The 57,671-nt window shown below is 35.4% G+C and carries 44 protein-coding genes (2 of these 44 cut by a window edge); 19 read left to right on the top strand and 25 right to left on the bottom strand.

All coding sequences use genetic code 11. From position 1 onward, the window contains the following. The 6 genes in view from GQR59_RS15830 to GQR59_RS15805 are tightly spaced (at most 51 nt apart) and all read right to left on the bottom strand, a layout consistent with a single transcriptional unit that may run on beyond the window. Nucleotides 1–257, bottom strand: partial view of an allantoate amidohydrolase gene (locus GQR59_RS15830; RefSeq protein WP_160064304.1) — the 5' portion only. Its footprint begins 973 nt before the window's first position; 257 of the gene's 1,230 nt are visible here — the first part of the coding sequence; it begins with the start codon at nt 255–257; the stop codon falls past the left edge of the window. 11 nt (nt 258–268) lie between these two features. Then, entirely contained in the window at nt 269–1,501 is a 1,233-nt protein-coding gene (locus GQR59_RS15825) for a pyridoxal-phosphate-dependent aminotransferase family protein (protein ID WP_160064302.1), read from the bottom strand. Further along, nucleotides 1,491–3,068 (bottom strand): gamma-glutamyltransferase family protein, encoded by a 1,578-nt coding sequence (locus GQR59_RS15820; RefSeq protein WP_160064299.1) that lies wholly within the window; start codon nt 3,066–3,068, stop codon nt 1,491–1,493. Before GQR59_RS15820 ends, GQR59_RS15825 begins: the two co-directional genes overlap by 11 nt. A gap of 4 nt (nt 3,069–3,072) precedes the next feature. Continuing rightward, nucleotides 3,073–4,263 carry an amidase gene (locus tag GQR59_RS15815; protein WP_160064297.1) on the bottom strand — a complete coding sequence of 397 codons (1,191 nt, stop codon included), beginning with the start codon at nt 4,261–4,263 and terminating at the stop codon, nt 3,073–3,075. Nucleotides 4,264–4,314: 51 nt separating this feature from the next. After that, nucleotides 4,315–5,319, bottom strand: coding sequence for a bile acid:sodium symporter family protein (locus tag GQR59_RS15810; RefSeq protein ID WP_236546793.1), 1,005 nt, complete (start codon nt 5,317–5,319; stop codon nt 4,315–4,317). Between the two features lie 41 nt (nt 5,320–5,360). Continuing rightward, nucleotides 5,361–6,179, bottom strand: a complete 819-nt coding sequence (locus GQR59_RS15805; protein WP_160064295.1) for a MurR/RpiR family transcriptional regulator — start codon at nt 6,177–6,179, stop codon at nt 5,361–5,363. 521 nt (nt 6,180–6,700) lie between these two features. Between GQR59_RS15805 and GQR59_RS15800 the strand changes: the two genes are divergently transcribed. From GQR59_RS15800 to GQR59_RS15775, 6 genes are all read left to right on the top strand, one after another. After that, complete coding sequence (locus GQR59_RS15800; RefSeq protein ID WP_160064294.1) at nt 6,701–8,221, top strand: carbon-nitrogen hydrolase family protein; 1,521 nt, start codon at nt 6,701–6,703, stop codon at nt 8,219–8,221. 992 nt (nt 8,222–9,213) lie between these two features. Further along, the gene (locus GQR59_RS15795; RefSeq protein WP_160064292.1) at nt 9,214–10,269 is read left to right on the top strand and encodes an OmpA family protein; all 1,056 of its coding nucleotides are present in this window, start codon (nt 9,214–9,216) and stop codon (nt 10,267–10,269) included. A gap of 409 nt (nt 10,270–10,678) precedes the next feature. After that, a complete protein-coding gene (locus GQR59_RS15790) occupies nt 10,679–12,577 on the top strand; it encodes a sensor histidine kinase (RefSeq protein WP_160064290.1) in 1,899 nt (632 codons plus the stop codon). Between the two features lie 28 nt (nt 12,578–12,605). Then, complete coding sequence (locus tag GQR59_RS15785) at nt 12,606–13,037, top strand: response regulator (protein WP_442966206.1); 432 nt, start codon at nt 12,606–12,608, stop codon at nt 13,035–13,037. A gap of 199 nt (nt 13,038–13,236) precedes the next feature. Beyond that, nucleotides 13,237–15,822 (top strand): EAL domain-containing protein, encoded by a 2,586-nt coding sequence (locus tag GQR59_RS15780; protein WP_160064286.1) that lies wholly within the window; start codon nt 13,237–13,239, stop codon nt 15,820–15,822. Between the two features lie 80 nt (nt 15,823–15,902). After that, on the top strand, nt 15,903–18,962 hold the full coding sequence (locus GQR59_RS15775) for a chemotaxis protein CheB (RefSeq protein ID WP_160064284.1): 3,060 nt from the start codon (nt 15,903–15,905) through the stop codon (nt 18,960–18,962). Nucleotides 18,963–19,450: 488 nt separating this feature from the next. Here the strand turns inward: GQR59_RS15775 and GQR59_RS15770 are convergent, their stop codons facing one another. Together GQR59_RS15770 and GQR59_RS15765 are read right to left on the bottom strand one after the other, a co-directional pair. Next, entirely contained in the window at nt 19,451–21,295 is a 1,845-nt protein-coding gene (locus GQR59_RS15770; RefSeq protein WP_160064282.1) for a putative bifunctional diguanylate cyclase/phosphodiesterase, read from the bottom strand. Between the two features lie 15 nt (nt 21,296–21,310). After that, nucleotides 21,311–22,426, bottom strand: a complete 1,116-nt coding sequence (locus tag GQR59_RS15765) for an FIST C-terminal domain-containing protein (RefSeq protein ID WP_160064281.1) — start codon at nt 22,424–22,426, stop codon at nt 21,311–21,313. Between the two features lie 698 nt (nt 22,427–23,124). Here GQR59_RS15765 and GQR59_RS15760 point away from each other — a divergent pair. Continuing rightward, entirely contained in the window at nt 23,125–24,312 is a 1,188-nt protein-coding gene (locus GQR59_RS15760; RefSeq protein ID WP_160064280.1) for a potassium/proton antiporter, read from the top strand. Nucleotides 24,313–24,580: 268 nt separating this feature from the next. Next, entirely contained in the window at nt 24,581–27,064 is a 2,484-nt protein-coding gene (locus GQR59_RS15755) for a metallophosphoesterase family protein (RefSeq protein ID WP_160064279.1), read from the top strand. Between the two features lie 104 nt (nt 27,065–27,168). Here GQR59_RS15755 and GQR59_RS15750 read toward each other — a convergent pair whose 3' ends face one another. The 7 genes from GQR59_RS15750 to GQR59_RS15720 form a co-directional block, all read right to left on the bottom strand. Continuing rightward, complete coding sequence (locus GQR59_RS15750; RefSeq protein ID WP_160064278.1) at nt 27,169–28,662, bottom strand: tripartite tricarboxylate transporter permease; 1,494 nt, start codon at nt 28,660–28,662, stop codon at nt 27,169–27,171. Between the two features lie 9 nt (nt 28,663–28,671). Beyond that, on the bottom strand, nt 28,672–29,127 hold the full coding sequence (locus GQR59_RS15745) for a tripartite tricarboxylate transporter TctB family protein (RefSeq protein ID WP_160064277.1): 456 nt from the start codon (nt 29,125–29,127) through the stop codon (nt 28,672–28,674). A gap of 100 nt (nt 29,128–29,227) precedes the next feature. Then, nucleotides 29,228–30,154, bottom strand: a complete 927-nt coding sequence (locus GQR59_RS15740; protein ID WP_160064276.1) for a tripartite tricarboxylate transporter substrate binding protein — start codon at nt 30,152–30,154, stop codon at nt 29,228–29,230. 440 nt (nt 30,155–30,594) lie between these two features. Beyond that, nucleotides 30,595–32,031 carry a sensor histidine kinase gene (locus tag GQR59_RS15735; RefSeq protein ID WP_160064275.1) on the bottom strand — a complete coding sequence of 479 codons (1,437 nt, stop codon included), beginning with the start codon at nt 32,029–32,031 and terminating at the stop codon, nt 30,595–30,597. Then, complete coding sequence (locus tag GQR59_RS15730) at nt 32,031–32,705, bottom strand: response regulator transcription factor (RefSeq protein ID WP_160064274.1); 675 nt, start codon at nt 32,703–32,705, stop codon at nt 32,031–32,033. Before GQR59_RS15730 ends, GQR59_RS15735 begins: the two co-directional genes overlap by 1 nt. A gap of 139 nt (nt 32,706–32,844) precedes the next feature. Beyond that, nucleotides 32,845–34,482: a phosphoethanolamine transferase gene (locus GQR59_RS15725; RefSeq protein WP_160064272.1), complete on the bottom strand. Its 1,638-nt coding sequence runs from the start codon at nt 34,480–34,482 to the stop codon at nt 32,845–32,847. Nucleotides 34,483–34,666: 184 nt separating this feature from the next. Continuing rightward, nucleotides 34,667–34,957: a YrhK family protein gene (locus GQR59_RS15720; protein ID WP_160064270.1), complete on the bottom strand. Its 291-nt coding sequence runs from the start codon at nt 34,955–34,957 to the stop codon at nt 34,667–34,669. A gap of 385 nt (nt 34,958–35,342) precedes the next feature. Between GQR59_RS15720 and GQR59_RS15715 the strand changes: the two genes are divergently transcribed. The 5 genes from GQR59_RS15715 to GQR59_RS15695 all read left to right on the top strand — a co-directional run bounded on the left by GQR59_RS15715 (nt 35,343) and on the right by GQR59_RS15695 (nt 42,431). Continuing rightward, entirely contained in the window at nt 35,343–35,675 is a 333-nt protein-coding gene (locus tag GQR59_RS15715) for a hypothetical protein (protein WP_160064268.1), read from the top strand. Between the two features lie 96 nt (nt 35,676–35,771). Next, nucleotides 35,772–37,031 (top strand): TolC family protein, encoded by a 1,260-nt coding sequence (locus tag GQR59_RS15710; protein WP_160064266.1) that lies wholly within the window; start codon nt 35,772–35,774, stop codon nt 37,029–37,031. Between the two features lie 10 nt (nt 37,032–37,041). Next, nucleotides 37,042–38,679, top strand: coding sequence for an efflux RND transporter periplasmic adaptor subunit (locus GQR59_RS15705; RefSeq protein ID WP_442966198.1), 1,638 nt, complete (start codon nt 37,042–37,044; stop codon nt 38,677–38,679). After that, nucleotides 38,676–41,807, top strand: a complete 3,132-nt coding sequence (locus GQR59_RS15700; RefSeq protein WP_160064264.1) for an efflux RND transporter permease subunit — start codon at nt 38,676–38,678, stop codon at nt 41,805–41,807. The genes GQR59_RS15705 and GQR59_RS15700 overlap by 4 nt, the downstream gene beginning before the upstream one ends. 120 nt (nt 41,808–41,927) lie before the next feature. Beyond that, on the top strand, nt 41,928–42,431 hold the full coding sequence (locus tag GQR59_RS15695) for a cytochrome b562 (protein ID WP_160064262.1): 504 nt from the start codon (nt 41,928–41,930) through the stop codon (nt 42,429–42,431). Between the two features lie 45 nt (nt 42,432–42,476). Here GQR59_RS15695 and GQR59_RS15690 read toward each other — a convergent pair whose 3' ends face one another. From GQR59_RS15690 to rimK, 4 genes are all read right to left on the bottom strand, one after another. Next, on the bottom strand, nt 42,477–43,385 hold the full coding sequence (locus GQR59_RS15690) for a GGDEF domain-containing protein (RefSeq protein ID WP_160064260.1): 909 nt from the start codon (nt 43,383–43,385) through the stop codon (nt 42,477–42,479). 210 nt (nt 43,386–43,595) lie between these two features. After that, nucleotides 43,596–44,027, bottom strand: a complete 432-nt coding sequence (locus tag GQR59_RS15685) for an ATP-dependent zinc protease family protein (RefSeq protein ID WP_160064258.1) — start codon at nt 44,025–44,027, stop codon at nt 43,596–43,598. After that, nucleotides 44,027–45,076, bottom strand: a complete 1,050-nt coding sequence (locus GQR59_RS15680; RefSeq protein WP_160064256.1) for a succinylglutamate desuccinylase/aspartoacylase family protein — start codon at nt 45,074–45,076, stop codon at nt 44,027–44,029. The genes GQR59_RS15685 and GQR59_RS15680 overlap by 1 nt, the downstream gene beginning before the upstream one ends. Before the next feature lie 4 nt (nt 45,077–45,080). Further along, nucleotides 45,081–45,986: a 30S ribosomal protein S6--L-glutamate ligase gene (gene rimK, locus GQR59_RS15675; RefSeq protein WP_160064254.1), complete on the bottom strand. Its 906-nt coding sequence runs from the start codon at nt 45,984–45,986 to the stop codon at nt 45,081–45,083. Nucleotides 45,987–46,233: 247 nt separating this feature from the next. Between rimK and GQR59_RS15670 the strand changes: the two genes are divergently transcribed. Further along, entirely contained in the window at nt 46,234–47,082 is an 849-nt protein-coding gene (locus tag GQR59_RS15670; protein ID WP_160064252.1) for a LysR family transcriptional regulator, read from the top strand. Nucleotides 47,083–47,326: 244 nt separating this feature from the next. Here GQR59_RS15670 and GQR59_RS15665 read toward each other — a convergent pair whose 3' ends face one another. The 4 genes from GQR59_RS15665 to GQR59_RS15650 all read right to left on the bottom strand — a co-directional run bounded on the left by GQR59_RS15665 (nt 47,327) and on the right by GQR59_RS15650 (nt 52,112). Next, nucleotides 47,327–48,673: a magnesium transporter gene (locus GQR59_RS15665; protein WP_160064250.1), complete on the bottom strand. Its 1,347-nt coding sequence runs from the start codon at nt 48,671–48,673 to the stop codon at nt 47,327–47,329. 134 nt (nt 48,674–48,807) lie between these two features. Beyond that, nucleotides 48,808–49,668 carry a mechanosensitive ion channel family protein gene (locus GQR59_RS15660; protein WP_160064248.1) on the bottom strand — a complete coding sequence of 287 codons (861 nt, stop codon included), beginning with the start codon at nt 49,666–49,668 and terminating at the stop codon, nt 48,808–48,810. A 253-nt stretch (nt 49,669–49,921) separates the two neighbouring features. Further along, on the bottom strand, nt 49,922–50,779 hold the full coding sequence (locus GQR59_RS15655; RefSeq protein WP_160064246.1) for a mechanosensitive ion channel family protein: 858 nt from the start codon (nt 50,777–50,779) through the stop codon (nt 49,922–49,924). 277 nt (nt 50,780–51,056) lie between these two features. Then, nucleotides 51,057–52,112: a DUF21 domain-containing protein gene (locus tag GQR59_RS15650; RefSeq protein WP_160064244.1), complete on the bottom strand. Its 1,056-nt coding sequence runs from the start codon at nt 52,110–52,112 to the stop codon at nt 51,057–51,059. Between the two features lie 206 nt (nt 52,113–52,318). Between GQR59_RS15650 and GQR59_RS15645 the strand changes: the two genes are divergently transcribed. Together GQR59_RS15645 and GQR59_RS15640 are read left to right on the top strand one after the other, a co-directional pair. Continuing rightward, entirely contained in the window at nt 52,319–53,287 is a 969-nt protein-coding gene (locus tag GQR59_RS15645) for a magnesium transporter CorA family protein (protein WP_160064234.1), read from the top strand. Nucleotides 53,288–53,577: 290 nt separating this feature from the next. Further along, complete coding sequence (locus GQR59_RS15640; protein WP_160064232.1) at nt 53,578–54,432, top strand: universal stress protein; 855 nt, start codon at nt 53,578–53,580, stop codon at nt 54,430–54,432. A 106-nt stretch (nt 54,433–54,538) separates the two neighbouring features. On the opposite strand, the gene GQR59_RS15635 is transcribed toward GQR59_RS15640, so the two are convergent. Beyond that, on the bottom strand, nt 54,539–55,156 hold the full coding sequence (locus GQR59_RS15635; RefSeq protein ID WP_160064230.1) for a LysE family translocator: 618 nt from the start codon (nt 55,154–55,156) through the stop codon (nt 54,539–54,541). An 8-nt stretch (nt 55,157–55,164) separates the two neighbouring features. Then, entirely contained in the window at nt 55,165–55,497 is a 333-nt protein-coding gene (locus GQR59_RS15630; RefSeq protein WP_160064228.1) for a hypothetical protein, read from the bottom strand. Nucleotides 55,498–56,038: 541 nt separating this feature from the next. On the opposite strand from GQR59_RS15630, the gene kduD reads away from it, so the two are divergent. The 3 genes from kduD to GQR59_RS15615 form a co-directional block, all read left to right on the top strand. Beyond that, nucleotides 56,039–56,800, top strand: coding sequence for a 2-dehydro-3-deoxy-D-gluconate 5-dehydrogenase KduD (gene kduD, locus GQR59_RS15625; protein ID WP_160064226.1), 762 nt, complete (start codon nt 56,039–56,041; stop codon nt 56,798–56,800). 222 nt (nt 56,801–57,022) lie between these two features. Then, nucleotides 57,023–57,421 carry a YgjV family protein gene (locus tag GQR59_RS15620; RefSeq protein ID WP_201288123.1) on the top strand — a complete coding sequence of 133 codons (399 nt, stop codon included), beginning with the start codon at nt 57,023–57,025 and terminating at the stop codon, nt 57,419–57,421. A gap of 248 nt (nt 57,422–57,669) precedes the next feature. Beyond that, nucleotides 57,670–57,671, top strand: a 2-nt sliver of a protein-coding gene (locus tag GQR59_RS15615) for a DMT family transporter (protein WP_160064224.1). Its footprint extends 889 nt past the window's final position; a 2-nt sliver of its 891-nt coding sequence is all that appears in the window; its start codon straddles the right edge of the window (only 2 of its three bases are visible, at nt 57,670–57,671); the stop codon falls past the right edge of the window.

Genomic DNA, 57,671 nt, shown 5'->3' with positions numbered 1-57,671 from the left:
GTATCGCTGTGAGAGCCGATTAACAGTGTCGGTAATGTTGGGTTGGATGATACTTTTCGGCCCCATTGATTACCTACGCTGTCTTCCCACGTTTGTAGTCCAGCTTGTTGCATCCACTCTTCAATTTGTTGGTGCGCTAATTTATGCTCAGGTGTTAAATAAGCGCGAAGTAGACCGCCTTCCATTGCCGTGAAAGTAGCGAGGTGATCTGCCCACTGCATAATTTTAGTGGCTGCTTCATTACTATTTTGTGGCATGAATTCTCCTTTTAAACAGTGTAATACTGCATTGCAGTAGTCACTGCTTGACCCGGTTGAATATGTGCTTTGTATTTCAATAGAACAGATTCAAGTGCCGCTAAGGTTGTTAACACACATTCTTGTCGTGCGTTAAAGCCCATTGTGCCAATACGCCAAATTTTACCGTGTAATGGGCCGAACGAAGTACCGATCTCAATACCAAAACAAAGCAGTAATTCTTCACGCACTTTATCGCCATCGACTTCATCTGGGATATACACGCCAACCACGTTATTCATTTTGTATTGTTGATTACCGAATAGTTTTAAACCCATTGCTTTTAAGCCCATTGCCATCGCATCACCAGCTTGTTTATGGCGAGCAATTACATTTTCGCTGCCTTCTTCAAGATAAATACGAGCACATTCACGTGCTGCATATAACATGCTAGTCGCTTCAGTGTGGTGGTTTAAACGCTCTGGGCCCCAGTAATCCATGACCATTGCTAAATCAAAATAGTTAGATTGGATTCTTATATCGGCACCCGCTGTATGATGTTCTGCTTTAATGCCTGCTTCGACATGTTTACGGCGGTTAATCACTTCTGCACATTGATCGCTTAAGCTGATTGGCGCACTACCTGATGGGCCACCTAGACATTTTTGTAATCCAACAGAAACCGCATCTAAGTGCCATTCATCCATTTTTAATTCGTTGCCAGCTATAGAAGCGGTTGCATCACAGTAGAATAAAACGCCGTGACGTTGACAAATTTCGCCTATTTCAGCAAGAGGTTGGTTCATGGTGGTCGAAGTATCACCTTGTACCGTAGCTAATAGTTTTGGTTGGAACTCTTTGATCGCTTTTTCTACTAACTCTGGCGGGCAAACTTCACCCCATTCGATATCAATGGTTTTAACCACGGCACCAACACGTTGTGCAATTTCACATAACAAGTGACCAAAGCGTCCAATCACTGGGATTAACACTTTATCGCCTGGTTGTAGAATTGAAACTAATACTGCCTCGATGCCTGCTCGTGCAGTGCCATCAACCAACATAGTTTGTTTATTGTTCGTCTCAAGCACGCCGCGATAAAGTGATTGAACTTGGTTCATGTAACCTGTCATTACTGGATCGTACTGACCGATTAAAGCTGAAGAAATCGCTTGATGCACACGTGGGTATGCGTTGATTGGGCCTGGTCCCATTAATAGACGAACAGGTGGGTTAAGCGTTTCAAATAAAGTATTAGTTGTCATTGTTTTCTCCGAGTAAACTTTGCCCATCACTACGAGGATCGCTAGTTGCGATTACTTTCCCGTCTTGGCCGAGCATAATGGCACCAGCGTGCCCCATTAATTCATTGTTATCTGCCACTGTTGTAATGTCGTGGCCAAGCGCTTGAAGTGTTGCGCCATGTTGTTGATAAAGTTGATTTTCTAAACGTAAGTTATTGGTGCTGTCACCCCATGTTCGGCCTAATAGCCAACGTGGAGAAGCCACTGCATCTGTTAAACTCATATCTTGATAGATATAACGGCTAAATAAGCAGGCTTGAGTTTGTGGTTGACCTTCGCCACCCATTGAACCGTAAACCATGCGACTACCATCATTAAATTCAGCATAAGCAGGATTTAGGGTATGGAATGGTTTTTTACCTGCGGCCAGTACATTGTGGTGGTTAGCATCTAGCGTGAAGCTTTTTCCGCGAATGTTCCAAGTAATGCCACTCGTCGGTAGCACAACACCGGACCCAAATTCCCAGTAAATACTTTGTATGAAACTGACCATGGTGCCGTATTGATCCGTTGCTCCCATCCACACTGTATCGCCTGGTTTAGCTAAATGTGGCCAAGGTAATGCTTTTTCAAAAGAGATGTTGGCCGCACATTGTGCAATAACATCTTCACTTAACCACTCTTGCAAAGGTTTTTGTAAACAAGCGGGATCTGTAATTTGTTGGTCACGAATGATAAAGGCTTGTTTACTGGCTTCTACCAATAGATGAATATGCTCAACCTCAGAAGTGACTTGATCAACGAGACGATCGTAAATCGCTAAGATTAATAACGAAGCTAAGCCTTGGGTAGGGGCGTCTAGGTTATACAAACTGCCTTTTGAAATATCGACGGTCAAGGGTGTTGATACTGTTGCTTGGTATTGATGAAAATCGTCTAAGGTTAATGGGCTGCCTGCTTCAGCAAGTTGATCTGCCATTTGCTGTGCCAGTTCACCACGATAGAAATCATCTAAACCTGCTTTTGCCAAGTGTTTAAAGGTCTCTGCTAACGGTTGGTTAGTCAGCTTATCATCTACTTTTAGTACTTCACCTTGATTCAAAAAACGTTCTGAAAAAGCACTTAAATGGCTTAAACGAGAGAAGGTCTTTTCGCTGGCATCGACTAGACTTTGCGTTATCTCAATACCTTGTTCAGCGGCATCAATAGCGGGTTTAAGTAGTGCGTTTAATGTGTGATTACCTGTATTTAACGTTAACGCTTGTTGCCATCCCGCAATGGTACCTGCCATGGTTAATGCTGCATTACCGCCACTTTCTGGTAGCTCATCCGCTTGTTGGCGATAGCTTTCAACATCTATATTCAGTGCCGCTGCGCCACAAGCATCAATCGCGATTGGTTTTTCACCTGCTTTACAAATGAGCCAGAATCCATCACCACCAATACTGTTCATGTGTGGATATTGCACGGTTACCATTGCCGCAGCTGCAACCATTGCTTCACTAGCGGTCCCGCCTGCGTCTAATATTGCTTGCCCAGCTTGCGCTGCTTTATAATGAGGTGCGGTAAATGAGGTTTGAAATGCCATTTTGTTATTCTCCTTGCCATAAGCTAAAACCCGTTTCGATCAAGTCAGCTTCTTTATCTGCAATACTCATTAACGAGAAACCACAAGGACCTTCCGTTAGACCTTGCATCGGTAGGTGTAATTGTGGGAAACCTGCTAAACCAGCAATGCTGGTTAATCCCATTAACTGTGAACGATATTCAGCTAATTCATCACCTGCCATTGTCAGTGCTGGTGGACCACCGGGTGTCGTCGGTAATATCCATAATCCGTGCATCTCATCAAATAGAGACAAGAGCTTTTGTTGGAATGTATGTTGTTGTTCTTTCGCTTCAATATATTGTTGTTGAGTAATAGTGCGTGCCCAAATGACACGTTGCATAATAGAGGGATCTAATGAATCGCCATGCTCTGTTAACCAAGCGTCATGCCCTTCAATAATTTCAAAGCCTTGGATAGTGCGGAATAATAAACTTAAGCCATCAAGAGTTTGTTCTGTATCGGCTAATAGGTTACAGCTTAATAATTCGATATTCGCTTCTACACACCAATGCTTGAGCCCACTTAATCTTTGTGGGCTAAGTTGATTTGCTAAGGTGCTATCAAGGTAAAGTGTTGTCGCTTTTTGCCCTAGTTGTTTTTGCTCTACCAATACATTAAACACAGTGGATAACATGGTTAAGTCTTTGCTAAAAACACCTGCGGTATCAAAGCTTTTGGCAAGCTCAAAAGTATTGTCTAAGGCTAATTTTCCCAGTGTCGGGCGCAAGCCAAATAAACCACAATAGCTTGCTGGAACACGTACCGAACCTCCGGTATCAGTTCCAATTGAGAAGTCTGCTTCACCGTTAGCAACAGCAACTGCGCTACCACTTGAAGAACCGCCGGGTAAACAACCAGGTGCAAGAGGGTTCACTGGCGTACCGTAATGAATATTTTGACCATTTAAGCTATAAGCTAATTCATCAGTTTGTACACGTCCTACACAATTAGCGCCTTGGCCTAGTAGTTTTTTAATTAGGCTAGCCGTTTGTTGTGCTGGCTCATGGCTTGTTAACCAAGCTGGGTTACCTGCTCCTGTGGTATAACCTTTCACATCAAATAAGTCTTTAAATACAAATGTTAATTCACTAAGCACGCCTTCAGCCGTTGCAGTTAAGTTGCTTGGGCCTTGGATGCAATAAACACGAGTGTCTTTAGTTGTTGTTTCATTCATATTTAAAGTTCCTTTTATATAATGTTGTTAATATTTAGTGTATCTAAATAACTAGTTACTTGAAGCTGGTTTCGTTTGTTCGCTTTGTGCTGCATAGCGGCTAGCTAATATTGCACAATAGAATATCTGAATTGGGTGATACAACATGATAGGTAACAAGATCATCCCAAGATCTGGGTTACTACCAAAAATAACAGTGGCCATTGGAATACCAGCAGCAAGGGTTTTTTTAGTTGCACAGAAAACAACAGCGACTTCATCAGCTCGTTCGAATTTACTGCGGCGTGCTCCCCATTGAATAAGGTGCACCATACATAACAGCACTACGATACAAATAACGATTGAGGTAATCAGCATTTCTATTGTGAATGTGCTCCATATACCGTTTGCTACAGAGTCACAAAAAGCGTTATAAACAATTAATAAGATGACATATTTATCAACTTTACTGACCACCGATTTATGTTTTTGTGCAAATTTTAATAATAATGGACGTGCTAATTGACCAAGAATCATTGGTAATAATAATAATTTTGAAATAGAAATGATTGATGCCATTAAGTCTAGCTCTACACCTTCAAATCCCATAAATGCTTGGATTAATAATGGTGTAATAAAAATTCCTAAAATGCTTGAAAGCGATGCATTAAAGATAGCGCCAGGTACATTACCTTTACCGACACTGGTCATTGCTACTGAAGATGAAATCGTACTTGGCAAAACAAATAGATAACAAAAACCAAAGGCTAAAGCAGCTGGCATATAAGCTAAGAAAACATCCCCAAAAATAACCCAAAGTAATGGGTAAGCAACGAAGGTCGCTAGCTGGATATAAATATGCATGCGCCAGTTACTAATACCTGCTTTAATGGCTGATGGTGATAGCCCTAAACCATGCAGGAAAAATACAATGGCGACTCCAATACCAGTGATTTTATCAAGATGAATTAAACCACCGCTTTTACCTACATCGGCACTAATGGCTGCTAATGCAATTGCCACGACCATGCCCACTAAAAACCATTCTTTTTTAAGCTTACTTATAATATTTATCATCTATTTATATACTCTTTCGATCCGTTTGATTATTCAGTTAACTACTCTAATTCATTGAGTTTTGAGTAGTTGACACTTATTTTGCTGCTAACTTTGGTGGCATTCCCTTTTAGTAATTGATAAGTATTATTAACCAAGTGAGAAATTAAGCTCATTGGTACTGAATAACTATCGAGTGGTGTTTCATTATTCATGTGGCATATCAATAGATGACTCGCTCTCGATGCATATTTTTGCCCCGATTGATCAGTGATCAATAATGTTTTGTTATCCTGTAATTGTTCTAGCATGTTAGAAAAGTGATTAACTCGTCGACGGATGCCTATCACAATCACAAAGTCAGTTTCTTCAATCGCGGCTAAATCTTCCCCTATCGTTTGTCCGGGTAAAGGCAGTAATTCTACGTTGCCACGACATTGCATTAATTGTTGTCGAAAATGCATCGCTAATGGGTAACTGTTGCGGTAACCGATAATTTTAATGCGTGGTGCATTAGCAAGATTGTGTATAAGAGGCTCGAGATCGGTATTGTTGATTTGTTCACGTAAAAGCTCTAGTGCTTGGATCTCTTGATGAAAATCACAATTTTCCAATGTCTTGGTTAATACGGGTTCACCGCTTTCCCGGACTTGTAAGAGCTCATTACGCAATGACAGATGATCTGCATAACCTAAACGGCGAATAAAACGACTAACACTGGTTTTAGAAACTGCACACTCTTCAGCTATGTCATTGGTTGACATGATCAGAATTTTCTCTGGATTAAGCAGTAAATAGTCAGCTAAGCGACGACTATTCGCTGTTAATTCAGAGTAATGATGGTTTATTCTATCGATTAATGAGTGGCTATTGTGTGTCATTTTCCATTCCTTTTCCTTTCACTGATTGTCCTTTTATTTTTTATATTATTTCAAATAACTTAGAAAATTTACTGTACTTTTGTTTCAGAGAGAGTGATTTAAGTCTTAACCTATTTCTAATAAGTGATTTAGGTAAATATTTATTAGTCAAAAGCTGGTTAATGTTTGAGATTATATATTTTTATAACGCTAAGTGAAACGATCGAAACTTTATTTGTTATTTTTGCAACGAACGTGCCATATTTTTAAGTGGATAAAGTTTCATATAAAACAGTAGGTTATTTTTTTTCATGAAGTGTTAGATAAATTTTTAACGCTATTTTTTCTTTCTTAGTGCAAAACATGCACTGTAAAAGAGCAGAGTATTAAGGTTTTGTAGCAAAGAATAATAATTTCTAATGACTTTATATTTGATCGTATATACAGATCATACTGTTCTTATTTTTTATATTGTTATTCTCTGTAAACAAATGAAAAACTAAAATATACTCAGACCTTTATACTCACTGTAGGTTTTTTTAATGCAAAACATAGAGAATGTAGAATTATCATTTTTAAGTCTTGATGACTATCAAGAACTGAAAGCGGCCATGATTGACGCTTATACTAGTCTTGCTGACCCATACTGGGAAGAGCATCAGATTGAAACCTTGATTAATAAGTTTCCCGAAGGACAAATCGTTATTAAGGTTAACGACCATATTGCTGGTTGTGCCTTGTCTATTAGAGTTGATTACGATGCCTTTGAAGAAGCGCATACTTATAACGAAATTACTGGTAATGATACTTTCAATACGCATACATCTTATGGCGATACGTTATACGGTATTGATGTTTTCATTAAAGCAGAGTTTCGCGGTTTAAGACTTGGACGACGTCTTTACGATTACCGTAAAGAGTTGTGTGAAAGATTAAACTTAAAAGGCATTACTTTCGGTGGGCGTATTCCAAATTATCATAAATATGCCGATAAAATCTCGCCTAAAGAATACATTGAAAAAGTAAAACGCAAAGAGATCCACGATCCAGTTTTAAACTTTCAAATTTCTAATGATTTTCATCCTGCGAGAATTTTAAAGGGTTACCTTGAAGGTGATAATGGCTCTAATGATTACGCAGTATTGTTGAAGTGGAGTAATATTTATTATGAAAAGCCAAATAAAGAAACGGTTCCTACTAAGAAATTAGTACGTCTTGGTCTAATACAATGGCAAATGCGTTCATATAAAAATCTTGATGAGTTAATGGAACAAGTTGAGTATTTCGTTGATGCTGTCGCTGGTTATCGTTCTGATTTTGCATTATTTCCTGAATTTTTTAATGCACCATTAATGGCTGAAAATAACCATATCAGTGAACCTCAGGCGATTCGTGAATTAGCGAAACATACAGAAACAATCGTACAGAAATTTACCGATTTGGCGATCAGTTACAATATTAATATTATTACAGGTAGCATGCCTGAAATTGTTGATGATCGACTGTATAACGTTGGTTATTTATGTCGCAGAGATGGCACTAAAGAGCGCTTTGAAAAACTCCATGTAACACCCGATGAAGTTAAAGTGTGGGGAATGGAAGGTGGGACTCAGCTTAAAGCTTTTGACACTGACTGTGGAAAAATTGGTGTATTGGTCTGTTATGACTCAGAGTTTCCTGAGTTAAGCCGAATTTTAGCCGATGATGGTATGGATATTTTATTTGTGCCGTTCTTAACTGATACACAAAACGGCTATTCACGTGTAAGGGCTTGTTCACAAGCTCGAGCTATTGAAAATGAATGTTATGTGGCTATTGCAGGTGGGGTAGGTAACTTACCTAAAGTGCATAATATGGACATACAATATGCACAGTCTGCTGTATTTACACCTTGTGATTTTGCTTTCCCTGCTAATGGCGTTAAAGCTGAAGCAACACCTAATACTGAAATGATATTGATTGCGGATGTCGATCTTTACTTATTAAAAGAGTTGCATCAGTTTGGTAGTGTGAAAAATCTAAAAGATAGACGAACTGATTTATTTGAATTAAGAAAACGTTAGCACTATGTTTGTATGAGGTGATGCTTATGTAAGTATCACCTCATACAAAATAAATGAGTTTATTTACTTTGGTATCAATCAACTCATATAAATTAGCTGTCGTTTTAAATTGAAATTAAGATAGCGAGTAATATTTAGGCATTATATTATTTGCTATCATTTGTACACCACACCGAATAAAGCGTCTTTTTTGACTATTATTTATATATGTAGATCTTAAATCCGTGTTAATTCTCTGCAAAAACGTTTTTTATAAAAAATAAATTTTATAGCAAAGGCTAACTTACCCCGTATTTTTGGCAAGTTGTACTCGGTAAATAGCTTCCTCTAAAAATAAAGATATTTTTATACTGATTAAAGATAAGTATAAATACATTCCTTTATCTCACAAAAAAACTGATATTAATCAATCCAATATCTAACTTTTAATTATTTTTAATTAAATAGTGATCTTATTTAATCTTATTTAATCTTATTTACGTACTGTCTGTTAGACAATCTTATTGTTCTTTTGTCGCTGTCCTTTTATAGACTTTAATTTTAGCTACTTTAAAAATTCTAAGTAGAGATATAACAAAGTATTATACGTTTATTAAATTTGCTTTATAATAGACCGTTCTTAGAATTTTTATCCTATACTTGGGCATGCTAGTTATTTTATTTATCATTATTTTTATATCGCATTAAATAATGAATACTAAAATATTTATACCACTAGTGAGATGTTTTTATGTTTTACTTTGTTTTTAATTTGACTTTAAATTGGTTTATTACTAATTAAGTTTATTAAATACATTGGTAATAAAGGACAGTTTTTTGAAGAACCTTTGGGAAGTGTTTATATTCTTGACCTTGCCAGCATTTAATTTGCAAATTAAATATCAGAATGATATTTTTTGCTAAAATTATTATTTTTTATTGTGTTTTTTAAGTGTTTATATATAAAGATAATCACTTTTTTACTCAATTAACTAATCAAATGGAATACCGATATGATGAAACATAAAACCTCACTTCTTGTTAGCACATTATTACTTACTCAGTTTTCTGCAGCTAATGCAGCTCAACCAGATGCTGAAACACTAGTAGGTAATGTTTACGGTGGTTTACACGGAGCTTATTTAGAAGCTGATAGCGATCGTTTAAACACTAGTTCATTTAACCGTGCAGGTGGTTACGGTGCTGAATTAGGTTACCGTCTTTCTGCTCCTGTAGAACTTCGTTTATCTTACTCTCGCTTTGAAGCTGAACTTAAGCGTGGTAGTAACATTCAAGGTATTAATAAATACGGCTTAGATGCACTTTTCTTCCCTACAGAGAAAAACCTTTACCTATTAGGTGGTCTTAACGCTTTAGATTTTAATACTGATACAGAAGCTGCTCTTAATGTTGGTCTTGGTTATCGTCAATACTTCACTGACCAATTTGCAGGTTACGTTGAAGGTAAAGGAAGCTACCAATTTGATGGAAACTACGCTGATGCTATTGCTCAAGTAGGTATTGTTTACTTCTTTGATACTAATGAAAAAGTTGTTCCAGTTAAACCTCAGCCTGTTGCTTACGTTGCACCTGTTGCAATCGATACTGACAAAGATGGCGTTGTTGATGGTAAAGACCAATGTGCAGCTACACCAATCAATGATAAAGTTGATGAAGTAGGTTGTACTATTTTTGAAAAAGAACGTCTTTCTTACCGTTTATTAGTTAACTTTGATAACAACAAAGCTGTTGTAAAATCTGAGTACTACTCTGAACTTGCTAAAGTTTCTGCTTTCCTTAAGCAATACCCACACGTAAACATTACTGTTGATGGTTATACTTCTGCAGTAGGTAAAGCTAGCTACAACCAAAAGCTATCACAAAAACGTGCTGATGCGATTACTGGTTTACTAACATCTGAATACGGTGTTGATGCTTCACGTCTTACTGCTATTGGCCACGGCGAAACAAACTTACTTGATTCAAGTAACACTGCCGAAGCAAGCAAAATGAATCGTCGTATTGAAATCAATATCGAAGAAACTCGTAAAGTAGCTGTAGAACGTTAATCGTTAATATAGTTTTATAATTTCAAACCCCTAATTCGTTAGGGGTTTTTTTTCTCTTAAATTCGTTACCCACTCGATAAACTGTTGTTTAATCGTTACCTTAAACCCTTACTTTTAATGTCATTTTTGATTTCTTAAACCGTTTTTACTATCAATAACTTTCTTTATTCTTTCATAAGGATAACTTTATTAAATGATTTTTATATTAGCTATACTTACTCATGATCTAACACTAGAATAAATGATATAAAATAGATGTTAGGTAATTTAAAATATATAATTATTAAAAAATTACTTATATAGATATACGTCAGTAACGTTCATTTGATATCACCTCTGTCTTATACCAATTTACCCACCATAATCGAATTGTGAATATACAATTTATGTGTTTAAAAGGATTTTAAAGGTGAACTCAATTTCTATTAAGTCTCTAATTTTAGCTATTATTATAAGTTGTGTTGGTATTGTAAGTACCTATTCAGTCTCGGTACAAGTCCGTAATCAATTAAAAACAGAGAGCTATTTAAAAATAGAGAATACAGCAGAGCAAATCTCTATTCGTTTTCAGGATGCAATTGATAAATCAGTTAATGACTTACAAGGCTTACAGGCTTTTTATAGTGCAAACGAAGAACACTTATCTCAGGATGAATTTAATCAATATATGGAGGTTTTGGATATAAAAAGTCGTGTTTATATTCAAGCGCTGAGTTGGGTGCCTTTAATAAAAGGCAATGAAAGAAAAGAGTTTGAAGCACTATTAAAAACACAACATGTAAACTTCAATATCACAGAAAACAACAAAGAAGGGAAGTTAGTTACTAGTAAAACTAAACCTTATTACACGCCTGTTGCATATGTCAGCCCTTATGATTTCAATAATAAAGCCATTGGCTTTGACTTAAATAGTAATGATGTACGTCGTCGCTCATTAGAGTTTGCCCGAAATAGTGGGAAAATGGTCACCACATCAAAAATTCAATTAGTACAACAATTTGACGATTCAGCTGGTTTTTTAATTATTGCACCAGTCTATAAACAAGGTTTTCCTATTGGTAATGTTGAACAACGTATTGATGGCATATTAGGTTATACGACGGGTGTTTTTAGAATTGCTACCTTGATGGAAAATACTAAAGCACGTGCCGATATTGAAGGTCTAGAGCTGACTTTATTGGATATTAACAAAGAAAATGGCAGTTTACTTTATGGGCGGGATAACCAGAATCCATTTTTTAGTTTTGATTTAACTATTCCGGATCGTAAGTGGCAATTAAACATGGCATTAAGTGAGGATTTATTAAAAGATATAGAATCTCCTTCTGTTATTAAATGGATTTTAGCAAGTGGCACTGTTATTAGTTTATTATTAGCCTTTGCAGTTTATGCTTTACAAGTCGCTGTTATTAGAGCGAAAAATATAACAGTTTTAAGTGATGAATTAAAAAATCAAAATCATCGATTAGAAAAGACTGTGGTAAAAAGAACGCAATCTTTAGCTGATAAAAATACAGAATTAAAGGCTCATGTTGTTGAATTAAAAACCCAGCGAGTACTCTTATCTCGTTTAATGAAAGAAGCTGAGAGCGCTAAAGTACTAGCTGAGCAACGCTCTATTGATCTTGCTCGCTCTAACAAAGATCTGGATGACTTTGCTTATGTCGCATCACATGATTTAAAAGCACCATTACGTGGTATTGACCAATTAGCAACTTGGGTTGTTGAAGATATTGAAGAAGGTAATTTAGAAGAAATACCTGATCATCTTAAGATGATGCGAAATCGAATAGGACGTTTAGAAACACTGTTAAGCGATTTGTTAACTTATTCTCGAGCTAATCATCAAAAAGTAAGTTTTTCAGTTATTAATAGTCATATGTTAGTGAATGACTTATTTATGTTAGTTGCACCTTTAAATGGCTTTACTTTAACGATTAACGATCAGTTACCTACTTTTTCAACCTTTAAAGCTCCTTTTGAACAAGTGATACGAAACTTGTTGAGTAATGCCATAAAGCACCATCATAAAGAAGAGGGATGCATTGAAGTTGGCTGTATAGATACAGGACTGTTTTATGAATTTAGCATTAAAGATGATGGGCCTGGAATTTCTTTGCAATACCAAGAAGATATATTCAAAATGTTTAAAACTTTAAGACCACGAGATGAAGCGGAGGGAAGTGGTATGGGACTTGCGTTGATTAAGAAAATTGTTGAACATTATTCTGGAGAAGTAAGAATCGAATCAAGTGAAGGTCAAGGGTGTACTTTTTACTTTACTTGGCCGAAGGAAATTACTGAATAAAGCCAGTCAGCAATAAATAAAGGAATAAATAATCATGAGTGAAAAGTATAACGAAGTCAGTATTTTGTTGGTAGAAGACGATGATATTGATGCTAAAGCAGTTGAAAGAGGTTTTAAGAAACTTAAATTAGCGAACCCAATTGTTAGAACAAAAAATGGATTAGAAGCATTAGAACTGCTACGTGATCCAAGTATAGTACAAAGGCCTTATTTGATCTTATTGGACCTGAATATGCCAATTATGGGCGGGATAGAGTTTCTACAAAATATACGTAAAGATGAAAACTTAAAAAACACGATTATTTTTGTACTGACTACATCGTCAGCAGATGAAGACTTGGTCGCTGCGTATAACGAAAATATAGCTGGGTATATTGTTAAGTCAGATGTCAAAGGTGGGTTTGATAGAGTAATTCAATTACTTGATTGTTATTGGCGAGTTGTCATGTTGCCAAAATAACCCGTTTAGAATGCTAGATATAATTTATGAGCTAAATATAGTTATTCGGTGTTTTGTATAATAAATTTTTATAAAAATGAACTTTTAAACAATAAAGTGGATCATATTGATCAATATTATTTTAATTGAATAACTATGTTATTTTATTTAAATATTTTTTTTGCTAAATTCATCATGAAATTAATACTTCAGAGGTAGTGTGAAATCACAACAAATAAGTAAATCAGATAACTACATACTCGAACATTGTGTTGATAAATTAGCAAGAATTAATAATTCAGACTATGCATTAGGTTTTTTAGTTGAGAATGATTTACCGCCCTATTTAATTAATGTAGATACTCAAACAGTTACTGCTCCTGAACAGCTCTTCGAACCAATTAAAAATAAACTGAATAAAGACTTAACAGATTATTTTATGGATAAGCCGTGTTTATCAGAAGACTTGTTTTGTCATAAAGGACAAGAAAGTGTTTATGATGACTTATTGAATAACGAATACATTGATAATTTACGTTATATTCCAATTGGTGAAGGTAATGAGGTATATGCGGTTATTATCTTAGTCAATATAGAGCTTTCTGTACGTTCAAAAGATCTTATTGATGTAACTCCTTTTTTATTAGCGACTATTACTTTACTTAAAAATAAGAAGCGTGCGGCAAAATCCTTACCTATTAAAACCCGACGTGATTTAACATCCAATAAACTTCAAGATCAAAGTCAAAAGATCTTAGATTCCATGTTAAAAAATACATTTCATCCTACCTTTCTTTTTGATGATGAGTTTAAAGTTTTAAAATCAAATTTAGCAGCGCACCGTTTATTTAACTCGAATTTAGAACGTGGTTGGCCTGTGATGGATAAGTTAATTAACAGCACGTTACCCAGCATTGCGTTTCGTTTATTAACGGCAATTAGTAAAATGTCTTTTTTAGGGCATCTTGATAAGCAAGAATGGCAAAATGTCCCATTAATATTAAATTCATACCAATCTGTCACGGTCGATATTCATTTATTTGACATAGCTTACTTTGGTCGCCAATGTTTTGGCTTGATGATTAACGAAAAAACAGAGGTAGATGTTAATCATGCTGTTTATAACGCAAGTTTACAGCGTTTTAATGCTTTAACTAGTGTTGTACCAATGGCGATATTACAAGTAGATAAAGACTTTAATTGTTCATATGTTAATAAAACGTGGACTAAATATACAAGCCAAAATAATCAACAGTCTTTAGGGAAAGGATGGTTATCATCTATCAAAACCTTAAATACTGATGAAATATTATCTGAAATTATTCGTGCAGTTTCACACACAAACGATTTTAAAGGCGAAATTGAATTAATAACTGTTGCAGGAAAGAGTTTATGGGTTTCGATGAATGCAGTTGGATTATTTAATGATCGTGTTGAGTTAACAGGGTTAATTTTTACTATGTCTGATATTTCAGATGAACGGTCTAATTCTCAAAAATTACAAAAAATGGCCAATTATGACCATTTAACTGGATTATCTAATCGTGCTTTTTTTACTGATCGATTAACGTTGGCATTAGCCAGAGTCCCTCGTCATGGAATAACCGCTTTAATGTTTTTAGATTTAGACCGATTTAAAAATATTAACGACACATTAGGACACCATGTCGGTGATATCGTTATTCAAGAAGTCGCTGAACGTTTAAAATCGGTGGTAAGGGATGAAGATTCGATTGCGCGTTTAGGTGGTGACGAATTTGCTATTATTTTTACAGATATTTCTTCAGAAAATGTCATTTCTCCTATTGCAAATAAAATAGTGAGTGCGGTTAATCTGCCTTTTACTATTGAAAATAAAAGTATGGTCTTATCCTGCAGTGTTGGTGTTTCAATCGCAACCGAGCATAACGTTTCCCCTGCGGATATATTAAGAAAAGCGGACTTGGCTTTATATAAAGCAAAAGATCTAGGACGAAACCAATTTTGTTTTTATGACCCTGTTTTAGAAAAAGATTTATCTCTATTACATTATTTAACCGATGATTTAAACCATCCACAAAAAACAGGCTTTTCTTTTGTGTTTCAACCATTAATGAATGCCAACATTGGCAGTATAATGGGATTCGAAGTATTAGCTAGATGGTCAAATTCAGACATGGGTTTCATCGGTCCAGATGTTTTTATTAAAACCATGGAAGAAAATGGCTTAATACAAAACTTTTCAGAGTGGTTGTTTTATGAAGTGATTATACAAGTCAAAATGTGGATAGCTGAGGGACTGCTTGTTGCCCCTCAAAAAATTGCAGTCAACTTATCTGTTAAGCAATTACATTTGATAGAATTTTCAGACTCTATTATCGCTCTATTTAAAAAAGAAAAAATAGACCCTAGTTGGTTTACCCTTGAAGTGACTGAAACTGCTTTTATACAAGACCCGACGATTGCTGGTGAAAACTTACGCGCACTAAAAGCGGCTGGTTTTTTAATTGCACTTGATGATTTTGGCACAGGTTATTCGTCTCTGGGTTTATTACGTCAGATGCCTCTTAATTACATAAAAATAGATCGCAGCTTTATACAGGATGTTTTACAGGATTCTGGTGCAGAAAAAATTGTATTAGCTATTATTGGTTTAGGAAAAATGCTCGATTTAGGTTTAATAGCGGAGGGGGTTGAAGATATACAAACGAAGGATTGGTTAATTGCACAAGGTTGTATTTGCCACCAAGGTTATTATTTTCATAAACCTTTATCAATAAACAAAGCGAGTGAGTTACTAAAATCTCACAAAAAATCGAATGCTTAACAAGTTAGTCAGACTATTTTTTGTTGATAGTACGCTAATTATAAATCTATTTAATTTAAATTATTCATAGTGAGAAACATGTGACCCAAACTGAAAAAAAAGAAAATTTAGCTCCTTCACATGTTGTTGGTATTGGTACTTCAGCAGGTGGTTTAGAAGCATTACAAGATTTTTTTGGTAATTTACCAAGTGATACTGGTGCGACTTACATTGTTGTTCAACACCTTTCTCCTGACTATAAAAGCATGATGTCTGAATTATTAATAAAATTTACTGATATGCCTATTTTCGAAGTGACAGACAGTATTACTATTGAAGCTAATGCAATCTATTTAATGCCGCCTCGTAAAAATATGTTGATTACTGAAGGTAAGTTATTGCTCTCAGAGCAAATGCCCGATCGGTTACCGCACTTATCAATTGATGTGTTTTTACGTTCTTTAGCAGAAGACCAACAGCATAAAGGTATTGGTATTGTTTTATCCGGTACTGGAACAGATGGCACCCGTGGTATTCGTGCAATGAAAGAAGCTGGCGGATTAGTCGTCATACAAAAACCTGATTCAGCTAAATTTGATGGTATGCCTACTAGCGCATATCAAACAGGTTTAGCTGATATGGTGTTACGTCCAAGTGAAATGGGGAAAAGCTTAGTTAATTTTATGAATCATCCTTCAATAAAAGGGGACTTACCTGTTAGCTCTTTTATTGCTTCTGATGGTGATAATGATGCATTAGCAGAAATTTTTAAAATATTAAAAAACCAATCTTCCATTAATTTTGCACAATATAAACCCTCAACCGTTTCGCGTCGAATTGAAAGGCGTTTAGGCATCAATCAATTAAAAACATTAGATGCTTATTTACGTTTGCTTAATAACTCGCCACGTGAAGTGTCTATTTTAAGCAAAGAGTTATTAATTAACGTGACTCGTTTTTTCAGAGACGATGAAGCATTTGATAAATTAACTACAGTCGCGATACACAAAGTACTAACCTCTGGTAATGGCACCGACCCTATTCGTCTTTGGATTGCAGGTTGCTCATCGGGTGAAGAGGCTTATTCAATTGCTATTCTTTTTGATGAAGCTAAAGAAAAATATCAAATAGATAGGCGCGTTAAAATATTCGCAACCGATGTCGATGAAGATGCTATTGCTGAAGCAAGCACAGGTGTGTATGCCGCTGAAATAGTTCAAGATATATCTAAAGATAGAATAAATAATTATTTTGAGCCTACTGGCAATGCTTATGTCGTATCTGCTAAGTTACGTAAAATGGTTATTTTTGCTCAACATAATATGATTGAAGATCCCCCATTTTCAAACATTAACTTATTAAGTTGTCGAAACGCGTTAATTTACTTCCAACATACTGCTCAACAAAAAGTGTTTTTATCCTTTTATTTTGCATTACAGCAGCATGGTTTTTTATTTTTGGGCAATTCAGAGTCTTTAGGAGAAATGAGCGTTCATTTTGAAGTTGTTGATGAGCGAACTCGCATTTTTCAAAAGGCGAGTGCAGCAAGGTTACCCATGAAGCAACCATCTTCTCTTAAGCAAAATATTGTTAGCCCTATGCTTTCAACCGTTTCAGCAACACAAGTTCATCCGACTAGAATGGTTATTAATAATAAATATAATACGGTGATGGAGCGTCTTATAGAACATTATGCACCGGACAGTATTGTACTGAATGACAATTTTGATGCTGTGCATGTTTATGGTGATATGACTCGTTATACAAAAGGATTAGGACGAGGCAAAGTAAGCATCAACATTAAAGATATGATTTGTGATGATTTGGCTATTGCCGTATCTACAGCATTATATCGTTGCGAAAAAAATGAAGAAGATGTTTTTTATAGTGATGTGGCTTGCACATTTGATGGTGTCGCTACGTTTATAGATCTTGCTGTGTTTATGGTTAAACAAAGTGATCATCAAACTTCCCCTCGTTCATATATTCTTCAATTTATTATTCATGAAGAAGGTGAAGTAGTTAAGAAGTCACCTAAATCCATTACCTTTGATGGAGGTGAGCAATCACTCCAACGTATTTATGATTTAGAGCAAGAGTTAATTAAAAAGCAAGAACACTTGCAAGTGACAATTGAAGAACTAGAAACGACTAACGAAGAGTTACAATCCGCAAATGAAGAGCTCATGTCTTCAAATGAAGAACTGCAAAGCACCAATGAAGAGTTACAGTCGGTTAATGAAGAGTTATATACTGTAAATAGTGAGTATCAAGAGAAAATATCTCAGTTGACTGAGGCTAATATGGATTTGGATAATGTTATCAACTCCACTAATATTGGTATTCTCTTCTTAGATGAGCACTTAACAATTCGTAAATATACACCGCATTCAGCTAATTACATTAATTTACGTACGTCAGATATTGGTCGACCTATTCATCATATATCACATGAATTAGATTATGATGATTTACTGACTCAAATAGAAAATGTAAGTACTAAAGGTGAAGTTGTAGAGCAAGATATTTTAACTAAATCAGGAGAGGCTGCTCTAATACGCATGGCACCTTATACTGTTAATGATGATGAATCTATCTCTCAACAGGGAGTGTTAATCACCATCACTAATATTTCTAGATTGAAATTTATTGAAAATGCGTTGGCACAGTCACAGCAGCAATTTAAAACTTTATTACTTAACCGATCTAAGCGATTACATCACCGTATAGAAATGAATCAGCACGTCACAGTGATGGTGATTGACGATGATGCAATTGACCGCTTACGAGTACAAAGATACTTTAAAGAGTCTGAGGATCGTTCGTACACTATCGTCGAAGCTAAAACACTAGAAGAAGCGATTGAGCTTGCAGGAAGAATGAAAGTGGATGTCTGCCTACTTGATTATCAATTAGGTGCTAATACAGCTGAAGATTTTGTTAAGGCAATGAAATATAAAAATGTCGATACGCCTATTATATTACTGTCTGGTCAAAACGAATCAATAATGGATAAAGAGTTTTTATCAAATGAAATTATTGATGTGATTAGTAAAGACGATTTATCAAAACCTTTATTAATTCGCAGCATCGACTACGTATTAGAACGTAAAGAAATTAAAGATATTGTGCAAAAATTTGAAGTGTCAGAGTTCAGATAAGCTTAAGTGGATGACATTTTATACTGATTACATTAAATAAGTGATCTAAATTTTGTGCAGGAAAAATGACTTAGTTTAAGGCGTAAATTGAGGCCTTTCGAAGATTAACTTCGTTAATCTTCTATCGGTGAATTAACTAAAACATGTTAATTCATTAATGGCTGTTCCCTTTACGAAATTTACAACGAAGAAATAAGTTATTTTAACCAGTAAAATAGATCAGTTAATTAGTGTGATTGGTATTACATTTATAATATAAGCTAAAAAGGCGACGAAATTATACTCTCATCGCCTTTTTTATGTAGAGTGCTGAACATATACTTACTTGATTAAATTTATGAATATTCATGAATAAGTTGCTTGGTTTAACCTATAGAATTTATCCGTTCTTTCCTTATTTTTTAGAGTTAAATGAATATTGAATTTAACTTATAAGTGAGAGAAGTAAGGGGGAAATATAAAAGTTTATCGACCTTTTATCGGTTGTATTATGCGAATTTAGGTGTATTAAAACATTCAATTAATTTATTAAACGTTAAAGGATGACTAAAATAGTATCCTTGATATTGGTAACAGCCTAAGTTTATTAAAGACTCTAACTCCTGCTTAGTTTCTACACCTTCAGCAATGACTTGCATATTTAAGCTTTTAGCCAGTTCTATAATCATACTTGCAATGGCAAGGTTACTGGTATCGGTATTAATATCAGTGACAAAGGAACGGTCTATTTTAAGTAGGCTTGCAGGTAAACGTTTTAAATAAGCTAACGAAGAGTAACCGGTACCAAAATCATCAATTGCGCACTCTACACCAAATTGATGCAGTTTTTCTAAACAGGTGATTGATAAATCAATATCACCCATCATGATACTTTCTGTTATCTCTACCTTTAAATGTTTAGGAGATATTTTATGCTCTTTTACTGCGCTAATAATGGTATCTGCAAAATCATGCTTTGCTAATTGTTTTGCACTTATATTAATTGATATTTGTTTAAATGAGCTTGGTAGAGAGAGTCGTTGTAATTTTTTAATGTCTTCACATGCCTGTTGTAAAACGTAACGACTAATCTGCATTATCAAGTCACTTTCTTCCGCGATAGGAATATAAATAGCAGGAGACTCATAACCGCGTAGAGGATTATTCCAACGCAATAAAGCTTCTGCGCCAATAATATTATTTAAGTGGTCATATTGAGGTTGGTAATGTAGCTCAAATTCGTTAAGGATTAATGCCTGCTTTATTTCTTTGGTGTAACTGATGTAATTATTTAGCTGTTTAGACATGGTTTCATCGTAAAGTAATGCTTTATCCTTCCCTCTTTTGAAAGCCTCATATACTGCTATACTGGCATTTTTAAGGATATCTTGAACTCCTTTTGAGTTGCTATTAAAAGTTTCATAACCAATAAAACAAGATAAAGAAAACCTTCCTTCTACGAACTCAAAGGGGATTTCCATTGCATCCACAATATCGACAATCACTTTATTAATGATCGATTGAGCTTTGATGTTATTAAGAGGTAAATTTTCTATTAATATAATAAACTCATGCCCATTAAACCTGGCGACTATCCCCATTTTATTGATTAATTTTTTCAGTCTAATCGCAGCTTGTTTTAGTACTTCATCTCCTACGTGGTAACCCATTACATCATTGATATTTTTAAACCCAGTTAAATTAATCAGTAATATGGCAGCAGTTTGTTCCTGGTATATACAGTTATCAATTGCTTTAGCTAAAAACTCTTGAATTTTCATTCTATTGTAAAGACCAGTGAGAAAGTCGTGTGATGCTTGGTAAGTTATTTTTTCTTCCACTCGTTTACGGTTTTTTATTTCTATAACAAGGGAGTGATGGTTAATGGCAGCAATCGTGCTAATAGCTAGTTTGTTTAAGACAGGTGTAAGCGCATTTTGAATAGCTTGATCTAAACTTTGTTTTCGTTCAATTGTTAATACACCAAAATCACCTATTTTAAAAAAATGATATAACGTCGATTCAACTTGTTGCTCTTGTGTATTGCTATTGCTATTGTTTTGGAAAAATTGGTTAACTAAAATTGATAAATTTTTATCTTTACTCGATAACAATCCATTTTTTTTCATCGGGAAGCTAACATAATGATTTAATAAGATCTTATTGTTTTTATCTGTTTGGTATGTTGGATTGTTATTGTTATCTTTTATAAGAAAAATATGACTATTAGTGGAATTTAAAGACAGGCTACAAAGGCTCAAAAATTGGTGTAACATTTTTTTTAAGTCGGAATCGTTATCTATTGCTAATACTAATTGATGCTGAATCGACATTATATGCATCGCTATATTCATAAATTTTCCTACCGTTTAAAATGAGCCAAGAACAGTTGATTTATTAAGTAAACGAATTGAACCATTTCCAGTATTTGCTATTTCTCCTAGAGCCATTGCGCCGACTAAACAGGTGTTAGGGAAAGGACTTTGTATCGCTTCAAGCTCATCTCCAATATCTTCACCGAATAATAGATCTCGAGTAACACAGTCAAATAATAAAAGGGTTTTTGATGTACTTTGTTGTGCTACATCTCGCGCTGTTTTGTCACTTGCAATAATCATTTTATTTCGATTGCTGTGTAATAAATACACCATCGAATTAACTGGTACATTTCCTACACACTCTAAATAAGATCCATTTGTTTGTAATGGATCCCTTACCAATATATCTCCATCTAATGACATTATGCCTAATGGGTAATGTTTGGAGAATTCAGCAAAAAAATCGGTTGGTAAAGGTGACTTTATTTTGTTTTGAATAATTTCTTTGTATAACTCAAAAGTAGGTCGGTAATTTAATGAGTGAACATAGTGCCCTTCAGAAGAGGTGACTAAATAAGGGCCATCTAAAACTTCCCAACCATGACCGATACTATTTTTTATTGGACAAGGAAGTGCGATTACTTGTGTTGCGTTACTAATCAACCCTTGGTTGGTAAAAATAACCGGATGAGATAATAAATCCAATGAACCAGCTCCTCCTCCAATCGCAGATATGCCAGAACCCATGTAATCATAAAAGTGGTCGGTAAAGTTTTCACATTGATTGCAAAATGCATCGGAGATGATGATAAAGTTTTGGTAGTTTTCTATTTGTTGGCTTTTTATTTGAATATAAGACTTTAAATCAGCATCTGAGTCAGCCAACATGGAATAATTTACCACTTTACAGTGAACCATTAATCCTAAAACAATCGCTCCTTGTGAGTAACTTTTATTTTTATATATGATTTTAGGAAATACCGCGCCACACAGCGAAACAGTGTATTGCTGTAACACTTCTTTTGATTTTTCTTGATTGTAATTATTGTCGATACAAGTCAATAATAATACGGTTTTAGCGCCTTCTTCAACGACACTATTGATTGCTTTATTTAATTCACTTAAAGATGAGCTGTCTGTAAATTTTATGATAGAAGTCGTTGGCATAACGTCTATTCCTAATTTTATAGTACCAATTTTTGGAGTTAATATGATTAAGTGATAAATTGATGAAATAAAAGTATATCTCACTATATCTAATTTTAAGTATTAATAATATAAGCTTATGACCTTCCTTGTTTCTTTGTGATTGGTAACACTCTCGTTCATTGTAAAGTTTGATCGGCGTTTGTATTTTTTGAGTGCAAGAATGAAGTTAAATAAAATAAGCAGGTAGTGTTAGCTTGCTTTTTAAAGTCGTTAAAGAATCCTTAAAGCCATACTAAAATTTGTTGATTTTAGGGTATGGCCTTTTCGATAAATAAGTGAATTGAATCGTATTTAATTTATGATGTGTTTTTATTTTTTAATCTTCACTATGAAGATTTTTAACTTGTTGTTTTTTATTGATTTTATTTTTTTATTTAAATGTGCATTACTACAATTAAACATTTTATAAATATAAGTCTTGTAGATATTATGTATAATTAATTTGATATAAGTCACTGCTTAGTTTAAATTTTTTTCTCTAATTTAAGCTATCTATTAATCATTACCTTTTCATTGCAAGTCTATACATTATTCTGTGATTTAATTTTTTCAACCGTGAAATCAAAGTTGTATTAATCGCAAATAATTTTTAAAAAATGTAAATAAACCATAAATAACTCTTAGTAAACATTCAAAAAAAGGAAAAAAAAGAAATAATGTCATATCAACTTATACTAATTTGTATTGCCGCTTTGATTGGAATTGGTATTCTTTTACATCATCCATCGCGGACTTTTGGTATCCCATCTTTACTCATCTTCATGGGGGTTGGTTTATTATTTGGTAATGGCGAGTTCAATTTTGTATATGACAATTTTGCTTTAACGTCTTTAGTAGGCAGTATTGCACTGAATATTATTGTCTTTGTTGGTGGCTTAAATACGTCCAAGGAAAGTGTCCGGGTGGCCTATCGAGAAGGTGGCGTCTTATCGACATTAGGGGTGTTATTAACGACGTTATTTTTCTCTGTGCTACTCTCTTATACTTTAGACTTTTCCTTTATTCATTGTTTGTTATTTGCTGCGATTGTTTCCTCCACGGATGCCGCTGCTGTATTTTCAATTCTTCAATCTAAAAAAATTAAATTGAAAGAACAAACGGATACCGTTTTAGAGTTTGAATCTGCTACTAATGACCCGATTGCTCTTATATTGGTAGTGTTATTAACTCAGCTTGCACTTGCGCCTGATAATGCAGTTTCTGCTAGTCAAATTAGCATTGAGCTCGTTACACAAATATTCAGTGCGCTCGTTGTTGCGTTTGTTGTTGGACGTGTTGCGGTATGGTTGCTTAATCATATTAAGCTTGAAGAATATGGCCTGATTCCTGTCTTTGTTTTAGCCAGTTTTGTATTAGCAACTTACGGCAGTGAGTTCATTGGCGGTAATATATTATTAGCATCTTATGTTGTGGGTGTTGTGATGGGCAATGGTATTAAACGTGGAAAAGAGATGACTAAACATTTCTTTAATAGTTTGTCATGGTTGGCCCAGGCCTTAATGTTTATTGCACTTGGATTACAAATATTCCCTCATCATTTATTTGAGGTATTGTATGCTTCGCTATTACCTGCTGTTTTACTGATCTTTGTAGCAAGACCGTTAGCGGTGCAGATTTGTTATTTATTCTTTCCTAAAGCAAGTTGGAGAAAGCGTTTATTTATCTCTTCTATTGGCCTTAAAGGGGCAACACCTATCGTGTTTGCTCTTATTCCTGCCGCTGCTGGCGTGAGTTCTTCATTGACGATAGTTAATATGGTATTTTTTATTGTGCTTATTTCCGTTTTCTTCCAAGGAGCAGCTATTGAACCTCTGGCAAAAAGATTGAAGCTTAATATTAGATAAACGCAATTATTGAATTACTTTATAGCATCTTTCAAATCTATTACTTCCGGTTCAGATTCACTAGGAATAATGAAAAAAGTTATTTTGTGGCTTTTAATTGTTAATGCACACTCTATTTATGCGCCCATATTTAGATCGTATTATTTGTTAACTTGATTGTTATATTCCTATCATTAATTTGTCATATCTATCCTTTAATGTACTGCTTTCAATATTCAGTTATTTCTAAAATAATTGTAAACTGTAAATCAGATGATAGGTAAATATAATGATAAAGGATATACATAAAGCTATTTTTATTGCTACAGCTGTCAGCGCTTTAAGTGCTTGTGGTGGTGATAGTAAGGGGAGCTCTGAAACTACCAAGGAAGTCACTAGCTTATCAACAAAAGGAGCGAATATACTCGCAGAGAATAACAGTGGTAATGTATGGCGATTTGCTGTTATTCCCGATACCCAAGGTGCTTACGATGATGATTATACACAAACCATTACACATACATTTGATAATATAACATTATCAATAAAGATCGGTTATGACGTCAATAATGATGGTATTTTTGATGGTGAAGGTTGGAAAATTGATGTGTCTGACCCATACAATACATTCTTTGCTGATGAAAATGGTGATGCGCTAGCTGATGGTGATGCACCTGTCGCAATTGCATCTAATGAACGATCTGATAATCCTTACGACTTCAAGCACTTACCTTCATTAATGATTGAACCGATTATCACTAAAATTAAGAGTGAAGGAGTTTCTATTGTTTTAGCTGTAGGGGATATGACTGACCTACGTACCGAAAATGAATATGTAGAGTGGATGGACAAAGTAGCTACACCGCTTACTGAAGCTGGGATAACAGTCTTACCCGTTCGTGGTAACCATGAAGTTGTTGACGGTAATGATTGGTTAAGTTGGTTCACTACTGAAGTTGATACAACGGATCCATCATCAGTAAATAACATGGACAATGATATTGATGCCTATACAGACTCGGACTCTGAAGAATACGACCAAGGTTATAACTTGTATCAGCAGTACCCAGGAACATTATTAACTGCAGGTTTAGCTAGTGGTGATATTGTTGGTTATGAAGGCATTGAAGATTTAATGTATTACACAATACAAAATAACACTTTATTTATTGCTATCGATTTTTATGCAAGTGACTTGGTTTCGGTCAGTTATGAAGGTACATGGCTATTGATTTATAGCTGGTTAAAAGATGTGTTAGAAGAAAATTCTTCGAAAGTCGATCATATTGTCATGTTTGGTCACGAAGCACTATCAACTAAAAAGCGTCCTTCTGTTTATGATTATGATGAGTACTTTGATTATATCTCTTCATTGAGTGACGATGATGACGACGAAAGTACTGAACCAGGTATTTTAGGTCTGGATACTGGCCAGTTAGGTTACTTAGCGTTACAAGATGAATCATCACCAGGTCTGATGAATAACGTACTCAATCTACTGAGTGAATATAAAGTGAATTACATTGCGGGCCATGACCACCAGTATTCACGTAGTATGATTCACCCTGATATCTCTGATACTTCTGTTGGCTTTACACAAATAGTTGCAGGTAACGCATCTTGGAAGGCTTATAATAATCGCTATGGTGTTAATAGCGCTTATGAAACGGGTTTAGCGCAAGATAATTTTGTACAGGTTGGGGACTATGAAGGAACTAATAGTCAGTATACTAAACAACTAACTAAGTATGAAAAATCGAATAAGATTTCGTTTGTTATTGTTGAAGTGAATGACCGTCAAATCACTTTTAAAAACTATTATGCTCCGGTCAATTTCTCTGAAGCTGACTTAAATATGGGAACGTACTGGGATGAAGAACAAGATGCTTGGGTACAATATGACGTTGATGCAACAACGGGTGAAACCGTTGAAGAAATTATCGACATTGAGTGGAGTTTAGGTGATACAGCAAGTTATACAAGTGATGCATTACAGCGAATCGTTTCACCGTATGAATCTTATTGGACAACCACGAGTACACCAGACGAAGAGGGATACATTGGTACTGAAGCGGCTATATTAGACGGGTATAACCTAACCTATAACAGTGTTGAAGTACTAGAAACAGATTCAGCAGGTAACAAGCAAACGGGTAGTGATGTTAACTATCAAGACGAGTTAGGAACAGGTAAAGGTGAATACACTAGCTTTGCTGATACTTACAATATTTCACGCAACGAAGACGCTATGAACGAGTTATTATCATTGAGTTGGTTTGCTGATAATAATGAAACTACTGTGTCTGATATTTTGTTCATTAATGGTAATTTGAATCAAGATGGTAGTTATAAAAATACCAATGGTTTTGTACAAGATACCTCTCCATCTGAATTATTTTATGATAAAGATGCAGTTGAAAGAGATAATCCAACTAATGTTATTCGTGATGGTGTGGTCAGTGATAATGATCAAGCTGATGCAATCACTCTTGCAATGACTGCTCCTGAAGGTGCTGAGTTATCAACATTAACTATCGGTCGATATAATGAAACCAGTGGTGATTGGGAAGAGTTCCTTGATGATAGTTGTTTCACTGCTACGGCTTACTCAGATGATTTCAGTGTAATGTATGGTTCTGGAACGGGAAGTGTGCCGAGTGATGTTGCTGATAGTTGTGCAACTTACATATGGGGCTATAACTACAATAATAATACAGTTTGGGGATTTACTCACCAAGATGGTCGTTATGCATTAATTGTAAATACCAAATAATTAATGAGCGCATTGCGATGAATGATTAAAAGAAAAGTAGCAAATACATATGATGTCATTTGCTACTTTTCTTTATTTCTAAATATAAACCTCTCATAATAAAATTATTTTTTCTCTTCTGCTAAACGCTCTTTCTTTTTCAGTTTAATAGTTGAATAAACAGAGAAAACAGCGAATAGAATAAAGGCTAGTGCAATTGGACGATCATACAAGAACGACCAACTACCTTCATACAAGATCAAGGATTTTCTTAAGTTTGTTTCTGCCATTGGGCCTAATATTATCGCTAATAAAATAGGTGACGATGGGATATCTAGTTTATTTAATATAAAGCCTAATAAGCCAAATGTAATCGCAATACCTACATCAAACATAGAGTTATTAATTGCGTAAGCACCAATAACAGATAGGAAGATGATAATAGGGATCATAATTATTTTTGGTACTTCTATAATACGGCAGAAGAATCTGATACCTAGAAATCCAATAATTAGCATGACTATATTTGCTACAATCATCGAGCTAAAAATACCATAAACAATTTCAGGATTTTGAGTAAACAATAATGGACCCGGTGTTAAACCTTGAACAATTAAAGCCCCTAACAATACTGCTGAAACCGCATCACCCGGTACACCTAATGTTAATAAAGGTACTAATGAACCACCGGTTACTCCATTGTTGCCTGATTCCGCGGCTGCTAAACCATGCATTGAACCATTACCAAATTCTTCTGGATTTTTAGCAACACGCTTTGCTTCGTTGTAACAAGCAAAAGCTGAAATATCAGCCCCAGCGCCAGGCACTGAACCAATTGAGGTACCGATAAGACCACTCTTGATCGTTGTAGGTAAAATCTTCTTAAAATCTGAAAAACTCAATAGTTTATAATCAAACTTAGGAGGAATGTCTTGTTTATCACTAGATAGCTTTTCTAATTGATTTAAACCTTCTGAAATGGCAAATAAACCGATTAATACAGGGATAATATTAATCCCACTATAAAGATCTAATATACCAAAGGTAAAGCGAGGTACACTACTGATAGGGTCTAAGCCAACCATAGACACTAATAAGCCGATAGTCCCTGCGAGTAGACCTTTCATGATATTTTTAGCTGAAACGCTCGCAATAATAGTTAAGCCAAACAGTGCAAGTGCAAAGTATTCAGGTGCATTAAATCGCAGTGCAAAATCTGCCAATATGGGTGCAATAGCAATTAATACAATGGTACTAATTAAACCACCAATAAATGATGCCACGGCAGCGATACTCAACGCTTTTGCCGCAAGACCTTTGATAGCCATTGTATGACCATCAAGTACCGTTGCTGCCGAAGCAGGGGTACCTGGTGTTTTTAATAAAATAGCGGCGATTGAACCACCGTAAATACCACCAATATAAACCCCAATTAACATAACAAGTGCCGGCGTAGGGGCCATTCCAAAAGTGAAAGGCAATAATATTGCTACGCCCATGGTTGCCGTTAAACCAGGTAACGCACCTAATATAACGCCACCTAATACACCAAAAACTAATACTGGGAAAACAGCTAGACTAAAAGCATCTGCAAACCCATTAAATAAATATTCCATCATAATAATAACCTAGAAAAAGAGTAGACCTTCCGGTAGTGAAATAATAAAAACTTCACTAAAAAGAAAATAAATAGCAAATACAAATACCCACGCAGTGACGTAATAAAGTGGTTTTTTAATACGATAAAAGAGAAGGTAATAAGTGAAACCAATTAGACTTGCAGGTAAGTAACCAACAAGCGTAATCAACACGGCATAACCAATTAAAAAAGTGAAACCAAAGATGGAGTGGCTTGAAATCAGTGTTATTTCTTTTTGTGGTGTTGGTGGTTTTTGTTTTTTCTTATATTGAATGATTAAAACGCTACATATTATTATTTGAATAATAGCAATTACTGCTGGAAAGAAACCAGCACCTACAGGTGCATCTTGATACCTAGGCTCTTCGAATTGCGAAATGAGCACTAAAAAAACGAGGCTCAAAAATATCACTAGGCTTGGGAAGAAAATGTTGCGATTGAGCATAATAAACTCTCTAATAAACACAAATTTGTTAAGTAATATGAAACGGTAAAAGCCAAGGTAAATGCCTTGGCTTCGATTGATACGGTTTAACTAATAAAGCTTATTTAATAAACTTGCTAAGTAATTCAGTATCTTGTTTTACAAAGTCAGTGAACTCTTGCGCTTTAAGAGGGTGAATAGTCATTGCCCCTTTAGACATAAACTCTTTAAATTCAGCTGAAGCCATTGCTTGGTCAAATGCATTACCTAAGATTTCAATGATTTCATCAGGCGTATCTTTAGGTGCGCCAATGCCACGCCATGTACCCGTTGTAACATTAAGACCTTGTTCTTTTAATGTTGGTACATCTGGAATGTAAGAAATACGCTCTTCTGACATAACACCTAATGCTTTAAGTTGACCTGAACGTAATTGAGCAATTGCTTCACCAGGCGTTACCATTGTTACTTGTGTGTGATGACCTAATACTGAAGGAATCGCTTCTGAAGAGCCGTTGTATGGCACAGCATTAAGTTTGATGTCTTGGTCTTGCTCTAATGCCATTAAGTAAAAGTTTGGCGCTGCCGTTGAAGCGAATTTTACTTTTCCTGGCATTTTTTTAGCTTCTGCTACTAAATCATTAACTGTGTTAAATGGGCTATCTGCAGGCACTAAAATAACTGCTGGATCTAAGTTAACCATGCGAATTAGTTTGAAGTCGTCTGCAGTATTTTGCATTAATCCCATTTGTGGTAACGAAGCAATTTCACGTGTTACAACAGTAAGGGTATAACCGTCAGCACGTTGACGAGCACCAAAACTCATTCCTACTGCACCTGCACCACCTGTTCTATTCATTACTGAAATACTTGTGCCTAGAATATCTTTAGCGCTATTAGCTAATGTACGACCTACTGCATCTGTACCACCACCTGCACCGAATGGCACGATTAAACGTATGTTTTTTGAAGGGTAATCAGCTGCAAAAGAGCTTGCTGACATAAGTAAGCCTGCGCTAATTAATGCAGTTTTAAATAGTTTTTTCATCGTTACATTCCTTTTTAAGGGCTAAAAATTAATTGCTTATATTTAGCTTTATCTGTCTATCATTCCGAGCCATCTCAAGTTTTTTGAAAATGCACTTTTAATTTGAATAAAAATATTATTGATAAAGCTTAAATTGTTACTTTAAAGTTTTTATGTTGTTAAAACTTTATTAAGGAAAGAGTAAAGGAAGAAAAAATTTATTAGCATTACATAGGTCACGAAAGCAGGGGATAAAATGTGTGCTTGATCGTGTAATTGGTTTTTTTTCACTATTTCACACATTATTTTTCAAAATAAATCACAAATAGTCTTATTTTATACTTTTATTTTTGTGTTTTTTTTAAACAAATATTGCTTTTAAAGCGACAGAATAATGTATTTTCATTAAAAAATGATAATTGGTAAACCAAATTTCAAGAGAAAGTTATCGTTAGCTTCGTTTAACTGAGTTCAATTTTGTTAAGTGTGAGTCTAAATTCTATAATGTCAGGTGTAGGAAGCATTGCTTTAATTTCGTAGCTGTTAATTGAACACAGTTTTTCAACGATAGCGAGTCCTAATCCATAATGATCATTCTTAGTTCGTGATGAATCTACTTGATAAAGTGGTTTAAATATTTTATTTAACTGCGCTTCTGATATTGAATTGGTTAACCTATTTTGTAGTATTATATAAATTGTTCCTTGGTTTGTTTTGGCAACCTCTAAATTAATCTCTGACTGCTCAGGGCTATGAAAAATCGCATTATTTATTAAGTTAGTCATAATAATATTAAAGCTAACGATATCTAAATTAACAGTTGTTCCTAACAATGTGTTTTTGATATTTATTCTTTCGTAAGCATTGGTTTGGTTACTTTGAATAAATGAAAGGACTTCATTTATTTCTTCGCTTAATACTACATTTTCGTTTTGTCGCTTTAACAAATATTCGTCACTTTGATTTAACATCATCAGGTTATTTACTATGTGTTTCATACGTTGTGCAATAGACAACATATCCTCAGAATAACTGTCTGCGATTCGATGATCATTAGGGTATTGAATATGTAATTCACTGAGACTAATGATCTCTGCAATTGGCGTTTTAAGTTCATGTGCAATATCAGCCGATAAGCGTTGCTCTTCTTGTAGCGTTTGCTGAGATAGTTCAATAAAGCGTAATAACTCTGCTCGTATTGGTGCTATCTCGATATGTTCATCGGTTAGCTTTCTAAGAGACGAGGTTGATTTATCCACTTTCAAGTGGGCTATCTCGTCATTGAGCAATAGAAGTGGCTTTAAACCTTTATCTATTTGAGAAATAACAAGATAACGCATACCAATAATAAAGGTAATAAAAACTAGCCAGAATACAATATCAAGAGCAAGCAATGCCCAAGACAAATCTTCATCGGATACGGTGACGGTGAAGAAAGCGGTATGTTGGAAAGGGGCAACTTCACCCCTTAGTCGACTTGGTACTTGTGGATGAAAGTAGCTCATGATAGAACGACCTGTACGCCCATCAGGTAATTCAACATTAATGATTTTAAAAGTATTAATAGTGAGATCTTGTTTGGCAAGTTGTTCTTCTGGGTATTCAGCTAAAGATTTAGAACGCTCGAAGGGTTTGTTATCGACCCATAGTTGAAAGTATTGTATTTTATTTGCATCGACAAACTCTGGCATAAATTCATCTGAAAAATCAAACTCTACACCTTGAGGGTGAACTTCTATTAATGTTTTTAAATAATTTGATTTAGTGACTAGTGATTCATCAAACTTTTCATTAACCCACCCATCTAAAATAATATCGATCGCTATAAAGATAGTGAAAATTATGATCGCAGGAATGATGGTAATGGCGCGAACGATATCTTTTTTAATCGATTTCATTACGATTGCTCAACTAAATAACCAAAACCACGTCTATTTTTAATAGGTAATATACCACCTACTTGTTTAGCTTTTCTTCTGACGGATGAAAGGTGTGCTTCAATACTATTTTTAGATAGTTCGTCAAAGTGACCAACTACAGATTCACTTATTTTACTGGTACTAACTACGTTACCTTTAGCGCTGAAAATAACTTCAATAATTTTGAATTCATGTTTAGTGAGGTCAATGAGATGATTTTGGTAAGCAAAGCTTTTTTGTTGAGTATCCAGTACAAAGTCATCCTGTTTGATGACATTGTTAAAGTGAGATATTTCGCCTCTTTTTTGAATACTCATGATACGTGCATGTAATTCATCAAAAGAGAAAGGCTTAACCAAGTAATCATCAGCGCCTGCTAATAAACCATTTACTCTGTCATCTACAGTAACTCGAGCTGAAAGAATAATGACTTTACTGTGTATATTGGCTTGGCGAATTGTTTTTAAAAGCGTCATACCATCAATATTAGGTAACATGAGATCTAAAATAATCAGGTCAAACTGGTTATAAAGTGCAAGGTTTAGCCCCTCACTACCATCCCCAGTTGCTTCGACAGTGAAGCCTAAATTACTTAGCCCGACGATTAAACTTCGACGTAAATGCTGGGAGTCTTCAACGACTAAAATTTTCATTTATTATCTCTATTATTGGTATTCGTAACGATAGTATTATCGAATGCCTAGTAACTATTACTTATTAACCACTACTTATTAACTACTACTTATTAAATTACCTTTTCTAATCTATGCTCTATAACTTATGTTTTACAATTTATGCCTTACAAGAGAAGGTAATATCTAAGTCTTTATTTTTCTGTGTTGTGTTGACACCGTAAAAGCCCAATAAGGTATGAAATAAATTATCATGCGATACGAAATCATTTGCTGCTTTTTGCTGTAAACATGATTTATCAAGCGCTTTACTTGTAAAGTAAGCATCATTTGCCCACATAAACCAAGGTACATGTGTTTGTTCGTAAGGAGCAACTACATAAGGCGTACCGTGTAGATATAAACCATTTTCACCTAATGATTCACCGTGATCAGATAAGTAAAAAAGTGCCACGTTATATTGTTCTTGGTACTGTTTAAGTAATGTAATCGTTCCAGCTAACACATAGTCAGTATATGCGATGGTATTATCATAAACATTAACGATTTCTTGGTCGCTACAATTTTCAATATCACTTCGTTCACAAGCGGGTTTAAACAAGGTTTTGTCTTTTGGGTAGCGTTGGTAATAAGTAGGACCATGGCTTCCAATTAAATGCAATGCAAACAGCTTATCTTTATTAGGTTGTTTCGCTATTAAACGAGGGAGTTGACGCAATAATACTTGATCATAACAGCTATGTTTATTGCATAAGTCGCTATTTTCACTTTTGTTTATGTCTATTTTATCAAGATTTTTTGCTACTTGCTTGTCGCCACCATCGTTATCTATCCAATGTACTTCTACTCCTGCATGGCTGAGTATATCTAACAGGTTATCTTGATTGTTCGCTTTTTGTTTGTTGTAACTTGTACGACTCATATTTGAGAATAAACAAGGTAACGATACCGCGGTAGCTGTGCCACAGGTTTGAACATGCTTAAATGAAATCAACCCCATATTTTCTGTGTAAGGATTGGTATTCCGCTGGTAGCCATTATAAGTAATATTTTGTGAGCGCGCTGTCTCACCAACAACAAAAACCATCAATGTTGGTTTGTGATTATCGGCTGGTGTTATTATCGCATCTTGCCCTAGTGGTAAATATGGCACTGCTTTATTGAAATAGCTTTTCTTAATATACTTGTAAGTATTGTAAACATGAGCTGGGTTTATCATTTTATTTAAGTAAGCATTATTACGTCCAATAGAGGCATAATCTTTATAATAAAACATCGCAATTAATAAGATAATTAATATACCGCTACACAACAATACTGCTTTCATAAATAGCATTTTTAATAGACTGTCGTTGTAAGTGACTTTTACTTTTAATAACAATAAAGAAGGTAATAGGCCGAGCACAATAAACCAAATAACAGAGCTGATATTCAAATAAGAAATACTCTCTCCACTGTTCGTTTCAAAAATATTTTCAACCATGGTGTAATCAAATATTACGTTATATTTACTACTTGCATAAAATGCGATAGCAGATGAAATAACCAATGGAATAAAAATTATTTTAAATAAATAAGGCCAAGCTAATAGACTGAAGATAACCAGAAAAGCAGCGAACAGTAAAATGTAGCTTATTAAATATAAAGGAAAATCATAGTCAGATAAGGCGTATACCTTCTGGATAATAGGTTGGTTAAAGACGACAGAAAAATAAATGGCAAGTAAAATGACAAGCGTATTAATATTTAAAGAGAGTTTATTTAAACAAGTGATTTTTTTAAGATAATTGATTTTCATGGATATTTCCGCACTATAAAATAATATGGAAATGTTATGTTTGTAAGCTTAAGGTTGGCTGAAGAGAAACTGAAAGTTTACTGAGTTTTTTAAGTGGAGTTTAATCCTTTTTAAATCATAAATAAGTTGTTACAGCCATTTTATTAAAAATGTTTAAATAAATAATATTAAGACGTTAGCTGTTTTAAATGTCACTGTTTTTTTTATTTTGGTTCTTTTTAGAGTCATAAATTTTCTTCACATGTATCAAGCTAATTAGTTTTAAAACAGGTTTTATCAACAGTTGGGCACTGCCAACGATAAATAACCAAGTACCACTTTGCACAAGAGAATCAGAGAGGAAGAAAAAACTACCAATTAAAAACCACACGGCAATGAAAAAATCATTTATTGCTCCTAAAGCCTCATATCTTCGTTGTGTAATGATATGTTGTTGTCCTAGATCTAATTCCATAGGATTATTGTCTGAATTCATAGTTTTCCATTAATGTTTAAATTGAATGAGATGATAGAAGAATTATTTACATTTCTTTGTTATTGAATACCGAATTTATTGTAAATAAATGCAGTCAATAAAGTATATTGTTGACTAGAGTGAATCAATACTCATAGAAATCAACCTTTTTAAGATAAATCAGAGGTTGCTGAGAAATCGTTTTAAGATATTTTAAGATATTTTAAGATATTTTAAGATATTTTAAGATATTTTAAGATAAGACTCTATTTTTAAAGTTATTGTTTGACCTTACCCCTAGGGGAAGCTTTATCTTTAATAATTAATAAAGTCATATTTGTCGTTATGGCTATTATAAATTTAGACACTTAATAATCACTGATAGATAAAGAGCAGCATTGAGTTAATGAAAAAGCTTATCACTTTACTTTTAATATTGACGATTCAAATTACTTTTATGCAAAAAGTAATGGCTTCTGTATCGCTATCTAAAAGTGAAAATCCATCAGTAACTTATTGCAAAATGATGATGGACTCTGGTCATTGTAATACTGAAATGATGAGCATGAATGATTGTCAAAATGATTGTGACATGATGAATGTTGTTTCTGTTACTCACTTTATTGAAAATAAACAGCTTCTCTCATTGGTTTATAGCCAATTTAATTATCCCTCTTTGAATATTTCCCCACTTATTCCCCAGCCTACAAGTCTTTATCGTCCTCCATTATTTAGTTAATTTTTTAAGCCGTGATCTCTTTATTTTTTGAGATGGCGCAATTCAGTATTTTAAAAGATTAATTAGTTACCCATTCACTGGGTAAAAGGAAAACAGATGAAAATCTTTAATCTATCTGTGCTGTTATGCACAGTGGTTACATTGCATGTTTCTGCGTTGTCATTACAAGATGCACAGCAGATTGCATTACAAGACGATCCAGGACAACAAGTTTATGAAGCACAACAAGCCTCATTAATTGCAAAGGGTAATAGCAGTGCAACATTAGCGGACCCTACAATAAAGCTAGGGGTAGCCAATTTACCAACAGATAGTTTTTCACTCGATAATGAGCCAATGACCCAGTTAACAGTGGGGATTGCTCAGCAATTTAGCCGTGGTGATTCATTAGCTATCTCTAAACAAGGCTTTCATTTACAGTCGGAAACGGTTGTTTTTCAAGGATTAGAGCGCCGTTTATTAGTGAAAAAAACAGTACGTGATTTATGGTTAAACATCCTTTTTATTGAAAAATCTATTCAATTAGTCAGCCAAAATAAACAGTTATTTAACAGCCTTTATCAAGACTTAGAGTCACAGTATTCATTAGGTCTTATTGAAAATGAAGATCTCATTAATGCAGATATTGAACTGGGATTATTAGATGAAAAATTAGCTAAATTATCACAGCATTCATTGACTTATCGTAGTTTATTAAGTGAATGGATAGGGCAATTAGCTTATCAAGAATTACCAACCACTATACCAGCTTGGGCTGATACCTTAACTTATATCAAGGCTAGTGAAACACGTAATATAGAGCATTATGAATTATTAACTAAGCATCCTAAGGTATTAGCATTAAAGCAAAATATTTTAGTGGCTGATAGCGGTGTTGATTTAGCAAAGCAGAATTATAAGCCAAGCTTTAAAGTTGAATTAGGTTATGGACATCGTTTGTCTGAGTTTGATAACGGTAGTGCTCGACCTGATTTACTGAGTGGTTTTGTTTCTATGGACTTGCCAATTTTTACTGATCAACGCCAAGATCAACAAATGATTGCTGCAGTACATAACAAAGGTCAAAAACAAGCGGAACATCGCCTTTTAATACGTCAACTCAATGCTCAACTTAAAGCTGAAATTGTTAATTATCAGCAGCTTGCTTCGCGTCAATTACGTTATAAAAATAGCTTATTAAAGCAAGCTAAGTCACGTGCTGAGGCTTTAGTACAAAGCTATCAATCAAATACTCGTCCCTTTATTGACGTCATTCAAGCTTATATGGATGAATTGAATCTCTCTATTGAATATCAACAACTCTATTTTGATGGCCTGAAAAGCCTTTCTAAAATTCGTTATTTTCAGGCACTTTAAGGAATAAATTATGCGCACTATATTATTACTGATCGCAGTTTTATCAGCAGGATTCGGCATTGGTTTTTTTGTAAACCAAAGTGGGATATTACATTTAGGGATGAGTAGCACAACATCAAATGAACAACCTGAAATTATATATTGGGTTGCACCAATGGATGCAAACTATCGTCGTGACAAACCAGGTCAATCGCCAATGGGCATGGATTTAGTGCCTGTTTACGCTGAAAAAAAGAAAGCTGAGTCTAAAGCAGAACCAAAAATTAAATACTGGGTTGCACCAATGGATGCAAACTACCGTCGAGATAAGCCTGGTCAGTCTCCAATGGGTATGGATTTAGTCCCCGTTTATGAAGAGCAGGAAAAAGCAGAACCAAAGATTAAATATTGGGTTGCACCAATGGATGCAAATTACCGTCGAGATAAGCCTGGCCAGTCTCCAATGGGTATGGATTTAGTACCCGTGTATGAAGAAGCTAATGGTAATAGTGAAGAAGGAACTGTAACCATTTCTCCTGTCGTAGAAAATAACCTTGGGGTACGTACTGCGATAGTAAAAAAAAGCCAGTTTGATTTAAATATTAAAAGCTTAGGCAGCGTGCAAGCTAATCAAGATGCGTTATGGCAAATCAATAGTCGTGTGTCAGGTTGGATAGAGAAACTATACGTTAAGTCAGTGGGTATTGAAGTAGAAGAAGGGCAAAAGTTGTACTCACTTTATTCTCCTGAATTAGTGAAAGCACAAGAGTCTTTATTGAATGCGGTTAAGCTTAATCGTAGTGTATTAATTACTTCATCAAAAGCGCGTTTAAAGGTACTCGGTATTAGTACTTGGCAAATTAAGCAATTGATAAGATCTAGAAAAGTAGCACAACGTATTGATATTTACGCACCTAATAAAGGCACTATTACCGACTTAAACGTAAATGAAGGTGCATTTATTTCACCTTCTACCACGGTTATTACTGCCGTTAATTTAGATACCGTTTGGGTCGATGTTGAAGTGTTCGCCGCGCAAGTCTCTTTGATCAAGTTAGGCGATATGGCGAGTATGACATTAGATTATTTCCCGGGTAAAGAGTGGGTAGGAAAAGTAGGGTTTATCTATCCTGAAATGAGCGAAAGTAATCGTACGCTTCGTGTCAGATTACAGTTTGATAACCCTAATCAAATGCTGAAACCTAATATGTTTTCATCGGTTGTTATCACGCCTAAAATGGATGAAGAACGTTTATACATACCACGCGAAGCAGTGATTTATGCAGGTAATATGAATCGAGTTGTACTAGCGATGGGCGACGGTAAGTTTAGGTCTGTACTGGTTAAAGTCGGCATTGAGAATCAACAAACTATCGAAATATTATCCGGTCTTGAAGTTGGGCAAAAAATAGTAACTTCGGCACAGTTTTTATTGGATAGTGAGTCGAGTATCAGTGCTGATTTTGATCGTATGTTAGAAGAGCAAAATGAGATGGACCAGAAGGCGATGCGCCTTAAAGAAACATCTGATTACTTAAATGGAGAAGATGATTCTGACGAGCTAGATAGCTCAGAAGATTTGGATAGCCCAGAAGATTTAGATTCAATAGAGGTAGGTTCGCTACAAACGACTACTTTATATGCTAATAAAAGGGTGATGATATTATGATTGCTCACGTTATTAATTGGTCGATAAAAAACCGCATCATGGTGTTGTTGATGACCGCTGTGATTGTCGCTTATGGTGTTTTCTCATTACAAAAAACACCGATTGATGCTTTACCCGATTTATCCGATGTACAAGTGATCATTAAAACAACTTACCCAGGTCAAGTGCCACAAGTGGTTGAAGATCAAGTGACTTACCCATTAACCACTGCGATGTTAAGTGTGCCAGGTGCAGTGACTGTTCGAGGGTATTCATTCTTTGGTGATTCTTATGTTTATATCATTTTTGATGACGATACTGATATCTATTGGGCACGTTCTCGAGTGCTTGAATACTTGTCACAAGTCGCCCCCAATTTACCACCACAAGCAAGGTCTGCGTTAGGACCGGATGCAACGGGGGTCGGTTGGATCTTTAGCTATGCGTTAGTTGATAAAACCGGACAACATGATTTAAGTGAATTACGTAGTTTACAAGATTGGTTCTTAAAATTTGAACTACAAACCGTCGCGGGTGTGTCTGAAGTCGCAACGGTCGGTGGTATGGTGAAACAGTATCAAGTCCGTGTTGACCCTAACAAACTACGTGCTTACAACCTGTCGCTAACCACGATTAGCAACGCGATTAAAAGTGCTAACCAAGAATCAGGCGCTAGTGTAATAGAAATGGCCGAAGCTGAGTATATGGTGCGAACTTCTGGTTATATTTCCTCTATTGATGACCTTAAAGTTATCCCTTTACGGGTGAATGATAACGGCACACCTTTGTTATTAGGTGATGTTGCTGAAATTCGTTTAGGGCCACAAATGCGCCGTGGTATTACTGAGCTTAATGGCGAAGGTGAAGTGGTCAGTGGTGTAGTGGTGATGCGCTTTGGTGAAAATGCCCAAGGGGTAATCGAAGCGGTTAAAGATAAATTGAATGAGCTACAAAAAGGCTTGCCAGATGGAGTAGAAATTATTCCAACTTATGATCGTTCTGAATTGATTAATTCAGCGGTAGAAAACCTTTACGATAAGCTGCTTGAAGAGTTCATTGTAGTGGTATTAGTGTGTGCTGCTTTCTTATTTCACTTTCGTTCGTCGCTGGTGGTTTTACTCAGTTTACCGGTGGGTATTTTTGTCGCGTTTATTATTATGTCGTGGCAAGGTATTAACGCCAATATCATGTCTTTAGGCGGGATTGCGATTGCGATCGGTGCGATGGTCGATGGTGCAATAGTCATGATTGAAAATGTGCATAAACACATGGAAAAAATGGAGCTGACCGATGACAATCGTTGGCAGGTTATTGCTAAAGCGGCAACGGAAGTCGGGCCTGCTTTATTCTTTTCATTATTAATTATTACCTTCAGTTTCTTACCTGTTTTTGCGTTAGAAGGGCAATCAGGCAAGATGTTTTCACCACTCGCTTTTACTAAAACCTATGCAATGGCCGCATCCGCTGGTTTAGCGATTACTTTGATTCCTGTCTTAATGGGTTATTTCATTCGCGGTAAAGTACTGCCTGAACATAAAAATCCTTTAAACCGTTTAGTGGTCGCGATTTATAAACCATTTTTAACTTTTGGTTTACGTTTTCCTAAGTTATTGATTGTTTTTGCTTTGTGTTTATTAGCAGTGGGTTTCTATCCGGTAAATAAAATTGGTAGTGAGTTTATACCGCCGTTAGATGAAGGCGATTTAATGTATATGCCCACCACTTACCCAGGTGTGTCGGTGGGTAAAGCGCGTCAAATATTGCAGCAAACTAATAAGCTAATTAAAACCGTACCAGAAGTTAAAACCGTATGGGGAAAAATTGGCCGTGCAGAAACCGCAACCGATCCTGCGCCGTTAACCATGATTGAAACCACTATTCAATTTAAGCCTAAAAGCGAATGGCGAGCAGGCATGACCAAAGACAAGTTAAAACAGGAACTCGATAGTTTAATTCAGTTCCCAGGGTTAACGAATGCTTGGGTAATGCCAATTAAAACACGTATCGATATGTTAGCAACGGGTATTAAAACGCCTATTGGTATCAAAATCGCTGGTGGAGATTTAGCTGAAATTGAAAAAATAGGTAAACAAGTTGAACAGATTTTAAAAGACGTCCCTGGCACGGCTTCTGTCTATGCCGAGCGTGTTAGTGGTGGACGTTATGTGAAAGTGGATATTGATCGTGAAAAAGCAGGGCGTTATGGACTTAATATTGCTGAAATTCAGCAGCTAGTCGCTGTTGCGATTGGTGGTCAAAATATTACTGAAACCATTGAAGGGTTAGAGCGTTATCCTGTTAATTTACGTTATCCAAATGATTATCGTGATTCCGTTTCTGCACTTAAATCATTGCCTATTATTACCCCTTCAAAAATGACCATTAGCTTAAACGATGTCGCTAGGGTTTATATTGAATCGGGCGCACCGATGATAAAAACAGAAAATGCCCGTTTAAACGGTTGGATTTTTGTTGATATTGAAGGTCGTGATTTGGGCTCTTATGTTAATGAAGCGCGTGATATTGTGAACGACCAAGTTAGTTTACCAGCGGGTTATTCATTACTTTGGTCTGGTCAATATGAGTACATGGAAAAAGCCAATGCGCGTTTAGCGAAGGTGATTCCTATTACTGTTTTGATCATTATTATTTTGCTTTATTTAGCCTTTAGACGTGTTGGTGAAGTCTTATTGATTCTATCTACCTTACCTTTTGCACTAATGGGCGGTATTTGGTTAATGTTCATACTTGGCTTTAACTTCTCGATTGCAGTTGGTGTGGGCTTTATTGCATTAGCAGGCGTATCGATTGAGATAGGTGTGATCATGTTGTTATATTTAAACCAATCATTAGCAACTAAAAGATCGGAACGTCTTGAACAGTTTTCTGTTGTAGATTTAAAGGATGCTGTTATGGAAGGCGCCGGTTTACGTGTCCGTCCTGTGATGATGACGGTAGCAACGGTTGTTATTGGTTTAGTGCCTATTATGTACGGTGATGGTACTGGCTCTGAAGTGATGCAACGAATTGCAACACCAATGATTGGCGGAATGGTCAGTGCGGTTATTTTAACGCTATTGATTTTACCTGCTGTATATTTCCAATGGAAAAAAGTAAGCTTACGTCATCAACTATATATTACAGACTGAGTGATTACTTATATTGGTATTTTAGGTTGAAGTTAATTGTTAATCATTAGCTTCAACTTGTAGTTCCCCCCATGATTAAGCGACTTACTGACAGCACATATTTTACAGGACATGACTAATATGATTAAAACTACGACGACTAGAACAATGACCGTTAAAAAAAGCAAACTCGCTTTATCGCTAGCGGCAACATTATTTTTATCACTACCAATGAGTCAAGCTTTTGCTCATGCAGAACATTGTGAGATTAAAGATACTGAGCTAGGCGATATGATGAAGTACATGAAAAGTGAGCTAAGAGCATATAACAAAAGCTTTAATTCTGAAGACCAAGCAGAGATGAAGGAACATGCGAATGAGTTATTAAAACTCAGTGCAAAGGCAGAGCAGTTGACACCCGTTGTTATCTCTAAAGCAAGCCATCATGATGCTGATAGCAAAGGTGGAATAAGTGCAGATCAAAAAGTAAAATTCGCTCTGTACCAAAAAGAGATGCAGGATTTGAACGCAACTTTTAAAGCACTGAGCGAAACCAATGATAAAGTTGAAATTGAAGCTCTGTTAGCTAAAGTAAAGCAACAACAGAAGCAGGGTCACAATGCATTTCGTCAGAATTGTAAATAGTTAACATCAGTCATCAATGTTAAAAAGTGAGTGTTATTAAAACACTTAAATAGTGTCTAATACCAAATGTGTTTCTGGGGTTTTCTTCGCTTCATAAACACATTTATCCGCTATTTTTAAAATCTCTTTAGGGCTTAATAAGCTGATACTTTGGTTTTGAATATTAACGCCGCCTATTGCTGATTGAATATGTAATTCAATGCCTAAGTCCACTAAAGGTAATGAAAGTGTATCTTTAATTCTATCAACAAGTTTTAATAAGCTAGGTTTATCGGTATTAGGTAATAGCATGCAAAATTCATCGCCACCTAATCTTGCTAAGGTATCTGTTTCTCTTCTGACTTTATTAAGCTGCGCTACAAAGTGCTTAAGTAATAAATCACCCACCTCATGTCCGTAGTTATCATTAACTGATTTAAAACCATTAAGATCAAAGAATAACAATGAAAAAGCTTGTTTTTCTCGCTTGGCTTTTTTTAAGGTTTCAGCCATTCTATCATCAAATAAATAACGATTGGCCGCCCCTGTTAATGAATCATAGTGAGCTAGCCTTTTAAGTCTTTGCGTTAATTTATAGTCTTTTAGCAACGAACAAATAGCATGTTCTAAAGAGTGAATTGATAGACTTGGTTTTACAATAGTATCAATAATCGCAAAAGCGTTAATTTTGCTCATGGTATTGTTATAGGTTTCGGTCACAACCAATAGTGGTAAATCATGGTCAATAGAAGAAAAAATATGACTGATTTTAGTGAAGTGTTGTGAATAGGTTTTATCTTCAATGATCAGAAGTTGTTCGCTGCCTGTGATTATTTTTATATCGGAAATAGAGTCGACATCGACTTGACTTATTGTTTCGATGATAAGGTTTGAAACTCGAATAGTAGAGGCTATCCAATGGAAGAAATCATTGTCATCACTGACAATAATTAAATGTAAACGCTTATCTGTCATAGGTTGTTGTCTGTTCCGAGAATAATTATAGAACACTTATTATGCAGGTTATCCTTGTTAGAATCATGTTAATATTGCATTTTTATTCATGAAGCTTCTTATAAAAATTGCTTATAGATACTGCTTATCAATAAAAAAGAGGTTCATATAAATGAATATATAAACCTCTCTGATCGGATTTTTCCAACTTTTTGTCGTAAAAATAACCGTTTATTTCGCTAGAAAGACCTTTGATGGATCCACTAACAAGCGCTTACCAATTGCTTCACGGCCAAATAACATTAAATAGTTCATGTCAGCACGGTCAGTTAAAGTGATCTCAATGGGCCACGTTTCTTTTCCCAAGGTCATCGCAGTTTCTATCACATAACGTTCTTCAGAAGTTCCGTTAGATGATTTTATCTTACGAATGTCACTGAGTACTGCTTTACATGAAATAAGCTTTTTCACGTTATGGATATCAGGGTGAATATCAAACTTCACCCAAGGTATACCTGATTCCATATACTTCACAATATTATCAACATGTAGCGATGATGTTTTAGCACCGGTATCAACGCGTACTTGCATCTCTTTAATGCCTAACTCTGGTAATGCAATCGACTCTAAGCGGCCAATAATCATTTTATCTTTAGATTGCATTATGACTTGTCTCCAATGATATGCTGAGGGTTATGCGCATCTTCTGGGCGCAAAAAGTCTTGCACCGATTCAATGTGTTCATACACCGCTTCATCATCTTCTTTAAAGTAAGCAATATGAAACATCGCTTCGCCTTCTTGTACTAAAGGTATATTTTGCTGACCGATTAAAATCCCCGATCTAGTCGCTTTAACAACCCCTAATATCTCACCATAAGGACTACCGATCTCCGCAAGTTTATCGCCAGTCGTGACACGGTCGCCTAATTCAACTAAATGTTTTACAACACCGCTTGCATTAGCACGTAACCAACCGCTGCTATTAGCAATATACGGTTCTTTTAATTTTCGTTTAGAAGTCACTTTACGCATCATGTTAAGATGGCGTAATACATTCTCTATTCCTTTAATACCTGCATGGATAGAGAAATCATCAAAACGCAACGCTTCACCTGCTTCATATAACAATACTTTAGTACCATTATCTACCGCTGATTCACGTAAAGAACCGTCTACAACATTTGAATGTAAAATAACAGGCACTGCAAAGACTTGTGCTAATTCTTTTGTTTCAGGATCATTCATATCACCGCGAATTTGAGGCAAGTTAGAACGATGAATTGCACCCGTATGTAAATCAATGCCGTAATCACAATGTTTAACAATTTGCGTTAAAAATATATGTGCTACACGTGCCGCTAATGAACCTTTTGCTGAACCTGGAAAGCAGCGATTTAAATCACGACGATCCGGCATATAACGACTTTGGTTAACCACACCATAAACATTAACCATTGGTACTGCGATTACGGTACCTCGAATAATTTTAAAGTTAGGTTTATTAATTAAACGTCTAATAATTTCAATGCCGTTTAATTCATCACCATGTACTGCTGCACTAATAAAAATGGTTGGACCATCTTTAGTGCCGCGAATAATTTGCACCGGTAATGAAACATCTGCATCGGTATATAACTTTGCAACAGGCAATTCAATTTTGCATTGAGTGCCCGGTAAAATATCAAAATCGCCTATGCGTAATGTTTTCATCTACTTATCCTTTACCACGAGTTTTATTAGTGATTGTTTTTGGTCGTTTTTCAATAAAATCAAACACCATTCCAGCAATATTCATACCTGTCGCTTTCTCAATACCTTCAAGGCCTGGTGATGAGTTTACTTCCATTACCATTGGGCCATTTGCCGAACGTAACAAGTCAACACCACAGAAGTTTAAGCCCATTATTTTAGCTGCATTAACCGCTGTTTCACGCTCTTCTTTCGTTAGTTTAACCACAACAGCCGAACCACCACGGTGTAAATTAGAACGGAATTCACCTTCTGCACCTTGACGTTTCATCGCAGCAACAACACGGCCACCAATCACTAAACAACGGATATCTGCACCGCCAGCTTCTTTAATGAACTCTTGTACTAAAATGTTCGCTTTTAAGCCCATGAATGCTTCAATGATACTTTCCCCTGCTTTCGCGGTATCAGCTAGTACTACACCGATGCCTTGTGTACCTTCAAGTAACTTGATAACAACGGGTGCGCCACCGACATTTTTAATTAAATCTTTAATGTTATCGGGTTTATTTGCAAAGCCAGTACGCGGCATACCAATGCCTTTTCTAGACAATAATTGCATTGAACGTAATTTGTCGCGTGAACGACTAATAGCCACGGATTCATTGATATTAAAAGTACCCATCATTTCAAATTGACGTGCTACCGCTGTACCATAGAAAGTAACTGACGCACCAATACGTGGAATAATCGCATCATATTGTGGTAATTCTTCACCGTGGTAACGAACAGTAGGGCGACTACTTGTGATGTCCATATAACAATGTAATGTATCGATAATGTCGACTTCATGACCTTGTGCTTCGCCCGCTTCTTTTAAACGACGAGTAGAATATAGCTTCGGGTTTCTAGATAAGATTGCAATTTTCATCAATATAATTCCTGTGTATGTATCACTAATATGGGGCGACAAAAACCATCAAGGCAACTATCGCAAATACCGAGCAACCTGAGTTTAATAAAGATCTGTGCGATGAACACAGCTGCTATATTCACTTTTTAAGGTGTCTTTAATCCGAACTCAAATTAAGTGCGTGGAGTGTATAAACAAAACGCTATATAATAAAATTAATTGTTTTGTGGTCTTTGATTAAAATTTTTGATTAGTGGGTAAGTGCATGAAAATAGAGTTATTAAAAACCTTTTTAGAAGTAAGCCGTTCATTACATTTTCGTATCGCTTCAGAAAATTTATTTATAACTCAATCTGCAGTAAGTGCGCGTATTAAATTGTTGGAAGAAGACTTAGGTGTATTGCTATTTGACCGCAGTAAAAAACACTTAAAGTTAACGCCAGAAGGCCACCGCTTGATTAAGCATGCCAATGAATTAATCTTTATGTGGCAAAAAACCAAACAAGATGTTGGTATAACAGCACAGCATTCAATGCAATTAGTGGTGGGGGCGACAAGCACCATTTGGGATATCGTTCTGCAAAACTGGTTACATAAAATCCATCTTAATGTCGAGGATGTTAGTTTATTAACCAGTACTTATAGTGCACCAGAACTAAGAAAAAGTTTGTTAAACCGCGTTATTGATATCGCTTTTTTGTTTGATCCAACTTTTGTGGGTGAAATTGTGTCGGAAAAAGTAGCCACCGTTCCTTTGCACTTAGTAACGACTAACCCTGACCATGTTGATAGTTCTGCGGCGTTAACTGATTTTATTATGGTGGATTATGGGGAGTCGATTACTGCACAGTATTTAAGAGAGTTTCAAGATGCACCAGAGGCTAAACACTTTATGAGTCAGCCCAGAATTGCACTTAACTTTATTTTAGATGCTGGTGGGGCTGCTTATTTACCACGACAAATTACCTTTGAATACCTTAAAAGCAATCAGCTTTTTCTTGTCGATGAGGCGCCTGTTTTCCGCCGTGAAATTTATGCAAACTATCTCGCGAAGAATCAAAAAGTTGACATGATTGAACAAGTTTTACAGCTTTTTCCGCATGTAAGAACCTAGCTAACCTTTGCGATAAAAGTCTTAATTAGTGTGATTGGCATTAATCGCTTTTTTGCTTTAAAACTTAAAGTATCAAAAAGCCCTAACATCAGTCTCTTTCATAGCACTTAATGTAAGCAATTAGGTGCTATGTGAAATGATATTAGGGCCTATCTTTCAATGGTGTTAAATGGTTTAGCTTAAGTTACTTAGCTTAAATCGTTTAGTGTATTCTAAAATCCTTCAAATGCTTTTTATCGCCTTTCTATAGCAGTAATAAACTGCCTAATCCTAAGAATACAATAAATCCAAAAATATCAGTGACAGTGGTTAACACAACTGAGCCAGATAAAGCAGGATCAATATTAAATTTGCTTAACATCCAAGGCACCCATACGCCAGATAATGAAGCGATCAGAATATTACCTAAGATAGAGATAAAGATAGTCAATGACAATAGTGGGTTATCGAACCACACAAAGGTTATCGCACCAATCACTATCGCCCATAACACACCGTTAATCGCACCGACTTTAAGCTCTTTTGCAATAATATCTTTTTTGTTGGCATCATTAATTTGGCCTAACGCTAAACCTCGTATAATTAATGTAATCGTTTGGCTTCCTGATATTCCCCCCATCGATGCAACGACTGGCATTAATACGGCCAATGCGACTACTTGCTGTATCGTGGCTTCAAATAAACCAATAAACCATGATGCTAAAAAGGCAGTGACTAAATTAATACCCAACCAAACTGCACGGTTTTTAGAGCTTTGCCATACATTACCAAATAGATCCTCTTCTTCTACTAAACCTGCCGCTTGAATTAGTTGAGCTTCCGCTATTTGTTCTCTGTAACGATAGGCCGTAGGTAAATCTAAGCGACCAGTTAAGCAGCGATTTTCATCAATAACCGGTAATGCAGAAGTATCTGAATCAATTAACTTATCCGATGCAATCGCAATATCATCATTACTAGAAATATATTCAATATCAGTGTTAATGAAGCTTTTATATTCTTCTTCATTCTCTGCTTTAAAGATGGCATTAAGTGCTATTTCACCGATTAGAACTGCATTATCGTCGACAATATAAATAACATCAGTAAAGGTCGGTAAGTTTTTGCTACATACCTTTTTAACGGCTGAGAGTTTCAACTGTTGTGGAATTTGAACTTCCGTAAAGTTTTGCCAATGGCCCACTTCATCTAATGCATAATCACATGACTTTTTATAAAGACTGCGCTGTTTTGCTGTCATTTTACTTACAGCATAATCGATAAATCGATCATTTAAACTTTCAGATAATTCTAATAAATCAACCGCATCTAACTTGGTTAAAAGCGGGAAGCAAAGCTCATCATCACAAGCATTTAATATCAACTCCCTTGACTCAGGTTTCATCTCAATAAACACGTTTTGTTGTGTTTCATCACTGAAAGAAAGCCATATCTCTATTCTGAGTTTAATAGGAAAGGATTCTAATAAAAGAGCAATCTGTTCGTCGGATAATTCTTGTTCGACTTCAACGATGACTTCTTTAATATCCGTTTCATTTTCAAAATTGTTATTAATTTTTTCAATATAATCGGGTAATAATTCTAATGACATAAACCCTCCTTTTTATTGTTTTAAGCTGTAAATCAGGCTATTCATTGAGCTTATAAAGCAGCCTTTCTATTTATTATTTTGTGTGTTCTTTGTTTTTTGCTTAGTTTTATTGCAGTTTTAAGCGCTCTGTAGCATTAATTACTCTGCTTTATTAATTGCTGTTGTTCAAACCACAGCCTCATAAAATCACCTGTTAAACATTGCTCAATTTCTAATGCTCGGTCGGTTGGGCAGAATATAGTAAATATGAGTTGGGTGTCACCAATCTCAGAGGTCGCCACCTGTATATGCGGTTCAGGTCCTGCAATATGAACATCTAAACGGTTTTCAATCAACTGGTTGTAACGTATTGCAACGTCATTAAAGTCAGCGCAGTAACCGTGTGCTTTTTCATATAATTCATCTAAAAAGATAAACGGGTTAACACTGCCATCTCTTGTGATAGTGAAGTGGTGCATTGCATAACGTTTTAAGAAGTTTAAGTTTTTAATAGAAGAAGTAATTAACTTACTATTAGGCACATAAAGCGTTTTCCCTGTGTATTCATAGGAATCAATATTCACTTCTAATAAGGTCAATTTAGCCCAATCAATCGAATGTACTTCACCATAATAATCGCCGACTTGTATCCAATCTCCGATACGGAAAGGTCGGCTAGATACAATGTATAAAAAGCCGATAAAACATTGAATAAATTCTCTTGTCGCAATCACAATCGCAACGACAAAAGCGGCAATCGAGATGGCAAATTCATGGAATTCAGCAGCCCAAATATTAAAAATACCAATAAAGATTAGGATCGTAATAGTGTTATTTACAATATTGATTTTTAGGCGTTTATTCGTTTTTCCTTTTTTTTGTAGGAATTTTAAAATATAACTTTTACTGGCCATTAACGCTAAGATAAGGACGATAGTTAAGACACTATTATTATTGATTAGTGTTTGAAAAAAGGCGTTAGTGGTTAAATCGATTGATGATATTTTTTCAAACATAATGAGGTTATCCGCTTAAATTCTGTTGTTTTTATCTAGTGACTGCTTTGCAGTTACTTTTATCTAATTATTTTTAATTAGTTATTCTTATATAGTTTTTTATTTTGCTAATTTTAACAACAACTTACTTTATTACTACCTGTACTTAACCATATTGTTAAATGTGCAGAAATATTAAAGGTGTTACAAAGGTTAATTACATTGAGTGTTTAAACTCAAGCATTAACCCAAAGTTGTTTGTTGTTAAGTGTTTTTATTTATTGATAGTTAATGAACCATCGATGTGAATATCTCTTTGCGGGTAAGCGACAACAATATTATTCTCTTCAAATAGTTCTTCAAGGCGAAAGCGAATATTACTACGCATTACCCTTAAACCTCCCTCGGCGTTAGAGTCTAACCAAAAAGTCACTTCAAACATTAATGCATTATCACCAAAATCTTCAAAAGTAACGACTGGAGCAGGACTTTCTACTATTCTTTTCTGATCTGTTGTTGCTTGCATAATAAGCTCTGCTACTTTTTTAGCGGGTGAGCCATAAGCAACACCGACGGTTACCGATGTCCTGACTAAGCTATCAACTAAGGTCCAGTTAACCACAGTATTTTCTAATAACTTACTATTAGGGATAAGCAGGTGAACGCCATCTACACGACGTATACGTGTCGAGCGGGTATTAATTTCTTCAACGACGCCTTTTGCAGATTCTACTTCTAAAAAATCTCCAATACGGATTGGACGTTCCCACATTAAAATCCAACCACTGATGAAGTTGTTAATAATGTTTTGCGCACCAAAACCGACACCGATCGCGATTGCGCCTGATAAGAACGCAAAAGCGGTAATCGGTACGTTAATTAATTCCAGTGTAGTGACCAACAGGATAGCCATTGCTATCACGTAAAAAACACGTAGCAATAAGTGAATCACATTGGGATCAACTTTCTTCGAAATTAAGCGTTTAGTGATTAACTTAGCAATCCATCGTGTTAAAAGGATGCCTATTAAAATAACAGCAGGGATAAGTAGTATGTGGGACAGCGTAATTGCTTGGCCTGAAATAGTAATGAGTTTGTAAGATAGTATTTCGTTAATTTGTGATAAGTCCATGCAATGTTCCTTTAAGTCCTTTTTCTTCGCTAACATGCCATATTGATTAGATGATGGAATAATTCAATCAACCTGAGAGTGTTTAGTAGTGCTTGAGCGGCCGCTTTCTACGATATGCAATTAATATTGATATGTTAGCTTATAACTCGTTTAGATCTGGTTTTATTTATCAGGGGTGTTAACTGACAACATAGAAAGCATGTGATTGTTTGCTGTACATGCTTTCTATAAGAAATAACTTAATAAGATAAATAATAACAATAGGTTATAGCATAAGTTAAACTTTTATAGTTGATAATAAATTGTTCTGTAATGCTTGCGGTTGGATGCCTTTTAATAATAGACCAAATATATCTGCGCCAGTGATGATGCGTTTATTCTCACCCCAAATAAGTAATACATCTCGCTCAATTGCACCATCAAAGGTTTTGTCTACAGATTCACCCATTTTCATTCTGATAATGGCATCATTTAGCATGGTTGATTCATCGGTAATGATTGTAGGACGATGACAATGTTTGTAAGGGTCAAAGTTTTCTGTTTCAAAAAACACATCACGTAAGAAACTGTCTGAATCAACTACAACCAATGGATCTCCCTCTAAGTTAGTTAATACAACCCAACGATGTCCTGATTTATTCATCAGCTTTAAAAATTCATTATTAGGCGCCGACGTAATTTCAGGAATAATAGGCAAATCGAGTTTGGTTGGTAATGCAATAATAGAGAAAGGATCAATCACTTCTCCCTCTTCAATCACTGATATTTTATCGAGCTTAAAGAAGTTTAAAGCACCAATACCTTCTACATGATTAATATCTGTTTCTTCTGCTTCAATATGTTTACGTATAATACTGCTTAGTTCGCTTTCAGCTAAATAAGTAATACCTTCTTTACCTAACCAAGCATCAAGTATCAGCGCAGTCGGTTTTGCTACAGGGTAGAATATCACTTGATAAAAACGTATCACCGGTGATAGAAAGGCACCCATTTTTAATGCGTTTCTTGAAAAGTAAGCTTGCGGGGTTATTTCACCAATAATAGTGATCGCAATAGTGGAAAAAAGGAAAGAGCTAATACCGGCTAACGCAGAATCTGACAATAAAGTCAGTAAAACGTTAATACCAACATTTCCCCACAAAATAGTGGTTAATAAAAAGTTAGAATCGTTACGCAGTCTTAATACTTTTTTAGCTTCTATATTGCCTTTTGTGGACTCCACTTCAAGCTGTAATCTGCTCAGTGAAAATAAGGCTATATTTAAACCTGAAAAGATAGCAGATTGTGAAATACACAATACAATGGCTATCCAAATAATAATATCTACCGACATATTTCACCGAATTAATGTTATAAAATTGGAATAAAGTCTATAACCTTTATCGAAGCAAAGGAATTTATATTTATCGGTACGTAAATACTATTAACAAGGCAATTTAAAAGATAAGTAAAAGGCAATTAAAAAGTACCTAAAAGCCAAAGCTAGATCACTATACGCCGGGTATTAAGCACTATTTTAATCATAGAAAGAGAAAAATTATGATCAGATGTATGTTATTAAAGTCAGATAAGTCATGTGCTTATGGTGATGAGTCTTTAATTGAAATTTGGAAACAAAATCCAAGTGATTCATTATGGATCGATTTTGATTCTCATGATCAGACAGAAGAGCGCGCATTATTAAAAAAATTAGGTTGTCACTCATTGGCAATCAGTGATGCTCAGCGAGATCGACATCCACCAAAAATCGAATTATTTGATGATTATATCTTTATGCTTTATCGTGGCATTTATCATCCAGGTGATGATCTTGTATTTGAGCACTTACAGATTGCTATGTTTGTTGGTACTAATATTGTCATTACAAGCCACGCTAAAAAATCTATCTCTATTGATAAATTATTCGCTGATGAAGGCGAGAAGTATTTAGCAAAAAGTCCCATCACATTAGCTTTAAGAGTTTTTCATTATAGCTGTGGCATTTACTTACAAAAGCTCTTTGAATTTGAAGAAAAGTTAGAATCCATTGAAGATCAATTTCAAATGGGTGGTGATGATAAAATGATGCAAGAGATTACTTTGTATCGTTCACGTTTAACTAAGTTAAAACGCACATTTAATTACCATAGTAATATTGGCAGCGAATTAAAGATTCTAGTCACAGATGAAACGCCTATTATTAACCAAGCGGACCTTCATACGGTGACAGATGTGCATGAACGCATTGAGCGTTTATTGAGTTTGTCACAAATGCATTATGATATTTGTAGTGATTTAGTGAATGGTTACCTCTCTGTTGCTTCTCATCAACTAAATGCGACGATGCGAGTGTTGACAGTGATCACAGCGATCTTCATTCCATTAGGATTTTTAGCAGGCCTTTACGGCATGAATTTCGAGTATATTCCTGAGTTAAAAGTCGCTAATGGCTATTATTATCTATTGAGCTTTATGGGCTTCATTTCAATAAGTTTAGTGATGTTGTTTAAGAAAAAACGCTGGCTGTAAGCTTATCGTTCGTTAGCGTTAGTTAAATACGTCTAGATTTTATTCGCTATGTCGTGAGCATTTTATTCGTTCAATAAAAACATAAAAGTAGGTCGCAATAATCAGCTATCTACTTTTTTATTCTCAAGTCGATTTTTGTATTTGTTCGTATCAATAGCATTTCAATTGTAACCCTATGTCATTCTATAACGAGTTAAATCATTACGTATGGAGATGAGCATAATGCATAAATTGTAATGGTAAGATGTGTGCCATATACTCGATTAACCCTTTTCTATGTGGATTTATATATGATTACAGAACAATTTATTTGGTTCATTGACAGTCGATTTTATTATCAAACAACGTCATTGGATAAAATAGTTCATCTTATCCCGCCTCATCAAAAATCGATTAAGATTATTATTGATGCAAGTGTGCAGTTAAAAGGGCGTGGTTATTGGCATTTATTTAATGACAAACAACAGTTATCTGATGAATTAATGCAAAAAATTGAAACTAAAAAAGAGCAGTTAATTAAATTTTTTACGATGAATGCTATGGATGTCGAAATCACTATCAATTCATCAGCTGATTACCTGAAAGTACTTAATGCTGAAGTTAATAATAATCAAAATAGCGTAGTGGTGATTGAAGATAACGTCGTCGATAAAAGGCACTCTATTTTCCAACGATTAACTGATATCAAAGCACCTGTTTTATTGCTTAATAAGCAAGCTTGGAAACACCCATTAAGCGTGATTGGCGCTGTTGATCCTTTGCATGAACATGCAAGAATTACGACGATTGATGAACATATTGCGACTTTAAGTGAAAGTTGGGCTAGACAGTTAAAAGCCAGTTGGTTAATCGCTCATTGCTATCATGTCACGTCTGTATTGGTTAAATATAAAAGTAAAATATTATCTATGCATCGCGACGGATTAGCTGACTTTGCTAAAAGGCATCGTATTCCTGCTGGTAAAACTATTTTGCTAGAAGGTGTTCCTGAAGTGGCGTTAACGTCTTATATCAAAAAGAATAGCAGTAATATATTAGTGATTGGATTAGTGACAAGAAACAAGCTAGAGCAATTTTGGATAGGTAGTACAACGACTGTATTATTAACTGAATTGCCTTGCGATATTTTACTCGTTAAAAAATAAAATAAGACTCTAAAATAAAAAAGTCTCAGCGAGTAACACTGCCATTTATATCATTATTAACACGACCACTGGAGATAACGTGAGTGGTCGTGAATCAATAAGCGTTTTATGCGCGGCTAGTTAAGGCTAATGCACCAGACGCACCGACCAAAATACCACCGCTGATACGATTAATAATATGCAATTTAGCTTTCCCTGTTGTTAACACCTTGTTTGCAGAAAAGGCATACAGCATGACTAAGGTGAAATCTAATAATGCCATGGTTGGGCACATAATGGCCATTTGTGGAAAGAGTGGTTGGCTGGTATCGATAAATTGAGGGAAGAACGCAGTAAAGAATACAATCGCTTTAGGGTTGCCAGCGGCGACCATAAACCCTGAAATATATAGACGAAGGTTGGACACTTTTTCTAAATCATCTTTTTTATCAATGCTTTTAGTGGGTGCAAGTAACATCTTGACCCCCATGTAAAACAAAGTCGCTGCCCCTAGCCATTTGATAATATCAAAGGCGAATTCAGAGTTTGCGATAATCAAACCTAAACCAATCGACACTAATATCATTTGTATAAAATTAGCGCTGATATCACCAAGTACGGTAAATATTGTTCTTTTTAAACCGTAGTTAATAGAGTGAACAATACCCAGGAAAATACTTGGTCCCGGTGTGGCCGTTAAAACTAAACAAGCAACAGCGTAAGTTAACCAAACTTCAAACTCCATATTGATTACTATCCTTGTGTTTTACGAGCGACCCTATAAACATCTAATACACTGATGATCCAAACTGCTAGCATGATATAGGTATAAGTATCGAATGTTTGCATATCTGAACTGGTCATTAGTGAGTTTGAAATAGCTGTAACATCTAAAGCAAGATCACCATGTTGAATTTGCTCCACCATTTGATTGGTTTTAGCCAACATTCCTTGCACTAGCAATAATAAAGGAATTGAAAAGCTAGCAATGAAGGCAAGACCAACAAGGTGTTTTTTAAATACAAAATGCCCTAAACCGGGATAGATTAAAGCCGACACTAGTATTGCTTTTAATGATTTATTCATACTGTCATCCTATTTTATCGCCGTTAATATTTAAGGTGAAAAACTCAGCAAGCTATGAAATGAACAGGTGCTAGGCAGAAAGAGGCTAATCTAACGAGTTAAATCGACACTTTCTAACAACGAAACTGTTTACTTCATAGTTTTCCCTCTTTGGCGTTAGTTTGAAAATCAACTCAGCGTTGCAACCTTCGATAATAACTCGTCATTGTCATCATGTTACGCCTTGATTTAGAGTCCAAGCTAACGACTGAACAAAGCACCTTGAACGGTAATGGTATATATGTTGCCTATTTTAGAGTGTTAACTGTTTGTATAAGCTAGGTATTTTGCGCTCTTCTATTAATTAATCAACATAATAGAAGTGATATTCTTGTTGTTAAAACCTATCAATAATCTCTGTTTTTATGTTTGAGGTAGTTTGATTTTAGTTTTCAGAGACTAAAACGTTAATTATGAAACGGTGTTTCAATTGCAATTGATGGTGTCTATATTTTTGTGTATATTGATTTGAATATTCATGGATTCTGAACGAGGACTTAATATGATTTTAGATTCGTTTCATTTGAAAAATAAAGTGGCTATTGTCACTGGTTGCAATACGGGATTAGGCCAAGCGATGGCCATTGGTTTAGCCGAAGCAGGTTGTAAAATAGTCGGTGTTAACCGAACACCAGCCATAGAAACTGCTGAACAAATGCATGCTGGTGGTCACTCGTTTATTGATTATCGTGCTGACTTACTTAAGCAAGACGATATTCCTGGCATCATTCAGCAAACTATCGACGCATTCGGTCGTATTGATATTTTAGTGAACAACGCAGGTATTATTCGCCGAGAAGATGCGCTTGATTTTTCTGAGAAAAATTGGGATGACGTGATGAATATTAATAGCAAAACGGCTTTTTTCATGTCACAAGCGGTGGCAAAGCAATTTATCGAGCAAGGTCAAGGTGGAAAAATAATTAATATCGCTTCAATGCTTTCTTTCCAAGGCGGGATTCGAGTCCCATCTTATACCGCATCAAAAAGTGCCTTAATGGGGATTACCCGCGCAATGGCAAATGAATGGGCTAAGTTTAATATCAACGTTAATGCCATCGCACCGGGTTACATGGAAACAAACAATACGACGGCACTAAGAGAAGATGAAGAGCGTAGTGCTGCAATATTAGCGCGTATCCCAGCGCAACGTTGGGGATTACCTCGCGATATTGCAGGGCCTTGTGTATTTTTAGCGTCTGAGGCAGCTAATTATATTAATGGTTACACGATTGCCGTTGATGGTGGCTGGTTAGCGCGTTAGCCGCATAGGTACGATGGATGGAATGGATACGATAGATGGAATAGGTATGATGGATGGAATGGATACGATAGATGGAATAGGTATGATGGATGGAATGGATACGATTATTTTCAGCATTCTAATGATAAAACCAATATAAGATAATCAGATGATAGATCAGCAAGTTGTCGCTCAAATGCTGGGCTGTTTTAACAAGTAAAATAGATAAGCTATTTATTGTGATTGGTATTATTAGGCTCTATCGTATCGGCGTTAAGCGCTTTACTCTCTGCGATAAGAACCACAACGTCTATTTATATTTCTTCTAGCAAAGCCGCTGTTTTATTCATTATCTTAGGCTTGTGCAGTGGCTTTTATTTAGCAGATAGCATCTGGGACCTTTGGGCTGTGTTAGGAATGAGTTTTGGCACTTATGCTGTGTTTGTATTAAAAGGTATTCAAATGCGCATTGGTTTTTTATTAGGTGCGATGTGCTGGTTAATCAACAATATACTGGTTGGCTCAATAGGTGGGGTATTATTAGAGGCAACACTTATTACCGTTAATGTTACTACCATTATTCGCATATTACGTGATAACCGTCTCGCTGTTGAACTCAAAGATAAGGCGGTTGAGCTTTAAATCGTTAATTTATTGAATTAAAAGAAAAAGCTAAGCAACCCACCCCACTCACCTAGGTGAACACTTCTGAAAATTAAGTTAGAAAGGCCGTTATGATATTGCTTTTTTGCAAAAGCTTCACATGATAATCTCGCTTAAAAGCATATTCCATCAATAGCTTATTTGGCTTAATTCAAACTAAATACAATAGTTTATTAAGCATTATTGGCTAACTATACGGAAATCAAATAAATAATATTGGAGACGATAT

Origin of the sequence: Psychromonas sp. L1A2, assembly GCF_009828855.1 — a bacterium.
Taxonomy (GTDB): Bacteria; Pseudomonadota; Gammaproteobacteria; order Enterobacterales; family Psychromonadaceae; genus Psychromonas.
The sequence above is the reverse complement of the archived record's forward strand: the minus strand, read 5'-3'. Positions and strand labels throughout refer to the sequence as shown.

Coding starts and splice junctions, on each gene's coding strand:
- GQR59_RS15825 (WP_160064302.1), bottom strand. CDS start 1,501: ATGACAACTAATACTTTATTTGAAACGCTTAACCCACCTGTTCGTCTA.
- GQR59_RS15820 (WP_160064299.1), bottom strand. CDS start 3,068: ATGGCATTTCAAACCTCATTTACCGCACCTCATTATAAAGCAGCGCAA.
- GQR59_RS15815 (WP_160064297.1), bottom strand. CDS start 4,263: ATGAATGAAACAACAACTAAAGACACTCGTGTTTATTGCATCCAAGGC.
- GQR59_RS15810 (WP_236546793.1), bottom strand. CDS start 5,319: ATGATAAATATTATAAGTAAGCTTAAAAAAGAATGGTTTTTAGTGGGC.
- GQR59_RS15805 (WP_160064295.1), bottom strand. CDS start 6,179: ATGACACACAATAGCCACTCATTAATCGATAGAATAAACCATCATTAC.
- GQR59_RS15800 (WP_160064294.1), top strand. CDS start 6,701: ATGCAAAACATAGAGAATGTAGAATTATCATTTTTAAGTCTTGATGAC.
- GQR59_RS15795 (WP_160064292.1), top strand. CDS start 9,214: ATGATGAAACATAAAACCTCACTTCTTGTTAGCACATTATTACTTACT.
- GQR59_RS15770 (WP_160064282.1), bottom strand. CDS start 21,295: ATGAATATAGCGATGCATATAATGTCGATTCAGCATCAATTAGTATTA.
- GQR59_RS15765 (WP_160064281.1), bottom strand. CDS start 22,426: ATGCCAACGACTTCTATCATAAAATTTACAGACAGCTCATCTTTAAGT.
- GQR59_RS15760 (WP_160064280.1), top strand. CDS start 23,125: ATGTCATATCAACTTATACTAATTTGTATTGCCGCTTTGATTGGAATT.
- GQR59_RS15755 (WP_160064279.1), top strand. CDS start 24,581: ATGATAAAGGATATACATAAAGCTATTTTTATTGCTACAGCTGTCAGC.
- GQR59_RS15750 (WP_160064278.1), bottom strand. CDS start 28,662: ATGATGGAATATTTATTTAATGGGTTTGCAGATGCTTTTAGTCTAGCT.
- GQR59_RS15745 (WP_160064277.1), bottom strand. CDS start 29,127: ATGCTCAATCGCAACATTTTCTTCCCAAGCCTAGTGATATTTTTGAGC.
- GQR59_RS15740 (WP_160064276.1), bottom strand. CDS start 30,154: ATGAAAAAACTATTTAAAACTGCATTAATTAGCGCAGGCTTACTTATG.
- GQR59_RS15735 (WP_160064275.1), bottom strand. CDS start 32,031: ATGAAATCGATTAAAAAAGATATCGTTCGCGCCATTACCATCATTCCT.
- GQR59_RS15730 (WP_160064274.1), bottom strand. CDS start 32,705: ATGAAAATTTTAGTCGTTGAAGACTCCCAGCATTTACGTCGAAGTTTA.
- GQR59_RS15725 (WP_160064272.1), bottom strand. CDS start 34,482: ATGAAAATCAATTATCTTAAAAAAATCACTTGTTTAAATAAACTCTCT.
- GQR59_RS15720 (WP_160064270.1), bottom strand. CDS start 34,957: ATGAATTCAGACAATAATCCTATGGAATTAGATCTAGGACAACAACAT.
- GQR59_RS15715 (WP_160064268.1), top strand. CDS start 35,343: ATGAAAAAGCTTATCACTTTACTTTTAATATTGACGATTCAAATTACT.
- GQR59_RS15710 (WP_160064266.1), top strand. CDS start 35,772: ATGAAAATCTTTAATCTATCTGTGCTGTTATGCACAGTGGTTACATTG.
- GQR59_RS15705 (WP_442966198.1), top strand. CDS start 37,042: ATGCGCACTATATTATTACTGATCGCAGTTTTATCAGCAGGATTCGGC.
- GQR59_RS15700 (WP_160064264.1), top strand. CDS start 38,676: ATGATTGCTCACGTTATTAATTGGTCGATAAAAAACCGCATCATGGTG.
- GQR59_RS15695 (WP_160064262.1), top strand. CDS start 41,928: ATGATTAAAACTACGACGACTAGAACAATGACCGTTAAAAAAAGCAAA.
- GQR59_RS15690 (WP_160064260.1), bottom strand. CDS start 43,385: ATGACAGATAAGCGTTTACATTTAATTATTGTCAGTGATGACAATGAT.
- GQR59_RS15685 (WP_160064258.1), bottom strand. CDS start 44,027: ATGCAATCTAAAGATAAAATGATTATTGGCCGCTTAGAGTCGATTGCA.
- GQR59_RS15680 (WP_160064256.1), bottom strand. CDS start 45,076: ATGAAAACATTACGCATAGGCGATTTTGATATTTTACCGGGCACTCAA.
- rimK (WP_160064254.1), bottom strand. CDS start 45,986: ATGAAAATTGCAATCTTATCTAGAAACCCGAAGCTATATTCTACTCGT.
- GQR59_RS15670 (WP_160064252.1), top strand. CDS start 46,234: ATGAAAATAGAGTTATTAAAAACCTTTTTAGAAGTAAGCCGTTCATTA.
- GQR59_RS15665 (WP_160064250.1), bottom strand. CDS start 48,673: ATGTCATTAGAATTATTACCCGATTATATTGAAAAAATTAATAACAAT.
- GQR59_RS15660 (WP_160064248.1), bottom strand. CDS start 49,668: ATGTTTGAAAAAATATCATCAATCGATTTAACCACTAACGCCTTTTTT.
- GQR59_RS15655 (WP_160064246.1), bottom strand. CDS start 50,779: ATGGACTTATCACAAATTAACGAAATACTATCTTACAAACTCATTACT.
- GQR59_RS15650 (WP_160064244.1), bottom strand. CDS start 52,112: ATGTCGGTAGATATTATTATTTGGATAGCCATTGTATTGTGTATTTCA.
- GQR59_RS15645 (WP_160064234.1), top strand. CDS start 52,319: ATGATCAGATGTATGTTATTAAAGTCAGATAAGTCATGTGCTTATGGT.
- GQR59_RS15640 (WP_160064232.1), top strand. CDS start 53,578: ATGATTACAGAACAATTTATTTGGTTCATTGACAGTCGATTTTATTAT.
- GQR59_RS15635 (WP_160064230.1), bottom strand. CDS start 55,156: ATGGAGTTTGAAGTTTGGTTAACTTACGCTGTTGCTTGTTTAGTTTTA.
- GQR59_RS15630 (WP_160064228.1), bottom strand. CDS start 55,497: ATGAATAAATCATTAAAAGCAATACTAGTGTCGGCTTTAATCTATCCC.
- kduD (WP_160064226.1), top strand. CDS start 56,039: ATGATTTTAGATTCGTTTCATTTGAAAAATAAAGTGGCTATTGTCACT.